Here is a 56,012-nt window from a genome sequence, read left to right as displayed (position 1 = left end):
CCTTCCTGGCCCTGAGCGCTTTTCTCCAGGGAACCATGACGGCACGGCTGTGCCTGTGGCTGGCGGTGGGCACGGTGGGCTGCGTTCTGCTGGAGTGCCTGTGCCAGAACATCGCCGACCGGCTCCAGGCCGCGGCGGGCTATATGGTATTCGCCGATCTGCGCATGGAGCTGGGACGGCATTTGCGCCGCCTGCCCATGGGCTATTTCACAGAGGGCAACATCGGCAAAATCAGTTCCGTTCTGTCCACCGACATGGTGTTCATTGAGGAGAACTGTATGCACGACATTGCCAACATGATGAGCTATACCTTTGCCCAAGCCATTCTTGTGCTGTGGCTGGCCTTCCTGAATCCCTGGCTGGGACTGGCCGCCCTGGCGGTGGTAGGGATCATTTGGCAGCTGGGCCGCGCTTCCCTGGGGAGCACCCTGGCTCACTCTGATGTCCGACAGGAGCAGAGCGAGGCTCTCACGCGGGCAGTGCTGGATTATGTGGAGGGCATCGGCATCGCAAAGACCTTCAATCTGCTGGGAGAGCGTTCCGCGGAGCTCACCGAGAATTTCGCCCGGAGCCGCAAGGTCAGCATTGCGTTCGAGGAAAGCCAGGCCCCCTGGATGCGGGCTCTCTATCTGGTGTGCGGTCTGGGCTCGGTGCTGATAATTCCCCTGTCCCTCTGGCTCTATGGCCGTGGGCAGCTCTCCATCACCTTCCTGCTGGGTGTCCTGCTCTTCGTCTTTGACCTCTTCGGCCCCATGAAGGCGCTCTACAGCCAGGCCACCCGCCTGACGGTGATGAACGCCTGCATGGACCGGATCGAGGCGGTACTGGCCCAGCCGGAGCTGCCCGACCGGGGCCGGGAATCCTTACCCAAAGCCGGCGGTGCCCCGGAGGTGGAGTTCCGGAATGTCACCTTTGCCTACGGGGAGAAAGAGGTGCTGCATGATGTCTCTTTCACGCTGGAGAAAAACCGGATGCTGGCCCTGGTGGGGCCCTCCGGCGGCGGCAAGAGTACGGTAGCCAACCTGCTCTCCCGGTTTTGGGATGTCAAACAGGGACAGATCCTGGTACGGGGCAGGGACATCCGCGATATTCCTCTCTCTGATCTGATGGATCAGATCTCCATGGTGTTTCAGCGGGTCTATCTCTTCCAGGATACCGTCTACAACAACATCGCCATGGGACGGACAGACGCCACACGGGAGGAGGTCTATGAGGCGGCCAGAAAAGCCCGATGCTATGACTTCATCATGGAACTGCCCGACGGCTTTGACACGGTCATCGGGGAAGGCGGGGCCAGCCTGTCCGGCGGAGAGCGGCAGCGGATCTCCATCGCCCGCTGCATTCTGAAGGACGCGCCCATCGTCATTCTGGATGAGGCCACTGCCAGCGTGGACGCCGACAACGAGAGCTACATCCAGGAGGCCATCACCCAACTGTGCCGGGGCAAGACCCTGCTGGTCATTGCCCACCGACTCAATACCATCCGCCACGCCGATGAGATCCTGGTTATCGACCAGGGGCGCATCGTTCAGGCCGGCGACCATGACACACTGATGGCGGAGGAGGGCATTTACCGCCGCTTCATCACCGCCCGCTCCAATCCCACCGGTTGGTGCCGGTAAAGGCAGAGGTGCGAAAGAAAAGAATGACCGGGATGCGTGTCCCGGTCATTCTTCGTTCCAGCTTCTTCCCTTGATTGATCCCGAAGAGCATACAAAACCAATATGGCGGCATCTTGCAATTTCTTGCGACAAAGAGTATGATGTAGTTAGCAGGCGCTAACCATCATTGAGGTGACCATACTGTATGGATGACAACAAGCAGTTTTGGGAGCGGTTTTCACGGCATTACGCCGGCTTCATGCGCCGCTCTCAGGCGACCTATCAGCAGATCTGCAAAGCAATGCGCCCTTTTCTGAAACGGGACATGGATGTGCTGGAGTTGGCCTGCGGAACAGGCCAGCTGTCCGTGCCGCTGTCTCCATGTGTCCGGAGCTGGGAGGCAACCGACTTTTCAGCTGAAATGATCCGTCAGGCCAAAAAGCAGGTGCATTCGTCCCGGCTCCATTTCTCCGTCCAGGACGCTACCAAGCTGCCCTACGGCCCGGAGAGCTTCGATGCGGTGGTGATCTCCAACGCCCTCCATGTCATGCCTCACCCGGAAAAAGCTCTGGCGGAAGCCTGGCGGGTTCTGAAGCCGGGGGGATGGCTGTTCGCCCCCACCTTTGTCTGGGGCAAAAGCCGAAGCGCCAGACTCCGGCTCTGGTTCATGGGGCTTTCAGGCTTTCGGGTGTATCATGTCTGGACTGCCGGGGAGCTGATGGCCTACCTGTCCGAGCGCGGCTATTCCATCGTTCGCCATCCACTTCTCGGAAGCTCGTTGGCGCCGCTGTGCTGTCTGATGGCCAGGAAGATCCCCGATGAACGGACCGCGGCACGGCAGACCGCCGTCCGGTCCGCGCAGCTCGATGATCCAAAAGTCAAGAAGGAGTGAGAGAACATGTGGAAGTACACAGGGAAGTCAATGGAATGATGTGCGGGATGTGCGAGGCTCATGTCAATGACGCTGTGCGCAAAGCCTGCCCGGTCAAAAAGGTGAGTTCTTCCCGGAGCAAAAACCAGACCGTGACCTCTCTGAAACAGAGCTGGACACGGAGGTGCTCATGAACGCCATTCGCGGCACGGGGTATGAGGTCGGAGCGATCCAGAAAGAGCCGTATAAAAAAAGAGGACTATTCGGTTGAGTTCATTGGCGGCAGCGGTCAGAAAAGAGGCGTGAATATGAACACGGCAATGCAGTCGTTTGGATATGGATTAGCGGCTCTGCTGTTTTGCATCGCTATTCTTGGCGTGTGCCATAATATCAAAAAAGCCGCCCGAAAGTTTTTGAAAAGCCAGCAGACACATAAGGATGAACTGCCGTAAGCGTTTGGAGCTATGGAGCAGGTACGCTTGGCGGTGAACTTACACAGCAGGTCGCTCCTGATTTAAAAGCGCAGATCACATAAAATGCGGTGGAGGCCATATCCAGGCTCCACCGCATTTGATATTCCGTGCCAAATGGCAGGTATTCACTTATCGCGTTGCCGCTCGATAGCAAAGTCCGCCAAATTTGCATAGGCTCATTGCCCGTGCGCATCTTCCCGCATTTTCATTACCTGCTCCAAGTGCGCCTGCACCGCCGCAAAGGATTTTTCGCTGATCACATGCTCGATCCGGCAGGCATCTTCGGTCGCAGTCTCTTCGTCCACGCCTAATTCCATCAGCATCTGGCTCAACACCGTGTGGCGGGTGTACATCGTCTTAGCAATGGCAAGCCCGGTCTCCGTCAGGGTGATCGCACCGTCAGCATCCACATTCACATATCCGTCCTTTTTCAGAATGGACATGGCTCTGCTGACGCTGGGCTTGGTAAAGCCCAACTGCGCTCCCACATCGATAGCTCGAACGAAGGTGCTGTTCTGTGAAAGAATATAGATGGTTTCCAGATACATCTGGCCAGACTCGTGAATCGCCATAGGAACCTCCAAAAAACGGGCGTTTTGCTTATTATAACACAGGAGTCCGACAAGCGCCATTTTTTTCTGTCAACAAAATCCATCCGTCCTCTTGACAAGCGAATTTGCCCTGTATATAATTGCATTAGTTGGCTACCGCTAACCAAGAGGCGGCAGCTATATATTTGGCAATGTGGTTAGCTATTGCTAACCACATTTACTGTCCGTTTTTTCATTTTGCCGTACAGTCTTCGCATGGACATGATTTTGTGAGGGAAACGCCTATGTCAGAGGATCTGCTGATTCGCCATTGTTCTCCCACCCTGGCCGGGATCAAGACGGGAAACCTCTTTTCCTGCGCCTGCCCCAGCCGGAAGGATCTGACGCGAGACTTGTGCCGGCTGAACAAGAAACTGGTGCCCAAGGGCATCCGCGTTCTGCCGCTCCGGGTTTGCAAAGGCCGCGCTTTGATTTACGCCTACCGGCCCAATGCGCTGGAGAGCGATCTGACCGATCACCGCGCCAGAGCCTTGCTTCTCAAATACGGCTATGTGCCGGAAAATCCCAATAGCTGTGTGGTTCACCTGATCCACCGGCTCCGGAGCGAGGGGGAATTCCCCCATGAGATCGGCCTGTTTTTGAGCTATCCGCCGGAGGATGTGCTGGGCTTTATCTGCAATCGGGCGTGCAATCACAAGTGCGTGGGCTGCTGGAAGGTCTACGGCGACGAACAGGCCGCCAGGAGCATCTTTGAAAAATACGAGATGTGCAGCAAAATCTACTCCCGGCAGTGGCAGCAAGGGAAATCCATCGAGCAGCTCACCGTGGCTGGTTGATGTTTCTACCATAACAAATCCAGAAAGAAAGGTCGCTAAAGTCTTATGAGTAAAGTTGCGGTTGTGTATTGGAGCGGCACGGGAAACACCGAGGCCATGGCAATGGCGGTGGCCGAAGGCGCCAAGGGCAAGGGCGCTGAGGTGTCTGTGATTACCGCCGCAGAGTTCTCGCCGGGGCAGGTCGGCGAGTATTCCGCCATCGCCTTTGGCTGCCCCTCCATGGGGTCGGAGCAGCTGGAGGAGAGCGAGTTCGAGCCCATGTTCACCGCCTGTGAGGGCAGGCTGAGCGGGAAGAACATCGCTCTGTTTGGCTCCTACGGCTGGGGCGACGGCGAATGGATGCGCAGCTGGGAGTCCCGCTGCAACAACGACGGCGCCAATCTGGCCTGCGAAAGCGTGATCTGCAACGAGACTCCGGACGATGACGCTCTGGCGGCCTGCCGCGAGCTGGGCGCGTCACTGGCCTGACAAAAGCACCGCAGAAGGCAGGAGGCGATTGTCTCCTGCCTTCTCTCTGGTTCCCCAGCCAGCATAGGCGAAACCAATTTCGAACTCAGAGAAACAGGTCGTGAGAAATCATGCTGAAGGAATATTTATTGAGCCAGGGCTCCGGCACGGGCCGCTGGAGCCACGGTATGCCGGGGGTGCAGATCTGCCGCTTTTCCCTGCCTGAGCCGGTGCAGGAGCCCTTGCGGCCCATCCCAGTGTGCGGCGCACCGCTCCAGTTTGAGGTGCTGTTCTGTTTGACCGGCCGCCTTGCCGTCCGGCCATTACAGGGGACTTCCTATACGGTGGAGGCTCCGGGGATCTTCCTCCTCTCCGACAGCTCCGCTCTCCGCTCGTGTCAGTGTAGCGGAAACCTGGGCGGCGTTTTGATTGCCGTAGACGCCAAAGCCGCAAAAGAAAGCCTTGTGACGGTCTGCTCCACCCTGGGGATGAGGTTGGACACCAGGATCGTCAAGGAGAAGATGACGGCGAGGAACGGCTGCATGGCCCTGTGCGGCACACCTTGGACGCAGTCATTTTTTGAAACGGTTCGCTATCTGTCTGAGCAGGAGCAGGAACGCTACTGTGTTTTCAAGTCGGTGGAACTGCTGTATCTGCTCTGCACCGAGGTATCTGAATCGAATGGCTCTCTCTCCGGCTCAGGCTGCCCAGTATCCCACAGTCTGTTGAAAGTCAAGGCATACATCCAGACGCATCTGTCTGATAAGCTTACCATTGCGTTCCTCTGCAAACAGTTTTCCCTTTCCCCGACCTTCTTGAAAGAAGGGTTCCGCCGCGCCTATGGCATGCCGATTCACAGCTTTTTGGTTCAACAGCGCCTCCGACGGGCACAGGAGCTGATCTGCACCACCCGGATGCCCATTCAGCAAATTGCGCAGGCTGTGGGGTATGAGGGTATGAGCCAGTTCAATGCAGCGTTCAAGCGGGAGTATGGCATGACTCCCGGCCAGTACAGAAAAATGTCGGAAACCGCAACTCTGCGTCCGTTTTGACAGCGACAAACACCCACCTTTTCTGCTACAATAATCAGACATTCCAAAGCATTCAAAGGAGTGACAGCGATGAAACAGCATCGTTTTTGGGCGTGGGGCGCTGTGATCTGCATGATTATGGTCATGGTCACCGGCTACAAACGGAAATAAGGGAAAGGAAGGATCACAATGAGCGTTTATACGAAACTGGCCTGCTTTGCGGGTGGTGCGTTGTTTGGTTCTTTTGGCATCAAGCTGCTGTCCAGCAAGGACGCCAAGAAAGCCTATGTCCATGTCACGGCCGCCGGCCTGCGGATGAAGGATTCGGTCATGGGGACTGTGACCACGGTGCAGGAAAACGCCGCGGACATTCTGGCCTCCGCCAAGGAGCTGAATGAGGACCGGGCTGCAAAGGAAGCGGAGGAAGCCGCCGCTGCCAATCTGGAGAGCGAAGAAGCCTGATTGACCCAGAGGGAGCCGCCAGCGGCTCCCTCTTTTCGTGAAGGAGGAACCTATGAACGCAACCATATTGCACGAAAGCCGGGGGCGCATCCGGTTCCGGCTGCGGCAAAAACAGATGACACTCGCTCAGGCGGATCTGCTGGAGGCATGGATTCAGGGAAAGTCCTGGTGCCGGCAGGTCACCGTCCATGAGCGAACCTGCTGCGTCATCCTGTACTACGATGGGACTCGCCAAGCCGTGCTGAACGAAATTCGGCATTTTTCCTGGCAGGAGGCGGAGCGGACCACCGCGCTGCCCGCCCACAGCAGCCGGGCGCTGAACCGGGAATTTGAGGAGAAGCTGGTAACTAAGGTAGTGTGCAAAGCTGCCTGTACCCTGTTTCTCCCGTCTCCATTGCGGATTGCCCGCATTCTCTGGCACATGATCCCCTTTGTACGGCGAGGACTGCACTGCCTGCTGCGCCGCCGCATCAAGGTGGAGCTGCTGGATGCCCTGTCTATTTCCATTTCTGCCTGCAGAAGGGACTTTGGAACCGCCGGAATGGTCATGTTCCTGCTGGAGGTAGGTGAACTGCTGGAGGAGTGGACAAGGAAGAAATCTGTGGCGGATCTGGCCCGGTGTATGTCGCTGAATGTGGATCGGGTCTGGCTGCGCACGGCCCAAGGCGAAGTGCTGGTCCCTGTGTCCCAGATCCAGCCGGGGGATGCGGTAGTCGTCCGCGCCGGCGGCATCGTCCCCGTGGACGGCCTGGTGCTGGAGGGGGAGGTCACTGTCAATCAGGCGTCCCTCACCGGCGAATCCATCCCGGTACCCAAGCGCCCCGGAGGCGCGGTCTATGCCGGCACCGTGGTAGAGGAGGGCGAATGTGTGCTGGAAGTGAAGCAAGCCTCCGGCCAGAGCCGCTATGACCAGATCGTTCACATGATCGAGCAGTCGGAGCAGATGAAGTCGGAGGCTGAGAGCAAGGCCGCCAATCTGGCGGACAAGCTGGTGCCCTATACCTTTGCCGGGAGCCTCATCAGCTTTGCCCTCACCCGGAATGTGGCACGGGCCCTGTCGGTGCTGATGGTGGACTTCTCCTGCGCACTGAAGCTGGCCATGCCTCTGGCCGTCCTCTCCGCCATGCGGGAGGCGGGACGGGCCCATATCACCGTCAAGGGCGGCAAGTTCCTGGAGGCGGTGGCTGCCGCCGACACCATCGTTTTCGACAAGACCGGCACTCTGACCCACGCCTGCCCCCGGGTGGCTCAGGTGGTATCTTTCGGCACCAAGGAGGAAGCCGAAATGCTGCGGCTGGCTGCCTGTCTGGAGGAGCACTTCCCCCATTCCATGGCCAACGCCGTGGTGGAGGAGGCGAAGCGCCGGGGCCTGCGTCACGAGGAGTACCACTCCAAGGTGGAGTATCTGGTGGCTCACGGCATCGCCAGCACCGTCGATGGGGAGCAGGTCCTCATCGGCAGCGCCCACTTTGTCTTTGAGGATGAGGGCTGCGTCATTCCAGAGGGCGAACAGGAACGCTTTGACGCCCTGCCGCCGGAATATTCTCACCTGTATCTGGCCGTAGGCGGACAGCTGGCCGCCGTGATCTGCATCTCCGACCCGCTGCGGGAGGAGGCGAAGGAAGTCCTGTCCGCCCTCCGCGCCCTGGGGATCACCAGTACCGTCATGCTTACCGGCGACAGTTACCGCACCGCCGCAGCCGTTGCCGCCCAGGTGGGAGTGGATGACTTCCGCGCCGGAGTCCTGCCGGCGGACAAGGCGGAGTATGTGGCAAGGCTCCGCCGGGAGGGGCATACTGTCCTGATGGTGGGCGACGGCATCAACGACTCGCCGGCCTTGTCCGAGGCGGACGCGGGCATCGCCATCAGCGACGGCGCCGCCATCGCCCGGGAAATCGCGGACATCACCATTGCCGCCGACAGCCTCTGGGAACTGGTAGAGCTGCGCCAGATCGCCATGGCTCTAATGGCGCGCATCCACTCCAATTATCGTTTTGTCATTGGCTTCAATGGTGCTTTGATCGCTCTGGGCGTAGCCGGAGTCCTGCCGCCAGCCACCTCCGCCACGCTGCACAACCTCTCCACTCTGGGTGTCAGTCTGCGGAGCATGAGCCGGCTGACTACTCAGACGCAGTCCACTCGGGGCAACAATTTGCAGAATGGATAAAAAAAGATTTCTTTCCGCTTGGTAGCTTGTGCTTTTTGCGCGGTTGCACATGGCTAACTCCATGTGCTATAATAAGCCCACGATGCGCAGTGCGTGATGCATGGTAAGTCCAATCGCCGCTGCGCATCTTTTTTCGCAAAGTAGTTAGCCATAGCTAACCTCATGAAAGAAAGGGGAGGATTGTATCAGACCGTATCGTTCTACCATAGCTATTTCAAGGGTGTTGTGGTATTGTTTGTGTTGCCGAAGGAGGTGAACTGACATGGCAGAAAAGCGAATGACGGACGGCAGCATGGCACTGCAGGAAAAAAAGTATCGGGTCATAACCATTGAGGCCACGGAAAAGCCAAAGGATGTGAAACTGCGGGTCGCTGCCTACGCCCGTGTCAGTTTGGCCTCGGATGACCAGCTCAACTCCTTCGCCGCACAGAATTCGTACTACACCATCCTGATCTCCAGCAAGGAAAATTGGAGCATGGTGGACATATACGCCGACGAGGGCATCACCGGCACATCGGCTGAGAAGCGTGGAGACTTCCAGCGGCTCTTGGCAGATTGCCGCAGAGGTCTGATCGACCGAGTGCTGGTAAAGTCCATCTCCCGCTTTGCCCGCAATACCAAGGAATGTCTGGAGACGATTCGAGAGCTGAAATCGCTGGGGGTTGGGGTGTGCTTCGAAAAAGAGAACATCGACACCGCAACCATGTCCGGCGAAATGATGACCGCACTGTTCGCATCCTTCGCCCAGGCAGAGAGCGAGTCCATCTCCGGTAATATGCGCTGGGGAATTCAAAAACGAATACAGGCTGGAACATACATACCTGCGAGGCTGCCTTATGGATATACACTACAGGACCGCTGCATACAAATTGTGGAGGAACAGGCCGCTATCGTTCAACGAATATTCCAAGAGTATCTTTCCGGCAAGAGTACAGAGCGGATAGCTTCTGACCTACGAAAAGAAGGCGTTCCATGTAAATCAGGCGAAGCTGCATGGGATTCGACCGCAATTCGATATATCATCTCAAATGAAAAATACATTGGCGATTCTGTGTGGCAAAAATACTTCTCAACAGATACGCTTCCCTATAAGTGCCGACTAAACCGTGGGCAGAAGGTTTCTTACTATGCACACGGGACACATGAAGGAATTGTATCAAAAGAAGATTTTGAGAAAGCAAATGCTTTGATGAAATTTCGTGCGCAGAAGATTACATTAACGAAAAACAGTCCGTATGCGTTTCGAAAAAAGATAGTATGCGGCGACTGCCAGTCACTATTTCGTCGCAAGGTTGTGCGCGGCATCACATACTGGGTATGTATAGGACACGATAAAAAGAGACATGACCTCAAATGCGGCATTACACCAATTGCAGAAGATGAAATAACAAATGCTTTCATCCGCCTATACTATAAACTCAAGCACCATGGCGAACCCATCCTCATGGGAATGGCCACCTCGCTCCAAGCCATCCGCAACCGCCGGATGCTCTGGAGCCTGGATGTCATTGAACTCAACAAGCAAATATCCGATCTTACCAGTCAGAATCAAATGTTGGCCACGCTGAAACAACAGGGCCTCATTGATCCTGACATTTTTATATCCCAGAGCAATGAGTTGACCGAGCAGCTCCGCGCTGTAAAGCTGAAAAAGGAGCGTCTTCTGACCGTCGATGGCGACAACACCATCGCCCAAACAAGAGAGCTGATGGAAATCTTGAATGATGGCCCGGACTTCCTTGACAGTTGGTACCCAGACTGCTGGAAGCCGATCTGATCGTGTTTGCATCACCTTTGTATTTCTGGACCATCTCATCCCAGCTCAAAGCGGTGATCGAGCGGTTCTATTCCTTGGCCCAGGAGGACCCGCAGCCGCCTATGGGCCGGTATGAAAAATATCCCTTCCGGGACTGTGCCCTGCTCATGACCTCTGCGGACAATTTCTTCTGGACCTTTGAGCAGGCCGTGGCCTATTACCGGTTTACCCTGGTGCGGTATATCGGTTTCCGGGACAGGGGAATGCTGCTGGCAGGGGGCTGCGGCAGCACCAATGGCAGACCGCAGATCGGGGAGACCGATTATCTTCGGCAGGCCTATGAGTTTGGAAAGGGCATTTATTAAAAGGAGAAATAGAAAAAGAGTGGGATTTCATATTGAAATCCCACTCTTTTGTTTTGATCGGGTGATAGGCAGTTTAGGCCTTCCAGCTGATATCCTGGAAGCGGATGTTGCCGCCGGCGTTGATGTCCACGCCTTCCAGGTTTGCGTTGTAAGCCCGCAGATACAGATCCTGATACAGGGAGACCTGGGGGCACAGCTCATTGAGCTGCACGGTGACTTCCTTCAGAACGACTTCTCTAGCCGCAGAATCCACGGTAGCGGCCGCCTCATCGATGAGGGCGTCGATTTCCGGGTTGTTCAGACGGGTCTTGTTGGAAGCGCCGATGGACTTACTGTGGTACACGCCCACCAGATAGGAGACCATGTCGCTGGAGGAATAGCCGCCGATGGAAGCGGTGAAGTTGCCTTCCGCAGTGGTGGACAGGTAAGTGGCCAGGTCCATGCTTTCGATCTCGCAGTTGATACCGATTTCGCTCAGATTGGACTGGATTACTTCGGCAGCCCGCTTCTTGGTGTCGTTGGAGCAGATGATGCTCATTTCCACAGAGGCAGGATCCATACCGGAAGCGTCCATATATTCCTGGGCTTTCTTCACATCAAAGGTGTCGGCACCTTCGTCAGTGGAGCCCAGCATGCCAAGGGGAGTGGAGGAATAAGCCGGAGTAGCCATGCCGTTCATGGCAACAGTCACCAGGTCATCACGGTTGATGGCCGAGTTGATGGCGTGGCGCACATTCTGATTGTCCAGGCCGGGCTTCTCGTTGTTGAGCATCAGCCAGTTGATGGCAGTGGAATCGTGCTTCAGCAGAGTCAGGTCGCTGTTGCTTTCGATACGCTCAGCATCCATGGCTTCCACTTCGATGATCATGTCCACTTCTCCGGCTTCCAGGGCGATGGTACGGGAGGAGCCTTCGGGAATGATCTTCCAGGTCATGCTCTTGATGGAGGGGGCGCCCTCATAAAAGTCCTCAAAAGCTTCGAACTGGATGCTGTCGCCCCGCTTCCACTCTACAAACTTGTAGGGGCCGGAACCGATGGGGTTTTCGTTGAAGTCGTTGCCGTTGTCCAACAGCTCCTTGGGCACGATGGAGTTGCCATGATGGCACAGATCGTACAGCAGGGTGGCAGAGGGGCCATCGGTGGTCATTTTCACGGTGTACTCATCCACCGCTTCCACGGTGAGGATGGAGCCGTTGTACAGATTGACTTCCGGGCAGGTCTTGGCGTAAGTGATGGAAGCCACCACATCTTCCGAGGTCAGGTCGCTGCCGTCGTGGAACTTGACGCCCTGCTTCAGATGGAAGAGCCATTCGGTGTCGCTGGTGTTCTCGTATGTGTCCACCAGTTCAGGGACAGGGTTCAGATCGGCATCTGTTTCAAACAGGCTGCTGTAAACCAGCTGGTTCATATAGTCCCCGGCCACGGCGTTGTGGTCATAGGGGCCCATGGAAGGAGTTTCGCTCATGGTGGCTACCACCAGGCTGTCCTTTCCTTCTCCGCCGTTTCCGGAGGAGCTGCCTGTATCTTTGCTGCAGCCGGACAGCAGAGCCAGGGTCATCACCGAGGCCAGCAGCAGGCTGAGCAAACGGGTCTTGCGGTTTGTCATGGTTTCACCTCATTTGAGAATTTGCATTCCACCAGGGGAAATGTCTTTTACAGATTAAATTATATTTTGCAAGAAATATTTTTGCAATATTTATTTTATCAAATCGTAATATTTCGTAAGAACCATGGAGCTTTGCCGAAAAGAGGGGGAGGTTATTATCTATTTTGTACATAAATAATCGTTATATTTTTCACATTATAGACAAATAACGGTGGACCTGTAAAGTGGGAAAAACAGCAAAGGGGATGAATAAATATAAATAAATAGACCATAACAACAGGCGGATTCCGGGATTTATTGAATAATATTACTAAAAAATGAAAAAACTATTGCAAAATGAGAAAATGGAAAATATAATTAGGGAGCAAAATGCAAAGCGTTCGCAATTTGCAGGAGAAGAACAGAGAGTAAGAGGTGTAGACAATGAAAATGGGAAAGAAACATCTGATCAGCCTTGTGACGGTGCTTTCCATCAGCCTGTCTCTGCTGGCCGGATGCAGCCAGCAAGGCGGAGGCACAGACAAGGGAGAATCGGAGGAAAAGGGCAAGGACAGCCTGGTGGTGGCCACCATGAGCGAGACTCCCACCCTGGGAGCCTACGATCACAACTCGGTGGCAGGCGACTATATGAACAAGCTGACTTATAGCACGCTCTTCCGCACCGATGCCGACCTGAACCCGGAGCCCAGCCTGGTGGATACTTATGAGAACACCAGCGATACCGAGTGGCTCTTCCATCTGAAGCAGGGTGTCAAGTTCCACGACGGCAGTGAGCTGACTGCTGAGGATGTGGCCGCTTCCATCACCTATTCCAAAACCTGCCCGGAAGTCAATCTGTACAACCGGTGCATTCTCACTGTGGAAGCGGTGGACAATTACACCGTCAAGATCGTCACCGACGGTCCGTCTGCAACCCTGCTGTACGATCTGTGCCATCACGCCAATGCCATCCTGCCCAAGAAGCTGCTGGACAGCGGCAATGATTTCAACGAAAACCCCATCGGTTCCGGCCCCTTCCAGTTTGTAGAGTGGAAGCGGGGCGACAGCGTGGAATTCAAGGCCTTTGAGGACTACTTCGGCGGCGCTCCGGCCATCAAGAGCATGACTTGGAAGATCATCCCTGAAGGCTCCTCCCGCACCATTGCTCTGGAAGCCGGAGAAGTGGATATGATCATCGAAGTGGAAGCCATGGATGTGGAGCGCATCGAAAGCAGCGATGAATTCACTTTGCTGAAGCATGATTCCACCAATATCAACTGGCTGATGCTCAACAACGAGAAGCCCGGCCTGGACAATCAGAATGTGCGTCATGCCATCAACTCGGCCATCAACCGTGACGATATCATCGCTGCAGCTCTCAACGGCATCGCCACCCCGGTATATTCCGCCAGCCCCATGGGCATGCTGGGCTCCACTGATGAAGGCGCCGATACCTTTGATGTGAAGAAGGCCCAGGAATATATGGATGCTTCCGGTGTGGACCCGGCTTCTGTGGAAATGAGCATCATCTGCTCCAATGATACCAAGAAGCGAGCCGCCGAAGTCATCCAGGCCAACCTGAGCGAGATCGGCATCAACTGCGAGATCGAGAGCATGGACCTGGCCACCTATCTTTCCGCCACAGCGGACGGCAACTACACCGCTTCCATCGGCGGTTATTCCCCCAGCGACATGGTCTCCTATCTGGTGGGTGTGTACCACAGCAAGTCCATCGGCGGGGCCAATACCACCCGGCTGAACGATCCCGAGGTGGATGCTCTCATCGATCAGGCGGCGGCCACTGTGGATCCTGCGGCCAGAGAAGTGATTCTGAAGCAGGCCACTGTGCGGCTCAACGAGCTGTGCTCCCAGGTTTCCCTGTATCAGAGCGTGCTGCTGCGGGCCTATGACAGCGATCTGCAGGGCGTGGCTATCAATGCCGGCGGCCATATCCGGTTTGAGGATATCAGCTGGAAGGCCTGATTGCAAAAGCGATTATAAGAAAAGAACCTCCCCGAAAACTGGTTTTCGGGGAGGTTTTCTTTTTATTCCGGTACGGAGTTCTGCACCTGAATGGGGATCTCCGGCATCAGCTCCCGGGAGATCACCTGGAGCATTTCCTCCAGCTTCTTCACATCCTCCGGAGGAAAGCGTTTTTCCACCCGCTGAAGCACGGTGGACAGATAAGTATAGCTTACATTGTAATAGTCCATATATTTCTGGGTAGGAACGATGTGGTATTCCCGCCGGTCGCTTTGGGACTGGACCTTTTTCAGATAGCCCTTTTGGATCAGGCTGTTCACCTTATAGGCGGCATTGGGGGGAGAAATGTGCACAAAACTGGCAAACTCGTTGACGGTGGGAGACCCCATAGCCTGGATGATCTCCATGCAGAAGGTCTCCACCGTGGTAAGAGTGGCTTCCCGGCTGCCGAATTTGCTGAAAACCTTCTGATAAAAATGAAGCTTGAATTTGGTATACACTTCGGAAAAACTTTGCTGCAGCATGCCCTGTGGCCCCTTTCTTGCGAACCTTTTTTAAACTATATCAGATTTGGGGCGAGGCATCAATGGGCCTTATTCCACGGCGAAGAGAAGTTCGGCAGTGGCGGCCAGCTGGCCGTCCACCTTGGCCGTAGCCTGGCCAATGCCCACCGAGCCCCGGATCTGGGTGAGAACGCACTCCAGCTCCAACACATCCCCCGGCACCACCTGGCGCTTGAAACGGGCTTTTTTGATGCCGCCGAACAGGGCAATGCGGCCTTTGTATTCCTCTTCACACAAAAGGATGACAGCGCCCACCTGGGCCATGGCTTCGATGATGAGAACACCGGGCATCACCGGTTTCTGGGGAAAGTGGCCCTGGAAAAAGGCCTCGTTGGCGCTGACGCATTTGCGGCCCACGGCCCGCACCCCCGGTTCCAGATGGGTGATCCGGTCTACCAGGAGAAAGGGGTAGCGGTGGGGCAGAATTTCTTTGATCTGATTGATATCCAGTTCCATTATTGTTGTTCCTCCTCAAAGGCGTGAAAAACCAGGCTGGCGTTGTGACCGCCAAAGCCCAGAGAATTGGACATGGCATAGGAGATGCTTTGATTTCGTCCGGTGTTGGGGACGATGTCCAGATCGCACTGTTCATCGGGTACCTGGTAATGGATGGTGGGGGGCAGGAAGCCTTCCTTCAGAGCCATCAGGGTGAAGATGGCTTCCACGGCGCCGGAAGCGCCCAGCAGATGGCCGGTCATAGACTTGGTGGAGCTCATGGCCAGCTTGTAGGCGTGATCGCCAAAGGCCTTTTTCACCGCCAGGGTTTCACCGGCGTCATTGAGGGAAGTGGAGGTGCCGTGGGCATTGATATAGCCGATTTGCTCCGGTTTGATGCCCGCATCTTCCAGGGCCATGGTCATGGCCTGGGCAGCGCCCCGGCCGTCGGGGCAGGGAGCGGTGATGTGGTGGGCGTCGCAGGTGGCGCCGTAGCCGGCCACCTCGCCCAGAATGACGGCGCCCCGGGCTTTGGCGTGTTCATAGCTTTCCAGCATCAGCATACCGGCGCCTTCGCCCATGACAAAACCGCTGCGTTCTTTGTCAAAGGGAATGGAGGCCCGGGCAGGATCGGGATTTACGCACAGGGCCTTGAGGGAGGTGAAGCCGCCCATGCCCAGAGGGGTGATGCTGGCTTCGGTACCGCCGCAGAGCATCACATCGGCATAGCCGTGGCGGATGTAACGCATGGCGTCGCCGATGGCATTGGTGCCCGAAGCGCAGGCCGTAACCGAACAGGAGCACATTCCCTGGAAGCCCAGCTGGATGGCGATATGCCCGGCGCTCATGTTGGCGATGGACATGGGGATAAAATAGGGAGATACCCGGTCCCAGCCCTTTTCATTGCCCTTAAGGCATTCGCTTTGAATGGTGGTCAGCCCGCCGATGCCGCTGGAAACCAGTACGCCGCAGCGGAGAGGATCTTCTTTCTCCATGTCGAGACCGCTCATCTGAAAGGCTTCCTGGGCGGCGGCAATGGCCATTTGGTTGCACCGATCCATTTTCCGGGCTTCCCGTTTGTCCATGTGGTTTTCTGCTTCAAAGCCGTGGGCTTCGCCGGCCAGCTTGACCTTCTGGCCTTCGGTGTCATACAAAGTGATGGGGCCGATGCCGCATTTGCCCTCTTTGGCGCCCTGCCAGGAGGCTGTAAGGCCGCAGCCCAGGGGGCTGATGATGCCCATGCCGGTGACGACCACTCTTCTGTTCTGATCCATGGTGTTTTCCTCCTTTAAACGGCCATGCCGCCGTCGACGCACAGCACCTGACCGGTGATGTAGCCGGCATCCGGCTGGGCGAAAAAGACAGCCGCCCGGGCCACATCCTCCGCCTGGCCCAGCTTGCCCATTGGGATGGAGGACAGCAGGCCTTCCCGGACCTTTTCCGGCAAAACGGCGGTCATATCGGTTTCGATAAAGCCAGGGGCCACCAGATTGACGGTGATGCCCCGGGCGGCCAGTTCTTTGGCAAAGGATTTGCTCATGCCGATGAGCCCTGCCTTGCTGGCGGCGTAGTTGGCCTGGCCGGCATTGCCACGCAGGCCCACAATGCTGGACAGGCAGATGATCCGTCCAAAGCGCTGCTTCATCATGGGACGGCAGGCAGCTTTCATGCACAGGAACGCTCCTTTCAGGTTGGCGTCCAGCACGGCGTCAAAGTCCTCTTCGCTCATGCGCATGGCCAAATTGTCCCGGGTGATGCCGGCGTTGCACACCAGGATATCCAATGTGCCCCAGGTTTTGAGCACTTTGTCCACCATGGCCTGAACATCGGCGGCCTTAGACACATCGCCTTGAATAGCTTCGGCTTCCACGCCTTTTTCCCGGCAGAGGCGGACGGTCTCCAAAGCGGCGTCTTCTCTCCCGGCGTAGCCTGCCAGCACATTGGCGCCCCGGGCGGCCAGTTCCAGGCAGATGGCCCGGCCGATTCCCCGGCTGCCGCCGGTGACCAGGGCATTTTTTCCCTTGAGATCCATGTCAATTCTCCTTTTTCAACAGTGTCACGGCGTCCTCCAGCTGCTGGGCTGTTTCCACCGGGATGGTTCTGATCTGGGGGGCGGTCTTTTTCACAAAGCCGGACAGGGCTTTGCCCGGCCCCGCTTCCACAATGGTATCAATGCCTGCATCGGCCATATGGCGGATGGTGTCTTCCATGTAGACGCTGGTCTGCACCTGGCGCACCAGAAGCTGGGGAATGGTTTCCTCTGCTGTTTTGGGCCGTCCCAGGCAGTTGAAATAGACGGGGAAAGCCATTTCGCCAAAGGAAAGACCGGCAAAATGCTCTTCCAGAGCCTTTCCGGCGGGGGCCATGAGAGGGGTGTGGAAGGGGCCGCTGACCTTCAAAGGCAGGCAGCGGCGAGCGCCGGCTTCCAGCGCCAGACGGCAGGCTTCCTCCGCCCCTTCCCGGCTGCCGCCGATGACGATCTGGCCGGGGCAGTTGTAGTTGGCCAGATAAACAGGGCCTTTCTCAGAGGCTTTCCGGCACACTTCTTCCAGGGTGTTCCGATCTAGGTTCAGCACGGCATACATGGCGCTTTCCATGCCCTGGGCGGCTTCTTCCATAGCCTTGCCCCGGAAAGCGGCCAGGGCGATGGCCTCCCGGGGAGTAAAGACCCCGGCGGCCTGGAGGGCGGAATATTCGCCCAGACTCAGTCCGGCGGCGGCCTGGGGAACAATGCCCCGCTCTTTCAAAAGGGCAGTGATCCCGACAGCAAAGGCCACCATGCAGGGCTGGGTGTACCGGGTCTGGGACAACTGGTCCTCCGGCCCATGGAAGCACAATTTTTTCAAATCAAAATCCACCGGCGCATCGTCCAGGATCTGGCGGAAGAGGGGATAGGTCTCATAGAGATCCTGCCCCATTCCGGCGTGCTGGCTGCCCTGTCCGGCGTATAAAAAAGCCAGTTTCATTCTTCGTTCCTCCAATCCCTCATCAGCTGCTCCATCAGCTGGGAAACGGTGGTCATTTTATTGATCTGTCCTACCTGGCCGCCGCAGAAAAACAGACCGTTTTCCCGGTCTCCCTGTACGGCACGGATCAGCGCCCGGGAGATGCAGTAGGGGGCGGTTTTGGGATCGCAGGGGGTGAGACAGGAAATGCACTTTTCCGGCTTCAGCCGCTTTTCCTTTTCCAGCCGCTGAAGCAGGGGGGTGCGCACCGCCCGGCCAGGCATGCCCACCGGACTGGGGATGATGCACACATCCTCGTCCCGGGCCTTCAGGATCACATTCTTGAAGCCCTGGCTGGCATCACATTCCTCGGTGGCGATAAAGGGAGTGGCAAGCTGCACGCCGTCGGCTCCGGCCTGGCGCAATTTGGCCATCTTTTCCCGGCCCCACACCCCTCCGGCGGCAAATACCGGAATGGCTTTTTTGTATTTTTCCCGGAAGGGAGCCAGGGCATCGCTCACTTCCTTCACAATGGTTTCCAAAGAGGGGGCGGTGTGCCGTGCCATTTGCTCATGAGAAAAGCCCAGATGTCCGCCGGCCTGGCTGCCCTCCACCACCACCAGGTCGGGAGTGCGATGGAACCGTTTGTCCCAGGCCCGGCAGATGAGAGACGCGGCCCGCCCGGAAGAGACGATGGGTCCCAGGGCCACCTTTTCCTCGGGAACGATGCCGGGCAGATCCATGGGCAAACCAGCGCCGGAGATCACCGCCTGCACACCGGCTTCCACCGAGGCGCGGATGCTGTCGGCATATTGCCGGGTGGCTACCATGGCGTTGATGGCCACGACCCCGGCCCCTTTGGCCAGGGAGAGGGCCTGTTGTACATGGTTTTTCAGCGCCCGCAGATTGGCTCCATTGGGATCGGTTTCAAAATCCGGCTCCTGAAAACCGGCGACGGCGGTGCTGATGGTGCCCAGTCCGCCCAAGGCTGCCACATGGCCAGCCAGCCGCCCCAGAGAGACGCCCACTCCCATACCGCCCTGGGCGATGGGGAGGGAAAGGGTGTGTCCGGCAAGAGAAAGGGTGCTCATTTTGTTTCCTCCGCCAAAGCCTGAAGCTGCCGGTTATAACCTGCCATCAGTTCTTCAAAGATTTGACGCAGGGGGCGGATTTCGTGGAGCTGACCCACCACTTGTCCGGCCATCAGGCTGCCATAGTCGGTGTCTCCTTCAAAGACCGCCCGGCGCAGACTGCCCAGGGTGTACTTTTCCAGCTCCATCTTGTCGGCGCCTGCCTTTTCCTGGGTGACATATTCCCGGGCCATCTTGTTTTTCAGAATGCGCACCGGTGTGCCGGCAATGCGTCCAGTGACCACGGTGTCGCTGCCCTTGGCTCCCAGCACGGCTTCCTTGTAGTTTTGGTGGATGGGGCATTCCTGGCTGGCCAGCAGACAGGTGCCCACTTGCACGCCGCAGGCCCCCAGAGCAAAGGCGGCCAGCAGCTGACGGCCATCGGCAATGCCGCCGGCGGCGATCACCGGGATGTTTACGGCGTCCACAACCTGGGGAACCAGGGCCATGGTGGTCATTTCGCCCACGTGGCCGCCACTTTCGGTACCCTCGGCCACGATGGCATCGGCGCCATAGTTTTCCAGGCGCTTGGCCAGCAGGGGAGCGGCCACCACCGGGATGACCTTGATACCCGCCTTTTTCCAGGCGTCCATATAGGGAGCCGGGCTTCCGGCGCCGGTGGTCACCACGGGCACCTGCTCTTCCACCACCACCTGGGCCATTTCCGCAGCGGCGGGGTTCATCAGCATGATGTTGACGCCGAAGGGCTTGTCGGTGAGCTCACGGCACTGGCGGATGTGCTGGCGCAGGGTGTGGGCGTCCATGCCGCCTGCGCCGATGAGCCCCAGGGCCCCGGCACTCGAGACGGCGGCGGCAAAGGGAGCGGTGGCGATGTTGGCCATACCGCCCTGAATGATGGGGAACTCAGTTCCCAGAAGTGCATTGAGTTTCATGGTGTGATCCTTTCTCTGTGTTTAAAAGGTGAGGAGACAGGCGCCCCAGGTCAGCCCGGCGCCAAAGCCCACGCAGAGCACCCGTTTGCCCGGGGAGAGCAGCCCGTCACGGGCCATTTCGTCCAGACAGATGGGGATGCTGGCGGCGCTGGTGTTGCCGTAGCAGCCGATGTTCTGATAAAAAAGCCCTTCCGGAGCCTGAAGTTTTTTGGCGGCGTAATCCAGAATGCGGCTGTTGGCCTGATGGCACACCACATGGTGGATCTGGGAGAGGGAAAGGTCGGTTTTCTCCAAAAGCCCATGAACGGCCCGGGGAATGATGTCCACAGCGAAGCGGAACACCGCTTTGCCGTCCATCTGCAGATGGCTGGGGTGAGGGCCGGGGCCTTCTGCCCAGATGCAGCTCTGGGCGCCATCGGAGCCCAGCAGACTGGCATAGGGATGCTCCGGGGAAAGAGTGACCACCGCCGCACCGGCCCCGTCTCCGAAGAGCACGCAGGTGCTCCGGTCGGAGAAATCCAGCACCTGGCTGATCTGCTCGGCGCCGATGACCAGGGCGTATTTGGTGTCGTGGGCTGTCAGCAGAGCCCGGGCGGTATCCAAAGCGTATAAAAAGCCGCTGCAGGCGGCGTTTAAGTCAAAACAGGGGATACCGTAGGGAAGTCCCAGTTCCTTTTGCACCAGGCAGGCCACAGAAGGGGTGGCCCACTGGGGGGTAAAGGTGGCTACAATGCAAAGGCCGATCTCGTCGGGTGAGATTCCGGATGCTTCCAGAGCCTTTTGCCCGGCCTGGGCGGCCAGGGTGGTACAGGTTTCCTCCTGGCACAGATGCCGGGTGTGGATGCCGGTACGGCTTGTGATCCACTCGTCACTGGTGTCCACAAACTGGCGCATATCCTCGTTTGTGAGCACCTTTCGGGGAAGGCTCCGGCCGGTGCCTAAAATCTGAAGTCCGGTCATTGGCTGTCCCTCCCGGCATCATATAAAAATCCATTGCCCATGGCCCGGTATTTGCCGAACCGGTGGCGCTGCAGGTCTTTGATCTTGGAAAGACGCTCCAGCTGCTCTGTCAGAGCGGCGTCCAGGCGGCGGTATATCTGCTTGGGGTTCTGGTGGGCGCCTCCCAGAGGCTCGGGGATGATTTCATCGATAACGCCCAGGTTCAGAAGATCCTGGGCGGTAAGGCCCATCACTTGGGCGGCTTCTCCGCTGCGGGAGGAATCCTTCCACAGAATGGAGGCGAAACCCTCGGGGGAGAGCACCGAATAAATAGCGTGCTCCAGCATGAGCACACTGTTGCCCATGCCCAGGGCCAAAGCGCCGCCGCTGCCCCCTTCGCCGGTGACCACCGCAATGAAGGGAACGGTCAGACGGCTCATGGCGGCCAGACAGTGGGCAATGGCGCTGCCTTGGCCCTTTTCCTCGGCGGCCATGCCCGGATAGGCTCCCGGAGTGTCGATAAAGGTGATGATGGGGCGGCGGAATTTTTCCGCCCCTTCCATCAGGCGCAGGGCCTTCCGGTAGCCCTCCGGGTTGGGCATGCCGAAATTGCACCTTAGGTTTTCCTGCAGGTCTTTTCCTTTCCGGTGGCCCATCACGGTCACCGGCTTGCCGTGAAACAGAGCAATGCCCCCATAAATACTGCCGTCCTCGGCGGACAGACGGTCTCCCTGCTGTTCAAAAAAATCGGTGAACAGAGCAGAGATATAGTCGGCGGTTCCGGGGCGGGAAGGGTGACGGGCCAGATAGACCTTGTCGGCGGGAGAAAGGGTGCGGCAGGCTTCCAGCAGCTGCTTCATGTCCCGCCGCAGCTGCTCCCGGCGGATCTGGCTGGCGGCATCGTCCCCCAGCTGACCGATCTGGGCACGGAGGGATTGGAGCTGACGCTCGGTTTGTTCCATCATACAGTTCATCGTTTTCTCCTTCCCCGGTGCAGGTCAAGCAGTCTGATGAGGGTGGGGCGCATCTGGGATCGGGGCACCACCTGATCCACAAAGCCGTGCTCCTGCAAAAATTCCGCCTGCTGAAAGCCCTGGGGCAGGCTTTGACCGATGGTCTGCTGAATGACCCGGGGGCCGGCAAAGCCGATGAGGGCCCCTGGCTCAGCCAGGGTGATATCCCCCAGGGAGGCAAAGCTGGCGGTGACGCCTCCGGTGGTGGGGTGGGTGAGGCAGACGATCAGAAGTCCGCCGGCCTGAGAGAATCGCTCTATGGCGGCGCTGGTTTTGGCCATCTGCATCAAAGACAGAATGCCTTCCTGCATCCGGGCTCCGCCGCTGGCGGTGAAGAGGATGAGGGGCAATTTATACTTCTGGGCTTTTTCGGCACACCGGGCGACTTTCTCTCCCAAAGCCACACCCATGCTGCCCATAAAGAAGCGGCTGTCCATCACGCCCACAATGACCCCATGGCCGCCGATGCGGCCTTTGGCGGTGACAATGCCTTCACTCAGGCCGGTGCTTTGCTGCTTGTTCAGCAGCTTTTTGGCGTAGCCGGGAAAGTGGAGAGGGTCCCGGGCGGTGAGATCCCGATCCAGTTCCCGGAAGCTGTGATCGTCCAGAATGGTTTTCAGGCGGTAATAGGCATCCATAGGGAAATGGTGGCCGCAGGAAGGGCAGACCCACATGGTCTCGGCCAGCTGCCGCCGGGTGAGGGCGGAGCCGCAGCCGGGACATTGGATAAAGGGATGGGACTCATTCACCGGCTGGGAGCCTGGATTCTGGGGGGCAGCGCCGTCCCGCATGGCCTTCAGCTGAAACAGCCGCTGGCGTTGAGAAGAAAAAAAGTTTGTCATGGGTCAATCACATCTCCTTCTCGACCCGGGGCTCCCACTGAAGCAGAGTGTCGAGATTCTGTTCCAGAAAACCGGTGTCATAATGGCCGCGGATGTAGTCGGGGTGATACAGGATCAGATGGGCCAGGGGGGCGGTGGTGGAATAGCCTTCGATCACCAGTTCCTCCAAGGCCCGGCGCATCCGCCGGATGGCTCCCAGCCGGGTGGGGGCGTGTGCAATGACTTTGGCGGCCAGAGAGTCATAATAGGGGCTCAGTTCATAGCCGGTGTAAAGGGCGGTATCTACCCGTACACCCGGGCCGCCGGGCAGATGGAGAAATTCCGTTTTTCCCGGACAGGGAAGAAAGCCCCGGCGGAAATCCTCTGCATTGATGCGGCACTCGATGGCGTGGCCTTCCAGGTGGATGTCCTCCTGGGAATAGGACAGGGGCAGTCCGGCCGCAATGCGGATCTGTTCCTGCACCAGGTCCACCCCGGTGACCATTTCGGTCACCGGATGCTCCACCTGGATACGGGTGTTCATTTCGATGAAATAATAGTGGTCTTCCTGGTCCATGACGAACTCAATGGTGCCGGCCCCCACATAGCCTGCCGCCTGGGCGGCCAGCACGGCATCCCGGCCCATTTGCTCCCGCAGAGCGGGGGTCAGGCCCCGGGCGGGGGATTCTTCCATCAGCTTCTGGTTTTTCCGCTGGATGGAGCAGTCCCGTTCGCCCAGATGAATCACATGCCCCTGGGAGTCGGCCAGGATCTGCACTTCAATATGCCGGGGATGGAGGATCAGCTTTTCCACATACATTTCATCGGAGCCGAAACAGGCCATGGATTCGGCCTGGGCGGCCTGGAAAGCGCTTTCCAGCTCTTCCGGCGCGTTCACACGGCGCATCCCCCGGCCGCCCCCTCCGGCGCTGGCTTTGATGAGCACCGGGTAGCCGGCCTTTTCTGCCGCCTGGCGGGCTTCCTCCACATCGGCCACCGGACCGGGGGAGCCGGGCACCACCGGCACGCCTTTCTGGGAAACCAGCTTTCGGGCGGCGGCTTTGTTTCCCATCTGGCGGATCACATGGCCCGAAGGGCCGATGAACTGAATGCCGCAGTCCCGGCACAGATCGGAAAACTCGGCGTTTTCCGACAGAAAGCCGTAGCCGGGGTGGATGGCCTGACAGCCGGTGAGCTGGGCGGCGGTGAGCAAGGCGCAGGCATTGAGATAGCTGTCCGCAGCCTTGGCCGGTCCGATGCACACCGCCTGGGTGGCCAGCTGAGCGGGCAGGCTGCCTTCGTCGGCCTGGGAATAGGCGGCTACCGTTTCGATGCCCATCTCCCGGCAGGCCCGGATGATGCGAAGGGCGATCTCTCCCCGGTTGCAAATCAGAATACGCTTGAACATATCAGCACTCCTTGAGGCGGAACAGGCTCTGGCCAAAGGAGACCAGCTGGCCGTTTTCTCCCAGAACCTCCAGCACCTGGCAGTCGAAGGGAGCGGGGACCTGGTTGATCATTTTCATGGCCTCGATCAGGCAAAGGGTATCGCCTTTTTGCAAATGTTTTCCCACCGGAGCGAAAGGTTCCTCTCCCGGGGCGGGAGCTACATAAAAAGTGCCCACCAGAGGGGCGGTGACTTCCTTGCCCTCTTTCTCAGGAGCGGGAGCCGGGGCTGCGGGGGCGGTGTTCTGAATGGCAGGAGCGGCCGGGGCCATGGGGACGGCCGCCGGGGGAGCCGGGGGCAGGGGAGCCGCCGGACCTTTCCGCAGGGTGATCTTTTCTTCCCCTGTTCGGTAACAAAGCTCCCAAAGACCGCTTTGATCAAAGCGGTCCATGAGAGCGAACAGTTCAGCTTGGGTCATGGGTGTTCCCTCCCGGGAGATTTAGTGATTGGCTTCCAGGTAGCTGACGATATCGCCCACTGTTTTCATCTGGGTGAGGGCATCATCGGGGATGGAAACGCCCAGGGAATCCTCCAGAGCCAGCTGCAGCTCCACGGCGTCCAGGCTGTCGGCGCCCAGAGTCTCGGTGAGGGAGGCCTCCATGGTCACATCGTCGGCGCTGCAATCCAGGGTGTCCACAATGATCTCTTTCACTTTGTCAAACATGATAAAATCCTCATTTCTTTTCATAAATTGGTTCAAATATTTTAGTTAAAAAATTTTAAATAAAATATTTTAAGCAATATTCTAACAGAAGGAAGCAAAATGTCAAGGGGAAAAAAGAAAAAACCGCCTCTCCCGAAGGAGGGGCGGCATCGGTATTATATAAGGAAGAAAAATCAGATTTTTTCTTCTCTGCGGCACAGATTCAGATATTGGTTGCGGGCGTCTTTCAGGCTGGCCAGCAGGGCGCGCTGGGTCAGGGCAAAGTACCGGCAGCGGATGATTTTTTCCAATTCATCCATGTCCTCACCCAGGCGCTTGCCCACGATGAGGGAGTGGACAAACCGGTCGGTCATGGGCAGAATGGTGTTGCACTGGGCGTCTTCAATGCGCCCTGTTTTCCGGTTGACGATCAGTCCCAGGTAAAAGACGCCGTGAACCAGGGAGATGGCGTCCTCCTTGGCGGGGCGGGCCTGGCCGGTGATGAAAACGGTATCAGGGGAATAGTCCATACAAAATGCCCTCCAAACCCCGGCAGGGCCGGGAAAAATCAGATATAGTATACCACCATCTTTCCCTCCTTGACAAAGGTCTTTTGCGGGGGCTATAATAACGGCAGAATCAAATAGAGTTTTACCGCTGGGGCGGGCCTTTGCCGGCTCTGCCCAACGGCGGTAAGATCCGTTGGAAGCGTCTGGGCGACCAGGCGTTTTTGGCGGATCTTTTTTTGCGAAATATGGGGGATATTGGTATGGAAAAGAGCGAAGAACTGGCGCAGATTCTCACCTGGGACCCGGGAGAGCGGGGGCTTTTGGGGAAATTGCCTCTGGCCGATCTGGACGCCATGGTAGACGAGATGATAGACGCCAAAAAGGTGATGATCCTCACCGGATTTCCCGTGGCGGCAGCAGAGGTGGGGGAGACCGACGGCCCGGTGGGGGCAGCTCATATTGCCCATGGCCTGACCCAGCTGGGAAAAGAAGTGACGGTGGTCACCGACCGGTGGAGTATGCCTTTGGTGGAAGCGGCCTGCCGCCATAGAGCGCCCGGGGCCTCCTGCCGCTGTGTAGAGCAGGAGCGGGCCAGGGAAGACTGTGAAAAGCTCCTTTCAGAAAAGCCTGATCTGGTCATTGCCATCGAGCGGCCCGGCAAGGGAGAGGATGGCCATTACCACAATATGCGGGGTCAGGTGATCGATCATCTGGTGGCCGACACCGATCTGCTGCTGGAAAAGGCTCCCCGCTCCATTGCCATTGGCGATGGGGGCAATGAACTGGGGATGGGCACATTCTCCCGGCAGATCCGGGAGGGAGTGCCCCATGGGGAAAAAATCTGTGCCAAGGTGAGGGCCGATCATGCCCTGGCCTCCGGTGTGTCCAACTGGTGGGGATGGGGTGTGGAAGCCCTGCTCAGCCGCCGCACCGGCCGGTGGCTGCTTCCCGACGACGAGCAGGAAGAGCAGCTGCTTTCCCGGGTGGTGGAAGCCGGGGGAGTGGACGGGGTTACCGGGAAACGGCAGAGCAGTGTGGACGGACTGAGTCTGGATGAAAATCTCCAGGTGCTCCGGCAGCTGCGTCAGGCGATCCAGCCGGTTCAGGCGGCGCTGTAACCCAGAAAGGGAAAGGAGTGGGGAAAAATGAGACTGGAAGAAATGGAAGGCCTGACGCCCCAGCAGGTACGCCGGATCATCCGGCGGGGGGAGTATGACGGCCCCACGGCAGGACTGTGCATGGGATATGCCCAGTGCAATCTGGTGGTGCTGCCCAAAGAGTACGCCTACGATTTTTTGCTCTTTGCCCAGAGGAACAGCCGGGCCTGCCCGGTGCTGGAGGTCAGCGAGGCGGGAAGCCGCAGCTTGTCCTTTTTGGCGCAGGATGTGGATATTGCCCGGGATTTTCCCCGATACCGGCTGTATCGGAACGGGGAACTGGCCGGGGAATACACCCAGGTGGAGGATCTTTGGCGGGATGATCTGGTGAGCTTTCTCATCGGGTGCAGTTTTTCCTTTGAAGCGGCCCTGCTGGAGGCCGGAGTGCCGGTACGCCATATTGAGCAAGGGCGGAATGTGCCCATGTACCGCACCAACATCCCTTGTCATAGCGCCGGGGTTTTTCATGGGAATATGGTGGTGAGTATGCGTCCCATGCCTCCTTCCCAGGTGGTGCGGGCGGTGACCGTCACCGCCGCCATGCCCCGGGTCCACGGTGCGCCGGTTCACATCGGTTCTCCGGCGGAGATCGGCATTGCGGATATTACTCGGCCTGATTACGGCCAGGCGGTGGATATCGCCCCTGGGGAAGTGCCGGTGTTCTGGCCCTGCGGCGTTACCCCGCAGAATGTGCTGGAGGAGGCCAGACTGCCCTTTGCCATCACCCATGCTCCCGGGCATATGCTCATCACCGACGTCAAAAACAGCCAGCTGAAAGATTGAATGAGAAAAAGGGCGCCGAAAGTTCCCGGCGCTCTTGCTTTTTGGTAAGGGTTCGGAGTACACTGATTGTAATCAGAAAAGGAGGAATGCGCCATGCTGTTCGGATACGATAAGGAACATTTTATCACACTTCCCACACCCATCCAGCATCTGCCTGCCATTTCGGCCATGACCGGCTGCGAGTTTTTCATCAAGCGGGACGATATGACCGATCTGGGGATGGGCGGCAACAAGCTGCGGAAGCTGGAATACCTTTTGTGGGATGCCAAAAGGCAAGGGGCCACACTGCTTCTCACCTACGGCGGAGCCCAGACCAACCACGGCCGGCTCACAGCGGCAGTGGCCGCCAGATATGGCATGAAATGCGCCATCCTCTGCCTGGACGATCATCCGGAAGGCATCAATGCCAATATTTTGCTGGACCGGATCATGGGGGCCGAGGTATGGGTCAAGCCCAGCGATGGTTCCGATGAAGGAGAGCAGAACAAACTCTTTGGCCAGCAGGTGCGGGAGCACTATGAAAAGCAGGGAGAAAAGGTTTATGAGATCCCGGTGGGCGGTTCCAATACCGTGGGACTGCGGGGGTATTTTGAGTGCGCTCTGGAGATGAAGGATCAGCTGGCAAAGATGGATCTTTCTCCGGACTATATCGCCTGTGCCGCCGGAAGCCTGGGCACTTACCTGGGGCTTTTCATGGGGGCACGGTATGCAGGTCTTTCTTCTAAAGTGCTGGGTGTGGCCATCTCTCCCTTTGGTGAGCCTAAGGAGAAGCGGCTGATGGAATATTACCGGGAAGCCTGCCAGGAGTTCGGTTTGCCGGAAGATGCCAAACGGGAAGATTTCTTCATTGAAAAGGGCTATGTGGGAGAAGGGTACAACTCGGTGGACGAGAGGGCCCGCCAGGCCATTTACACCATGGGTCAGAAGGAAGCTATTCTGCTGGATCCTTGTTATACCGGAAAAGCTTTCGGCGGCCTTCTGGATATGGCGGAGACGGGAAAGATCCCCAAGGGCAGCAAGGTGCTCTTCCTCCACACCGGCGGCACGCCGGCCCTTTACAATCCCAAGCACCGCAGGGCTATGGAGCAGGAATTGAAAGCGGGTCTCCACCTGCTGTAAGAAAGGGGAAAACAGATGGAGTTGGGGCTCTGTTTGACTCTGTGTACCTTGGGAGGTGCCTTTTGGATCCCCGGGTTGCTATTGACTTTTATTGCGGCAAAAAGAAGGAGAAACTGCACTGCGTTGGCCCAGGGCGTGGTGGTGGACATCAAAAGCAGAAGCACCTCTGACGGGCTGACTTTTTATCCGGTGTATCAATATGAAACGGAAGGGATGGTCTGCCAGGGAAAAGGAGCGGGAAGATCCCCTATGCCTTTGAAACAGGGGGATCGAATCACGGTTTGTTACGATCCTCGCCGCCCTCAACGATCCTATATCAAAGGGTATGACAGCAGAGTGTATCGGGCCCTCAGCGTCTGTTTTGGGGTGATGGGGGCCATACCCATTCTCATTTGCCTGGGCATTGCGTTGCTGAGCTAGAAAGCCTGCCGGATCAGCGTGAAGAAAGAAGAGAAAAGGGAAAAATTTGCTTTATCCTTCAACAATCTGCAAAAAGCCGCTTTTGCTGCTGTTTCGATGTAACCCCCGGCCGGAATTTTCCGGCCGGGGGTTTGTATGTGAGAGGGGAAGAGGGCATACACTTCTTTTGAGGTGATGGAATGAAAATGCTGTGGTCTTTGCTCTTTGTGTGGGTGGTGGGAAGCGCCTCCCATTTCTTTTACGAATGGTCGGGAGAAAATCCCCTGGTGGGACTGCTGTTTGCCAGCAGCGAAAGCGTGTGGGAGCACAGCAAGCTGGGATTCTGGCCGTTGTGTCTGGTGATTTTGTGGCTGGGAAAGGGAGCGGGGGCAAATTGGGCCACATTGGCCTGGGCCATGGCCTGCGGTACTTTGTTTTATCTGGTGCATCAGATCGGGGCATTTTATGCCTATACCAGCGCCCTGGGCATCACAAGCTGCCTGCCGGTGGATATCCTGATCTATCTGCTGGCTTCGGCCGGAGGGCTGCGGATGGGATATCGGCTCCTGGGTCAGCCCCGGCCTTTGTGGCAGGGAGCCTTGGGAGTGGGGATTCTGTGCTTTCTGGCCCTTTCCCTTGTGGTGTTCACCAGGGAAAGTCCCGCTCTGCCTCTGTTCTGGGATCCGGCAAAAAAATAAGAATGGAAAAGCGGTGCAGTCTGCGCCGCTTTTTCTCTTTATAATCTTTATAATAAAAGAGGAGAAGGCGGCAAAGAATTGACTTAATACTGTAAAACAGCGTATAATGTCTCTGATTATGGAGGAAATGCTATGGCAGAGATCACAGTCAATCAACTGAACAAATATTACAGCGATTTTCACCTTCTGGAGGATATTTCCTTTGAGCTATATCCCGGCCAGCGGGTGGGGATCGTCGGCCCCAACGGCTGCGGTAAAACCACCCTGTTCAACATCCTCATGGGCAAAGAGGGCTATGACACTGGCGAAGTAAATATCCGGGATGGGGCCCGGATTGCCCTTTTGGATCAGCTGCCGGAGTATGCACCGTCTGTCACCGTGCGCCAGGTGCTCATGCAGGCCTTTGAGGATATCCTGAATATGGGGGAAAAGCTGCGGCAGCTGGAAGGGCGCATGGCCGAGGGCACAGCCACTCCTCAGGAGCTGGATCAGTACGCCCGGCTGCAAACTGCCTTTGAGACCGCCGGGGGTTATGAGCTGGAGGTCAAATACAACCGGATGACAAACGGTCTGGACATTCCTCCCGAGATGCAGGAGCGATCCTTCATGAGCCTGTCCGGCGGGGAAAAGACCAGAGTAAATCTGGCCCGGGTCATTTTGATGGAAACCGACATCCTGCTTTTGGACGAGCCCACCAACCACCTGGATCTCCATTCCATCGAATGGTTGGAGGAATACCTCAATTCTTTCAAAGGCGCCGTGCTCATCATCTCCCATGACCGGTATTTTCTCGACCGGGTGGCCCAGAAAATCTTTGAGATCCAGGAGGGAAAGCTGACAGTCTATTCCGGCAATTATAGCTATTATGTGGACAAAAAGCAGGAGCTGATGGAGCAGCTGGAGGCCGCAAAACGCCGCCAGGACAAAGAGATCGCCCGTCTCAGCTTTACCGTGGAACGGATGAAGGGCTGGGGCATGGGCAATGCCAAGCTGATGAAGCGGGCCTTTGCCATGGAGCGCCGTCTCCAGCGGATCGAGCGGGTCAAGACCATCCGCCAGGAACATAAGATGAAAAACCGCTTCAAGGAAGCGGGCCGTTCGGGGGACGAAGTCTATCAGCTCTCCGGCCTGCAGACGGGTTATGACCATCCCTTCCACCAGCCTTTGGACAAGATCATCCTCCGGGGCGAACGGGTGGCGGTGATCGGAGACAATGGCTGCGGCAAAACCACCCTGGTCAGCACCCTTCTGGGCAAGCTGCCTCCCTTTGCCGGCCGGATCTATGAAGGGGCCGGACTGCGGGTGGGGTACCTGCCTCAGGTGGTGGAGTTTGCCCACCCGGAGCGGAACATCCTGGATACCATGCTTTATGAGACCAACCTGGATGTGCAGGACAGCCGGGACCGGCTGGCGGCCTATGGCTTTCAGGGGGAGACGGTGTTCAAGGAAGTGTCGGTGCTCTCCGGCGGGGAAAAGGCCCGGCTGAAGCTGTGCATCTTTATGAACAGCGAGATCAACACATTGTTTCTGGACGAACCCACCAACCATTTGGATATCCTTACCAAGGAATGGATTGAGGATGCCATCGACGATTTTAGCGAGACCATGATCTTCGTTTCCCATGACCGATATTTTATCAACCGGTTCGCCACCCGGATCTGGGCCTTTGAAAACGGAGAGATCCAGGATTATATCGGCACCTATGAGGAATACCAGCAGGCCAAAAGGCGGCAGCAGGCCCAGATGCAGAGCATGATTCCGGAAAAGACAGAAAAGCCGGAGAAGGCGGAGAAAAAAGAAAAGAGCCGCAGCGGTGGAAAAGAGACCCGGGAGAGCCGGAAAATGCGCCGGGAAGTGGAAAAGCGCATCGGAGCTTTGGAAAAACGGCTGGAAGAGCTGGACGGGGAAATGGAAGAGTGCGGCAGCGACCATGTGCGCCTGGCCGCTTTGTATGAAGAAAAGGAAGAGACGGAAAACCAGCTTTTGGAGCTTTATGAAAAGCAGGAGGAACTTGCGCTTTTGGCGGAGGAATAAACCATGTTGCAGATTGAGCATTTTACCAAAGAATATGGCAGCAAAGTGGCGGTGAACGATTTGTCTCTGGAGATCTGCTCCGGGGAGATTTTCGGATTCATCGGCCACAACGGAGCCGGAAAGACCACCACCATCAAGGCCGTGGCCGGCATTCTGCCCTTTCAGAAGGGAGAGATCCGGGTGGATGGCATTTCGGTGCGGGAAAACCCGCTGGAATGCAAAAAACGCCTGGCTTATATCCCAGACAATCCGGATCTCTATGAGTTTTTGACAGGAATCCAGTATTTGAATTTCATTGCTGATATTTTCCAGGTTCCCAAACGGGAGAGGGAAGAGCGGATCGGCAAATACAGCGATCTGTTCGGCCTCACCGGAGATCTGGGCAGCACGGTGAGCACCTATTCCCATGGCATGAAGCAGAAGCTGGCTTTGATTGGCGCGCTGATTCACGAGCCCAAGCTGCTTTTGATGGACGAGCCTTTTGTGGGACTGGATCCCAAGGCCGCCCATGATCTGAAAATGATCATGACAGACATCTGTCAAAAGGGCGGCGCCATTTTCTTTTCCACCCATGTGCTGGAAGTGGCGGAAAAGCTGTGCCACAAGGTGGCCATCATCAAGGAAGGCAAACTGGCTGCCTGCGGCACCATGGAAGAAGTGAAGGGGAACGAATCTCTGGAACAGGTATTTTTGGAGCTGGTAGACGATGAGAAATCTTAAGATATTGCTGGCTGTCAAGCTGCGGGGGGCGCTGTATGCCCCCGGGCGCCGGGGAAAGAAAGCCTCTTTGGGGCGGAAGATCCTCATGGGCTTTCTGTTCCTTTATGTGATAGGGGTGATGATGGCTCTGTTCGGAGCTACCACCGCAGGACTGGTGTCCAGTCTGGCCCCCCTGGGTTTGTCCTGGATGGCGCTGGCCGTAGGGGCTTTTTCTTCGGCGGCCCTTTGCTTTATTTTGACGGTATTCAGTATGCAGTCCCAGATCTTCCAGGCCAAAGACGGAGATCTGCTGCTGTCTTTGCCGGTGACCCCTTTGCAGATCGCCGCCAGCCGTCTGCTCAGCCTGCTTTTGCTGGAATATGCCTATAACGCTTTGGTGATGATCCCCACGGTGGGCGTCTATTGTTATCTTGTGCGGCCGGGGCTGTCCTTTTATCCCATGCTGTTGGTGCTTCTTCTGGCGCTGCCGCTGCTGCCGCTGTCCCTGGCCGGGGCGGTAGGGTATCTGCTGGCGCAGGTGGGACGGCTTTTGGGCCGGGGCAAAAATATCATCATGCTGCTGCTCACCGCCGCCGCCTTTCTGGTCTATCTCTATTTCTGCATGAATCTCAACAGCTATATCACCCTGCTGATCCAGCGGGGAGAGGAGCTGTCCCATGTGTTCCGCAAGGCCATGCCGCCTTTTTACCATTTTGCCATTGCCTTGGAGCAGGGGTCTTTTTCCTCCTTCCTCTGGGCAGTGCTGTGGGGCATCCTGCCGGCCGGCGTGCTTTTGTGGCTGGTACAGAAAGGGTTTCTCGACCTGCGGAGCACATCCGGCGTCAAAGCAGTTTATCGGAAGAAGCCTTTGCGGGTCAGCTGCCCTTGGGTGGCGGTGTGCCGGAAAGAAGGCGCCCGGCTTTTGTCCATGCCCACCTATCTGTTCAACTGCGGCATCGGCGCTTTGCTGATGGTGGCCATGGCGGTGATGGTAGTCTGGAAGGGGACCGATGCCTTACAGGCCTTGGGTGCAGTTCCTCAGATCCAGGAGCTGATTGCGCCGGCTCTCATGGCCGCCATGTGCTTCTGTGCCGCCACCACCTGCACTACATCCCCCAGCATCTCGCTGGAGGGGAACCGGCTGTGGGTGCTGCGCAGCAGCCCCCTTTCGCCCCGGGATGTGTTCTTGGGGAAGCTGGCGGTCAACATGATCCTGCTTCTGCCGGCCGTGGCGGTCAGCGTGATCCTTCTGGCCTTTTCGAAGGGATTTTCTCTTTTGGATCTGGTGCTGTTTTTCCTGGTGCCCAGTTTGCTGGGATTGCTCATCGCCCTGTTTGGCCTGTATGCCAACCTGCTCTGGCCCCGGCTGGATTATACCAGTGAAAATGCTGTGGTCAAACAGAGCGCCAGCGTGATGGCGGCCAGCTTTGGAGGAATGGGGGCCATGCTGGCCTTGAGCCTTTGCTACTGGTTTTTGGCCCGGAAAGTGATGAGCTACCATGTCTATTGCTTTTGTGCCTTGGTGGTGCTGATGGTGGGTTGTATCCTGCTGTGGCGGCTGATCCTTACAAAGGGCGCTGAGGAATATGAGCAGCTTTAAAAAATAAATCTGTTTTCCGGTTGACAAAGCGGGAAAACAGGACTATGCTGAAAACGAAAACAAAATAGCGAAACCGTTGAAGCGGAGATAAGGGCAATGATGCCTTTACAGAGAGCCTGGGAAGCTGAGAGCCGGGTGAGAAACAAGTTGTCAAATGGACCGCTGAGGGCGCAGTCAAATGGAACAGATCTGTTCCAGAGTATTCTGCGACGGGAAGGCATCCGTCAGTTGCCGGGGATATGTTGGTATCCTGCAAAGCGCATAGGGTCTCCTATGAATCAAGGTGGCACCGCGGATAAGATGGTTTTATTCGCCCTTGACAGAACATCATTCTGTCAAGGGCGTTTTTTCGTTCCTTTGGCAGAAAACACAGAAAGAAGGAGCGATGGAAATGAGCAAAATCATTCTGACAGGGGACCGACCCACAGGCCGGCTGCATCTGGGGCATTATGTAGGCTCTCTGCACCGGCGGGTGATCCTTCAGGATTCCGGGGAGTATGACAAGATTTTTATTATGATCGCCGATGCCCAGGCGCTGACAGACAATTTTGACAATCCGGAAAAAATCCGGCAGAACATCATTGAGGTGGCGCTGGACTATTTGTCTGCTGGACTAGACCCCCGGGTTTCCACTTTGTTTGTGCAGTCCCAGATCCCGGAACTGACCGAGCTGACTTTTTACTATCTGAATCTGGTCACCGTTTCCCGCCTTTATCGGAATCCCACGGTGAAAGCCGAGATCCAACTGCGGAATTTTGAAGCCAATATTCCGGCAGGTTTTCTTTGTTACCCGGTGAGTCAGGCAGCGGATATCACCGCTTTCCATGCCACCGATGTGCCGGTGGGGCAGGATCAGCTGCCCATGTTGGAGCAGACCCGGGAAATCGTGCGCCGGTTCAATGCCATATACCAGCCCATCCTTACAGAGCCGGAGGCTCTTTTGGAAGAAAACAGCGTTTATCAGCGGCTGCCGGGCACCGATGGTAAGGCTAAGATGAGCAAATCTCTGGGCAACTGCATCTATCTGGCCGATCCGCCCCAGGTGGTGGAGGAAAAAATCATGAATATGTACACCGATCCCTTGCATGTAAAAGTATCGGACCCGGGACATATTGAGGGCAATACGGTCTTTACCTATCTGGATGCTTTTTGCCGCCCAGAGCATTTTCCGGAGTTTCTGCCGGAGTATGAGAGTTTGGAGCAGCTGAAAGCCCATTATCAGAAAGGGGGACTGGGCGATGTGAAGATCAAACGGTTCCTCAACCGGATCCTGCAGAAGGAGCTGGAGCCCATCCGCCGGCGGCGGAAGGAATATGAAAAGGACATCGGGGCAGTGTATCAGATTCTGAAGGAGGGCAGCCAGAAAGCCCGGAATACCGCCGGGGCCACGGTGGATCAGGTGAAACGGGCCATGCGGATCGACTACTTTCAGGATGGGGAATTGATCAAAGCTCATATGGATAAATATGAGAACGAAAACCGCTGATAAAAAAGCAAGAGCCGCCCCGGAAGGCGGCTCTTGCTTCAGACTGTCGAGAAACCTACATAACGAAAAAGATCGTTTGCCCTACCTCTCATCAATCCGCAAAAAGCCGCGACCTGTGCGTGGCTTTTTGCACCTATCAAGGGGCCAGTGTGCGCCGAAGGCGTGCATGCAGCCCCTTGCAAAACCTCGAAAAAGTGACCTAAGTCACTTTTTTCGACACGCTCAGCAAGAGCCGCCCCTGGGAGGGCGGCTCTTGCTTTTGAAAAGAGAGGTATAAAGAGGGAATGGACAGAATCTTTCACTGGGAAAGACACTGTCGGTAGAAAGGGCTTGGTTAGGGCTGCACAGTGGTATCGTCCGTAGTGGCGGAAGAATCATTGTTCAGCGAGGAATCACCGGTGTCAGTGGTACCGGTGGTATCCGAGCTGGAGTCATCTGCCAGATCGGACGAGCTGTCGTCGCTCAGAGAGCCTGTGCTGTCATCTGCATCGTTGAGATCATCGGATACTGTGCCGGAGGAATCCTCATCGGTATCGGTGATGCTGGAGGAATCTGTGCTTTCGGTATTGTCGGAGACATTGCCGGACACATCACTGGTATCACTGGTTTGACTGGAAGTGTCCTGGGTGTCGTCCTTGCTGGAACAGGCCGCTGCCGACAAAAGCAGTGCGGAAGCCATCAGCAAGGCGAAAAAGCGTTTCATGCTGTGTTCTCATCCTTTCTTCGCTGAAGGGGGTTGTGTGTTCCTCAAGGCGTCCCCTGAGGATGTTCCCACTTTACCAGGGATTTATGAACAAAAAAGCCTCCAAAATATGAAATAAGGATGAAAGAATTGTTACATAAAAAGAAGGCGGTACAAACCGCCTTCTTTTGCCCGGTTAGTTTTTCTGGGCGCTGTCGGTGTTGCTTTCGGTGGCTTCCTTGCCTTCTTCAATGGCGTTATCCACCATGTCTTTGCCTTCGTCCACCATATCCTTGCCTTCGTCCACGATGTCGTCTCCGGCATCTTTCAGATCATCGCCCATGTCATTGAGATCGTTTTCGGTGTCGTTCCTATCATCCTGGACAGAATCCTGATTGGTATCGGTGCCGGTGTTGGCATCGTTTTTGCTGGAGCAGGCCGAGGCCATCATCAGCATGGCACAGGCCATCATCAGTGCAAACAGCTTCTTTTTCATAAAAGCATTGATCCTTTCTTTCGCGGCGCCGCCGCATTATTTCTGGTTTTCCATCACCCAGTGCATTTCCTCCCGGACGCTTTGTTCATCGGGAAGAGGAGCGTGAGTGAGGGGTCGCACCCGGTCCCGCCGCATTCCTGCGGATGTGCAGACCGTTTTCACCGGGACCTTTTTGGCCCCATTGGTGCGCTGTTTTTCATTCATGTGGAAAACCTCCTTTGCAGGCAGTTGTATTTTCTCCGGAAATGCGTATACTATTCCTGCAATCATGGGAGATCGATGAGGGGAATGACTGTATTTTGCCCGGGAAAAACCCCGCTATGCAGGGAGAAAGTTTTGTTTGACAAGGCTGCTTTCTGTTGGTATAATCATCTCGTAATATTCTGGAATGAACGATCGTCTCACATTTTTTTGTAAGTCATTGTCCTGCTCCTGATGATTTGCAAAAGGGTGTGAGATTTTTTTACACCGGAATTATTCAAAACAGAAATGGGAGGTACCTATCATGACCGGTACAGTAAAATGGTTCAACGACGAAAAGGGCTACGGCTTCCTGTCCTGCGACGAGGGCGGCGAGGATGTGTTTGTGCATTTCTCCGCTATCCAGGCTGAAGGCTTCCGCACTCTGAAGGAAGGCCAGCAGGTGAGCTTTGATGTGGAGCCCGATCCCAAGAACAGCGAAAAGCTGCGGGCTGCCAATGTGGTAGTGCTCTAAGAGCCAGTGAAAAGGGCCGTTGCGGAAGGGATTCTGCGGCGGCCTTTTTGTCATATTCCCAAAGGATCAGCGGAGGAAGATCTCCGGCGGCGAAAGCGGTGGAAAAAGGGTAAAATCTTTGGAAAAGCAGGGCAGAGAGGGGGAGGCTCCCCCTTGCAAGCAGGCGGGCTTTCGTCTATAATTTAAGGTAGCTTCCGGCCAGAGACAAAGCCGGAGTCTGGAAGGAGACAGCAAAAATGGGAAAAACCAATGTGCGTATGCTGGTCATTGCTTCGGTGTTTACCGCCATGATCTTGCTCACGGTGATGTTCCCTTTCCTGCGTATTCTCAATGAGTATGCCCATATTGGCGATGGGGTGATCTATCTGGCCTGCGTCATTCTCCCCGCGCCCTATGCCATTCTGGCGGCTTCCGCCGGGGCTGCGCTGGCCGATATTTTCCTGGGCGCTATGCTGCCCTGGGCCCCCATGTCCCTTGTGATCAAAGGGCTGATGGCCTACACCATGTGCCGCCTGGCCGGAGGGAAGCAGGCCGGTCCCTGGCGGATGGTGCTGGGGCTGCTGCTGGCTTCTTTCATCAATGTGGCCGGGTATTTTCTGGGAAGCTGGCTGGTGTACGGCCTGGGGGCCGCGGCAGCGGGCATTCCTCTCAATCTGATCCAATCCGCAGTGGCGGCCGCCCTTTACCTGGCGCTGCAGAAGCTGGTGCGCCGCACAGCCGGAAAATATGTGAAATAATCATAGAGATAAAGGAAAACGAAACATATGCTTGAAAAGCTGGAACTTGTGGAAAAACGATTTGGCGAGCTGGAAGAAGCGCTGGCCCAGGGAGATCTGTATGCCGATCCGGAAAAGGCGGCCCGTCTGCTGAAAGAGCAGAAGGAGCTGACCCCGGTGGTGGAGGCCTATCGGGCCTGGCGCCGCACCCAGAAGGATATGGAGGATGCCCAGGAGCTGATGCACAGCGAAGAGGGAGAGATGCGGGAGCTTTGTCAGGCGGAGTTTGAAGAGAGCAAAGACCGTCTGGAAGAGCTGGAACAGCAGATCCGCCTGCTCCTTTTGCCCAAAGATGAAAACGACGATAAGAATGTCATCGTAGAGATCCGCGGCGGCGTGGGCGGAGAGGAAGCGGCGCTGTTTGCCCATTCCCTCTTCCGGATGTACTCCATGTACGCCGAGCGGAAGCGTTATACAGTGGAAGTGCTCAGCAGCAATGAGACCGAGCTGGGGGGCATCAAGGAAATCAGTTTTGAGGTGCGGGGCGCAGGTGCCTTTTCCCGCTTCAAGTTTGAAAGCGGCACCCATCGGGTGCAGCGGGTGCCGGAGACCGAGTCCTCCGGGCGCATTCATACCTCGGCGGCCACAGTGGCCGTTCTGCCTGAAGCCGAGGAAGTGGAAGTGCAGATCGATCCCGGTGATTTGCAGATCGATACCTATCGTTCCGGCGGCGCCGGCGGCCAGCATGTGAACAAGACCGAATCGGCCATTCGCATCACCCACCTGCCCACCGGACTGGTGGTGGAGTGCCAGGACGAGCGCAGCCAGCACAAAAACCGGGACAGAGCCATGAAGATTCTGCGCACCAAGCTGTATGAAATGCAGCAGCAGGCCCTGGACAAGGAGCGGGCCAGCGAGCGGCGCAGCCAGGTTGGTTCCGGCGACCGGAGCGAGCGGGTGCGCACCTATAACTATCCACAGGGACGGGTCACCGATCACCGCATCGGACTGACGCTCCACCGGCTGGATGCCGTGCTGGACGGGGATCTGGACGAGATCATCGACGCTCTCATCGCCGCCGATCAGGCGGAAAAGCTGCGGACGGGGACAGAAGAATAAAGAACCGGTGATGAAAGAGACAGAGCCGGCATAGAATAAAGGAAGTGTATCAAATGAACATTTGGCATGACATCGACCCCAGCAGCATCAAACCGGAAAAGTTCATGGCGGTGATCGAGATCCCGGCAGGCAGCAAGAAAAAGTACGAGCTGGATAAGCGCACCGGTCTGCTGCGCCTGGATCGGATCCTTTATACCTCCACCCACTACCCGGCCAACTACGGCTTCATTCCCCGCACCTATGCCGATGACGGCGACCCGCTGGATGTGCTGGTGCTGTGCAGCGAGACCCTGGATCCGCTGGTGGAAGTGGAGTGCTACCCCATCGGGGTGGTGCGCATGGTGGACGGGGAGGAATATGACGATAAGATCATCGCCATCCCTCTGGAGGATCCCACCTGGAATTACTATCAGGATGTGAACCAGCTTCCTCCCCATATCCTCAATGAGATCGCCAATTTCTTTGAGGTCTATAAGAGTCTGGAACATAAAAACACCACTTTGAGCAACACTCTGGGCCGGGAAGCGGCTTTGCAGATCATCCGGGAGACTTTGTATACCTACGAGTGTCATTTTTGCGGAAGAATGGAATAACATCCATCACCGGGGCCAGCGGAAGGAGTTAAAACATGATGGAAACACTGCTTTTGAAGGCAAATGAACAGGAAGATGTGCAGCGGGCGGGGGAGATCCTCCGCCGGGGAGGCATTGTGGCCATCCCCACCGAAACAGTTTATGGCCTGGCTGCCGACGCTACCAGCGGGCAGGCGGTGAGTAAAATTTTTGAAGCCAAAGGCCGGCCCCAGGACAATCCTCTCATCGTGCATATCGCCTCTTTGGAGGATCTGCCGCCCCTGGTGGAGCAGGTGCCTCCCATGGCGGAAAAACTGGCCCAGTCCTTCTGGCCCGGCCCCTTGACCATGGTGTTTCGCAAAAGCCCCCGGGTGCCTCAGGAGATCACCGCCGGACTGGAGACAGTTGCCATCCGGATGCCTCAGCATCCGGCAGCCCGGGATGTGATCCGGGCGGCCGGTGTGCCTCTGGCGGCTCCTTCGGCCAACCGCTCAGGAAAACCCAGCCCCACTACGGCCCACCATGTGATGGAAGACATGAAAGGCCGGATCGAGGCAGTGCTGGATGGGGGCGAATGCTCGGTGGGTGTGGAGTCCACCGTGGTGGACATGACCGGGGAAGTGCCCCGCATTCTCCGACCTGGCGCCATTACCCAGAAACAGCTGAAGCGGGTGCTGGGGAAGAATGTGGAGATCGACGAAGCGGTGTTCCACGAGGTGGCTCCCGGCCAGCCGGTGCGCTCTCCTGGAATGAAATACCGCCACTATGCGCCCAAGGCTCCGGTGCTGCTCTTTGTGGGTGCGCCTGATGTGACCGCCCGGGCTATCGAGCAGGAGATGCAGCCCCACGATGCGGTGCTGTGCTTTGATGAATACCACGATTTCTATGATGACGAAAAGGGGCCTGTGCGCACCTATGGCCCCTCTTGCGACAAACAGGCCCAGGGCCAGCAGCTTTTTGCAGCCCTGCGGGATCTTGATGACACTTCCTGTCAGCGGATCCTGGCCCAGGCCCCCCGTCCCTTCGGGGAAGGGCTGGCGGTGAGCAACCGCATTCACAAAGCGGCCGGGTTCCAGGTGGTGCATCCGGTGAAATTCCAGGTGGTGGGCATCACCGGCACTTCGGGCAGCGGCAAAAGCAGTGTGGGCGCTTGCCTCCAGCAGATGGGCTGGCAGATCATTGATGCCGACCAGGTGTATCATCAGCTGCTCAAGCTGGATCGGAACCTGACCCGTACGGTGCTCAATCAGTTCCCCGCCGTGGCCGGGCCCGATGGGAATGTGGACCGGAAGGCTCTCAGCCGCATCGTGTTTGAAGACCGGATGGAGCTGCGCCGGCTCAATGCCATCACCCATCCGGCGGTGAAACGGGAGATCCGCCGCCGCATCCGGGTGCTTACCAGCCAGGGCTGCCGCCGCATTGGTCTGGATGTGCCGCTGCTGTATGAAAGCGGCCTGGACCATGTGTGTGATTTCGTCATCGGCGTGGTGGCTCCCGAACCGGCTCTCACCGAGCGGATCGTCCGCCGGGACGGCATCAGCCCCGAACAGGCCCGCATCCGTCTGGCCTCCCAGCCGGACCGGCAGTTCTATGAGGCCCTGTGCGATATCCTCATCGAAAACGACGGGGACGAGGAAGCCCTTTTCCGGAATCTGAAGGAAAGCCTGCCCCAGATGGAAGAAGAGACAGGGAAAAAATAAGTGCATAGTTTGACAACCCCTGGGCACACTGAGCCCAGGGGTGTTTTTTTGAACAAGAAAGAATTTACCATCAAAAACCATCAGCAAGGGGAAGAGCAGGAGGGAAAGGTGCCGGAAGAACAGATGGACGCCATCCGTCAGATCGGCTCTCTCACTTTGGAAAGCGAAAAAAAGAAGTCATCCATCCACTGTCTTACCATTGTAGGGCAGGTGGAGGGGCATATGATCCTACCGCCCCAGAACAAGACCACCAAATATGAGCATGTGATGCCTCAACTGGCGGCCATTGAGGAAAGCGATGACATCGACGGCTTGCTGATTCTGCTCAACACGGTGGGCGGGGATGTGGAGGCCGGGCTGGCCATCGCTGAGCTGATCGCCGGCATGAAAAAGCCCACCGTTTCCCTGGTGCTGGGAGGAGGGCACTCCATTGGGGTGCCTCTGGCCGTTTCGGCCCAGAAGAGCTTTATTGCGCCCACGGCGTCCATGACGGTGCACCCGGTGCGGCTCAGCGGCACGGTGATCGGCGTGCCCCAGACCATGACCTATTTTGAAAAGATTCAGGATCGGATCGTGGATTTTGTGGTGGAAAACAGCCATGTGTCCGCAGAGGACTTCCGCAAGCTGATGATGAAAACCGGAGAGCTGACCACCGATGTGGGCAGCGTGGTCTATGGCAAAGACGCGGTGGACATCGGTCTCATCGACAGCCTGGGAAGCCTCAGCGATGCATTGGAGTGTCTCCACGCCATGATCGACGAGAAAAAAGGGAGGGAAACAGATGCTGCACACCATCATTCCGGAGGATCAGATCTTCCCCAGTGAGTACGGCAAGCCGGAGCAGGCCCGATATGGAGGAGCCATGGCAGAGATCCATGTGGACCAGTATGGACGGCCCCGCCTGGGCAGACTCTATACCACCGATCTCAGTGCCTATCTTTCCCTTTCCCAGCTGGAAATTCAATAAAAAGTCCCGCTTGGCACAGCCAGGCGGGACTTTTTTCGTCAAAGACAGACTGTCTTTTTTGAAACAAATGTGCTATACTGTATCCTGCAATGTTATACGCAAAAATAAAGTACAGGTGATCACAGTTGGCCAATACCCAGAATCGAAAAACTTCATCCTCTTCCTCCAGCGGAGGAAAAAAGCGGAGCACCTCTTCTTCCTCCAGCCGGAGCGGAAGCAGAAGCCAAAAGAAAAAGCCCACCCGGCAGCAGGTGGCGGCCCGGAGGGAGATCTATGCCGGCGTCTGTGCTGCTGTGGCGGTGCTCTGTTTCCTCAGCCTGCTGCGGGTCACCGGCTTTTTGCTTTTGTGGCTGGAAAAGGGCATCGGCGGGCTGATCGGCACCGGCTTTGTACTTCTGCCTTTCTGCTTGCTTTTTGCTGCAGGGCTTTTTATCATAAAACGCCGGGGAAAGGTGCGTTTGCGGGTGTTCTGCGCCCTTTTGCTTCCGGTGCTGTGGGGCAGCGCCGCCCATATTTTCCTCTGTGCCAAGGAATTTCCCTTGACCATGGATGGACTCATCGATCTGTGCCTTACCGGTGCTTCCCGCACCTCTGGTGGCCTTTTGTCCGGTGGTCTGGCTATGTTTTTGTCGGCGGCTCTCTCCGATGCAGGAGCCATTGTGGTGATTTTTCTTGCAGGAGTGGTTTGCCTGCTGATCTCCACCAACACCAGCCTTTCCATGCTCTTTGAGCGGGTGCGGGATCTGCCCCCGGAAGAAGAGGACGAAGAGGAAACAAGACCCCGCAGCCGGAAAAAGGCTCAGGCGGCACCTCCGCCTCCGCCCGCCCCGGCTCCTATGCCCCAGCAAACTGCCCCGGCCCGTTCTTCGGTGCTGGGAGGGTTGTTCGGCGGAAAGCGGAAAAACATCGACATTCCTGTGGGCAAACCCCAGGAACCGGAGTATCCCAAAGGGGAGCCCATTTCCATCTCCCCGCCCAATGTGCAGGCGCCGGATCAGGTGATCGGCGCTGCTCAGCCCAGGCAGAGACCGGAAGCCACCGTGGCCCAGCCGGTGAAAAGCGGGGAAGTGCCATCTCCGGTGATTCCGGAGATGCCCCAGGGCGAGCCGGTAGTGCCCCCGGCCATCCAGAGAGCCCGGGAGTTTGCTGCCAAAAAGGCAGCTCAGATGTACAAGGCCGCAGCGGAGAAAGAAGAGCGGAAGCAGGAGGAAACCCAGGCGCAGGCTCCTATCCCGTTCCCCACGGCCTCCCAGGCCGAGCAGGCAGTAAGCCTGCCCTGGGAAGAAGAAGGGACGGCAGAGCCTGTGGACAAGGCAGAAGAGGAAGTTTGCACCGTTCCCTCTGTAACGGTTTCTCAGGAGCCGGAAGGAGAAAGCTCCCAAATGCCGGAAGAGTCTTTTTCCGCAGATGCAGAACCAGCTGCCCAGCCTTCTTTTGGTGGGGATGAGACTCTGGCAGCCGCCGCGGCCATGGCGGCTACTCAGTCGCCCCGGGAATCCTTGGGCCGGGAAGGCCCGGAATGGGACGAAAAAGACCCGGAACAGGCCGACAAGCGTCAGCAGGTGCTGGAAGAGGCCCTGGAAGAATACACCCCCAAGGATATCTATCTCTATCCCCCTGTGAGCCTGCTGAACAAAGGCAGCACTGTGGAGATGGATCACACCCAGGAGCTGGCGGAAAATTCCGCCCGGCTGGTGGATACTTTGAAGAGCTTCGGCGTGGAGGCCACCCTGGTGGATATCACCCGCGGCCCCACCGTCACCCGTTACGAGCTTCAGCTGAAACGAGGGACCAAGTTCTCCCGGGTGACCAATCTGTCCGATGATATTGCTCTGTCTCTGGGAGCGGCCAGCGTGCGTATTGCCATGATTCCCGATAAATTGGCAGTGGGCATTGAGGTGCCCAATAAAAATGTAGAACTGGTTCCCATCCGGGATATCATCGATTCGCCGGAGTTTACCGGCAGCAAATCCAAGATCAGCTTTTCGGTGGGCAAGGATATCACCGGCCACAATGTGGTGGGCGACATCAAGAAGATGCCCCATATGCTCATCGCCGGCACCACCGGTTCCGGTAAATCGGTGTGCATCAATTCCATGCTCATCAGTCTGATCTATAAGGCCACCCCTCAGGAAGTGCGCCTGATCATGGTGGATCCCAAAATGATCGAGCTGGGGGTCTATAACGGCATTCCTCATCTGCTCATCCCGGTGGTCACCGATCCCCGGAAGGCAGCGGGTGCCCTCAACTGGGCGGTTTCCGAAATGATGCGCCGCTATAAGCTGTTTTCCGAATACAATGTGCGGGACCTGGAGGCCTATAACGAAGCAGCCCAGGAAAAAGATGGGGAAAAACTGCCCCAGATCGTCATCGTCATCGACGAGCTGGCCGACCTGATGTTTGTGGCGGCCAGTGAAGTGGAAAATGCCATCGTGCGTATTGCCCAGATGGCCCGGGCCGCCGGAATGCATCTGGTCATCGCCACCCAGCGGCCCTCCGCCGATGTGATCACCGGCATTATGAAGGCCAATATCCCCTCCCGCATCAGCTTTGCCGTGGCGTCCCAGATCGAGTCCCGTATCATTCTGGATACCACCGGTGCGGAAAAACTGCTGGGCCGGGGCGATATGCTCTACAATCCCCTGGGTGCGCCCAAACCCTTGCGTGTGCAGGGCTGCTTCATCACCACCGGCGAGATCGAAGCGGTGGTGGAGTTTGTGAAAAAGACCGGCACGCCGGATTATTCCCAGGAGGTCATGGAGCACATCGAGCGCCAGGCCGAAGGCGCCGACAACGGCAGCGCAGCCGCTTCTGGCAGCGGGGAGGAAGAAGAGGACGAAATGCTGCCCAAAGCCATCGAGGTGGTGGTGGAAACCGGACAGGCTTCGGTGTCCATGCTCCAGCGCCGGCTGAAACTGGGATACTCCCGGGCGGCCCGGCTGGTGGATCAGATGGAAGAGAGGGGCATCGTAGGGCCTTTTGAAGGCTCCAAGCCCCGGCAGGTGCTGATCACCCGGGATGAATGGCGGGAAATGGTGCTGCGGCAAAGCGACTGATTTTCCCGCAAACCATGTGATACCATAGGAAGAACCAGGATTTATTGTTACATATCGTGCCCCAAGAAGGAGGAGCTATGACAGAAAAGGAAGTGGCCGAGCTGCGCCGCCGGTTTCGCCAGGATAAAAACAGCATTACCCACATCAGAGGCTGCTATGTCAATGACCGGGGAGAGATCCTCGCCCAGTTTGATCAGCCTTTGTCCACTCTGGGCCAGGAAGAAGAGGAAAAAATGCTGGCTCTTCTCAAAGGGGCCCTGTCCGGCTCGCTGGGAAAGAATCTTCTGGATGTGGCCTTTTCCAATGAACAGGTGATGGAAGGAGAAGAGCATAAGCTGCTGATGGAGCTGCGGGAAAGCCAGCTGCAGGACGAAAATGTGGCGGAGCGGTTTTTCCAGAATGTGATAGAAGGTGTGGTGCTGGAGGAAAATTACCTGATCCTGCTGGCCTATGATACCTATGATGTACCCGGTCACGGCAAGGATGGGGAGGAGATGGAGGACAGCTCCACCGATGTGTACCGGTATATCCTCTGTGCCATCTGCCCCGTCAAGCTGACCAAGCCCGGCCTTTCTTATTCTCCCCATGAGAATCTGTTTCACAACTGCAAGCTGGATTGGGTGATCGCCCGTCCGGCCCTGGGCTTCTTGTTCCCCGCTTTTGACGAGCGGACGGCCAATATCTATAACGCCCTTTATTACACCAAAAGCCCGGAGGACAACTGTCAGAGCCTGGCCGATGTGCTCTTTGCCACGGAGCTGCCCATGCTGGCGATGCAGCAGAAGGAGTCCTTCCAGGGCCTTTTGGAGGAGAGTTTTCAGCAGCAGTGCAGCATGGAGCGGGTGCTGGAAGTGGATCAGAAATTGCGGGAGACCATCGCCCGGCACAAGGAGGAAAAGCAGGAAGAGCCCCTCACTTTTTCCAAGAAGGAAGTGGGGATGCTGCTGCGGGGCTGCGGTCTGGAGGAAGAGGAAGACAATCATTTTGAAGAGTGCTACACCCAGTCTTTTGGTCAGGAAACCCTGCTGTCTCCTAAAAATGTAGTAGAAAACAAGATCCAGGTAAAGACACCGGCGGTGACGGTGCAGGTGGATCCCCAGCGCAGTGAGCTGCTTGAGACCCGGGTGATCGATGGGGTGAAGTATATCCTGATCCGGGCCGACGAGGAAGTAACAGTGAATGGAGTACATATCCATATTTCCTGACCCTCTTTCCCATTGGCCTGCATCGTGCTATAATAAAAGCAGCTCAGATGCCGGCCCTTTGCGGCCGTTTTCAAAACGGAACAATCTGTTTTTCAGGAGGGACTGTTATGGGATTTAAAAAGCTGGAAGCCTGGGATATGCCGGGCAACCCCTTTGAGATGATCGAGCACCAGGCGGCGCTGTTTACCGCCGGAACCAAAGAGCATTTCAACACCATGACCATTGGCTGGGGACTGATGGGAGATCTGTGGAATGTGCCCGCTTTTACCGCTTATGTGCGTCCCAGCCGTTATACCTGGCAGTTTGCCGAGGAAAACGATTGCTTTACCGTTTCCTTCTTCGGTACGCCCCGCCCTCAGGCCCTGGCTGTGCTGGGAAGTAAATCCGGCCGGGATATGGATAAGATCCACCAAAGCGGCCTGACGCCGGTGGAGCTGGAGGGGCAGGTGGCCTTTGAAGAAGCCCAGGTGGTGCTCATCTGCAAGAAGATCTATGTGGACGATCTGAAGCCGGAAAAGATCCCCCAGCAGTGGAAGGATAAATTTTACGGCGATGGGGATTACCACCGGATCTATACCGGCCAGGTGCTGTCGGTTTATGTGAAAGAATAAAACTGCGCAAAAGGGCGGCCTTGAAAGCCGTCCTTTTATACACAAGGAAAGGAACGGGACCATGGCGGAGCGTTATGAATTTTTGCCCATCTCCAAAGAGGATATGGTGGAGCGGGGCTGGTATTATTATGATTTCCTGCTGATCACCGGGGATGCCTATGTGGATCATCCTTCCTTCGGTACGGCGGTGATTTCCCGTCTGCTGGAAAAGGAAGGATTCCGGGTGGCCATCCTGTCCCAGCCGGACTATCATTCGGCAAAGGAGCTGTTGGCCATGGGAAGGCCCCGCTATGGGGCCCTGGTCAATGCGGGCAACATCGATTCCATGGTGGCCCATTACACCGTAGCCAAGCGGCGGCGGGAAAAGGACGCCTACACTCCCGGCGGAATGGGCGGCAAACGCCCTGACCGGGCGGTGATCGTCTATTCCAACCTGGTGAAGCGGGCCTGGCCCGATCTTCCCATCGTCATTGGCGGCATTGAAGCGTCTTTGCGCCGGTTTGCCCACTATGACTATTGGGAGGACAAGGTGCGCCGTCCCATTCTGGTGGACAGCGCCGCCGATCTGCTGATCTACGGCATGGGAGAGCATCAGATGAAGGAAATCGCCCATCGCCTGGCCAAAGGGGAGGACATCCACCAGATCCGGGATGTGCGGGGCACTTGTTATATGACCAAGGACACAGAGGACTGTGTTTTCCCCTTTGTGCAGGAGCCTTCCTTTGAGGAAGTCAGCCGGGACAGGCACGCCTATGCCAAAGCGGCCCTTATCGAGCACGATGAGCAGGACTTTGTCCGGGGCCGGGCCATTATCCAGGGGTATGAGGGCCGGTTTCTGGTGCAGAATCCCCCGGCCATTCCGCTGAATACCCAGGAACTGGATCAGGTGGCCGATCTGCCCTATACCCGCACCTATCACCCTTCTTATGAAGAACTGGGGGGCGTGGATGCCATCCGGGAGGTGGAGTTTTCCATCATCCACAACCGGGGGTGTTTTGGCGCCTGCAATTTCTGCGCCCTCACCATGCACCAGGGCCGGTTTGTCACCAGCCGCAGTCACCAATCGGTGATAAAAGAAGCTCAGCGCATGACGGAAAATCCCCGGTTCAAAGGGTATATCCACGATGTGGGCGGCCCCACCGCCAATTTCCGTGGGCCCGCCTGCCCCAAGCAGGCCAAGGTGGGGGCTTGCAAGGACAGACAGTGTCTGTTCCCCTCCCCCTGTCCCGCTCTCAAGGGAGACCACAGCGATTATCTGGCTCTTTTGCGCAAGCTGCGGGCGATCCCCGGGGTGAAAAAGGTGTTCATCCGCTCGGGTATCCGGTATGACTATATGGCCTGCGACCCTTCCGGTGAGTTTTTCGCCGACCTGGTGCGCTATCATGTGAGCGGCCAGCTGAAGGTGGCCCCGGAGCACATCAGTCCCAATGTGCTCTATTATATGGGCAAGCCACCCAAGGAAATCTATGAGCGGTTCTGCGACAAATACAAGCGGCTCAACCAGAAATACGGTCTGGAACAATACCTGGTGCCTTACCTTATGTCCTCCCACCCGGGCAGCCGCCTGGACGATGCCATCTATCTGGCGGAGTACCTGAACCAGACGGGCTACCGGCCGGAACAGGTGCAGGATTTTTATCCCACGCCGGGCACACTTTCCACCGCCATGTATTATACCGATCTGGACCCTCGCACCATGGAGCCGGTGTATGTAGCCAAAGATCCCCATGAAAAGGCCATGCAGCGGGCGCTGCTCCAGTGGAAGAACCCGAAAAACCGGGCACTGGTGCTGGAGGCGCTGCGAAAGGCCGGGAGAGAGGATCTCATTGGCCATGGCAAGCACTGTCTGGTGTGGGACGATACCCACTCCCGCCGAAAAGAGGGGAAGGGGAAGCGAGAGACGCCGCCTCCGGTGCGGGAGCACAAAAAGGTGCGTGGTGTGAAAGCGCCTCGTCCCCAGCACACGAAAGGCAAAAAACAGCCATCCCGTTCGGGGAAAAAAGGCCGATAAAGGAAAAATCAGGCTGTCTAAATTGATCTGGCTAGGGGAGACTGTTTGTTCTATCCCTCATTAATCTGTAAAAAAGGGCGGCCTGTGCGTCGTTTTTGACACCTCTCAAGGGCGGGGTGACCTCGCAGGCAAACATTCCTTGCCCGGGCGTATACAACCTACCGGAGCAAAGAAAAAATGGGAGCGGCGGCTCGCCGCCAGGCCCTTGCAAAAATTCGCCAAAATGGCTTTTGTCACTTTGGCGACACGAAAAAATCCCTGCTTCTTTTGAAGCAGGGATTTTTTATATCATCAGACTTTCCAAGGTGATGGGCCGGGCTTTCAATCGTTCCGCATCCTTTGGTTCATGGGAGATCACCAGAAGCGCCCGCCCCTCCTGGTATTTCAGAATACACTGGGCTGCTTTTTTCCGGCTCTTTTCGTCCAGGCCCTGAAAGGGTTCGTCCATCAGAAGGGCATCACAGGGGAAGGCCAGTGCCCGCCCCAAAGCCCCCCGACGCCGCTGACCTCCGCTGAGGGCGGCAGGATAGTGGGAAAAGTACTCCCCAAGGCCCAGCTCTTCTCCAATCTGCCGGGCCAGAGCCGGGGTGCGGCTCACAAGGCACAGGTTTTCCTCCAGAGTCAATGTGGGCAGCAGCCGGTCTTCCTGAAAGACCACACCCAGGCGGGAAGGACGCTGGATGGTTCCCCGCTGGGGCTTCAGCAAACCGCAGAGCAGCCGGAGAAAAGTGGTTTTTCCCTGACCGGAAGGGCCTAAAAGAAGCAGCCGTTCTCCCTTTTCCAAAGAAAAGGACAGATTTTGCAGCACCGGCCGGTTTCCATAGGAAAACGAAATATTCCGGGCGTTCAGCATGGCGTGTTCTCCTTTTTGGGGGGAGTATACCGGCGGGAAAGACACTTCACCAGGGCCACAGCCCCTTTTTCCAAAATGAGAGACAAAAGGATGATGGCCGCCGTCCAGGCAAACAGGTCGGTGGTCTCCAGTGTCACTTTGGCGGTGTGAAGCTGGGTTCCCATGGCCCCCATGGGAATGGCCAGCACCTCGCCGGCGATCCCCGCTTTCCAGGCAAAACCCAGGCCGGTGCGCACCGCCGCCAGGGCATAAGGCACCAGGGCGGGGAGATAGATGTAACGAAAAACCTGAAAGGGGGTAAAGGCATAAACTTTCCCCATTTCCAAAAGCAGCGGGTCGGCGCTTTTCAGCCCTTCCAGCAGGTTTTCATAGCACAAAGGCAGCACCATCAGAAAGGCGATAAAGGCCGACAGCCAGGGAGAGGGCAGCCACAGAAGGGCCAGCACGATAAAGGAGGCCACCGGGGTGGATTTGATGATGGTCAATGGAGGCGCCAGAAGAGAGGCCAGCGGCGGCAGGAAGAATCCCGCCACCGCCAGCAGGGCTGCACCGAAAAAACCCATCAGAAATCCGGCCACGATCCGCCGCAGGCTGAAAGCGATGCTCTGCCAGAAAGGGTGGGTCAGACAAAGTTCCCCCAGCCGCCGTCCCACTTGAAGCGGGGAGGGCAGCAGCAGGGGCTGATTCAGCCGCCAGGCCCCGATCTGCCACAGCAGAAGCCAGAACAGAGCAATCAGCCCCCAGCGCAGCAGGCGGGATTTAGCTTTCCAGGTAGTAGAAGTCATCGCCGGGGAGAGCACCGCCCACCGAGGTGGGATCGGCATTCATTAGAATTTCCAGGAAGCCCTGGGTCATGGTCTTCATTTCATCGCCGGTGATGCAGACGATGTTGCACTGAGGCAGAGCCTTCTGGGCTACGGCCTTTGTAACAATGCCCTGTTCTTCGATCAGGGTGGATGCTTCATCCAGATTGTTTTCATCGGTGACATAGTTTACGCTCTCCTGGTATTCTTTCAGGAAAGTGGCCAGAGCCTGGGGATGCTCCTGGGCAAAGGACTTCTGCACCAGCAGACAGCCCATGGTCAGAATGCTTTCTCCCTGGGCGGCATCCTCCCACAGCTGGGTCAGATCCAGGGCAACCCGGGCGTTTTCATTCTGGGTGAGAACACTGGTGACAAAGGGCTGGGGCAGAAGGGCCAGGTCGGCCTGCCCGGCGGCCAGCAAAGCAGCCAGTTCGCTGTGTTCGGTTTTGTATTCCACCTGCACATCGGTGCCAGGGGTCAGTCCGTTTTGATTCAGTACATAATTGAGGGCATATTCCGGAGTAGAGCCTTTGCCGGTGGCGTAAATGGTACGGCCGCGCAGATCCTCCACCGACTGGATGGTGTCGCCGGTTTCCACGATATACAGAACGCCCAGTGTGTTGAGGGCAGCCAGCTGCACTTTACCCTGGGTTTTGTTATAGAGTGTGGAAGCCAGGTTGGTGGGTACAGCGGCAATGTCGAACTCACCCTGGACAATGGGGCCGGTGAGCTCTTCCGGAGCGCCGGCCAGAGTGAAGTCATAGTTTCCCTGGGTTTCTCCTTTGGCGCTGTCGTCCATCATCTTTACCATGCCCATGGCTGTGGGCCCTTTCAGCCCAGCCACCCGGATGGTTACATCGTCGGTGTTTTCTTCAGGGGTCTTTTCTTCTTCCTTCTGCTGCTCCTCCTGTTGGGCAGCATCCTTCTGGGCATCCTCCTGCTCAGAGGAACTCTGGCATCCAGCCAGGGTGAAAAGCAGCAGCAAAGCGAGGAAAAGGGACAAAAATCTCCGTTTCATGGAATAAACTCCTTTGTGATATGGTGTAGGGGGTCAGTTTGCATGGGCCAGTGTTTCCAGCATCTCCGGGGACAAAAGTTGGATGCAGTTTCCCTGCCGCTGGATGATCCCTTCTCCCTCCAGGGATTCCAGCGCCCGGTAAAGAGAAGCCCGGCCCAGGTTGAGCTCCCGGGAAAGCTGGGTGTAGCTTTCCACCTGGGGCTGAGGACCATGGGCCAGAAGCCACAGGGCCAGCCGGGCCTGGGCAGTAGGGGCGGTGAAACTGCCGATTTTGTCATTGAGAAATTGGATGCGCTGGGACAGAAAAGAAATATAATTCCGGGCAGTGAGGGGACAGCGGACAAACATTTTTTCCAGCGTTTCTCCGGAATAAAACAGGATGCCGCTTTCCTCCTGGGCGGTGACAGTGCTCACATACCGCTGGGTGGGATGAAACAGCGCAGCTACCCCGAAACAGCTTCCCGGATACAGCGTATTCAGAAGTACGCCCCCCGGATTGTGTACCTGCACTTTCCCATACAGGATCACCCCGATGGCCCGGCAGAAATGATGGGCGGAATAGATGGTTTCCCCAGGAGCAAACAGCCGTTTCTCTCCCTGGTTCATCAAATCCCGTCCCAGTTTTTCCTCCAGACCCTGAAAAAGAAAGCACCGGCTGAGAATTTCTTGTTCTTTCGCAGTCAGCTCCATGGCAAACCTCCCGATATTGTCTCAAATGAGACAGATAGAGTATACCCCACCAGATGATGGGTGTCAATAGAAAAATGACAAAAGTTTAACAAAAATCCCCCGGGCTCTGAAAAGCTGGGGGATAAAGATTACGGAAAAAGGATATGGAGTGAGAAAATTTTTCCCTGCATTCTGAATCAATTTACAAAAGCTGGTGGTCCGTTGGCCGCGTGCAGCTCCTTGCCAAAACCGAAACAGTGCTCTTACCACGGTTTTGATGCGCTCCCCCGGCCTCTGGGAGGCTGGGAAAATGTATTCAGCTGTGGAAATCAGCCAGCAGCCGGTTCAGGAGAAAATCCGAAGCCTGGGTGGCCCGGGATCGGGCTGTGGGCAGCAGGCCCAGGGGGCGGGAAGGGGGCGGAGCCGATGCAGCCGATGCCAGGCGGAAGAAATCGGTAAGCGAATAAATGGCAAACCGATGGATCTGAGCCCGCTGGGCCCGGTTTTCCAGCATGGCAATGAGCAGGCCGGTGTAGTCGGCATCGTTGCAAACTTCCAGCTCGTGAGCAATTTGGGGGAGGAGCTTTTCAAACAGCATCCGGAGAGAAGGCTTTTCTCCCTCTTCTCCCAGCAGGCGCAGAGCTTCGCCTATACTTTGGCTGGAAAGGGCACAGAAGCGGGGGAAGGCCCAATCTTCGGCCGGGCGCCGGATATAGTACAGTTGCCCTGCCAGATTTTCCAGCATCCGCCGGGCATCATAATAGCCCATGCGCAGATTCCGGGCGGAGACCGAGGGATCAAAATTCATGATGGGCCCCAGGGATTCGGAAGGCTCCAGTACCCGGACCCGTACATTCTTGTCTTTGGGCAGACGGAAGATTCCCGGTCCGAAGATTCGCACCGCTATGATGTCAGTATGACCCCGGGAGACCAGCATATGCATGGGGCAGTTGTCATAGAGTCCGCCGTCGATAAAAGAGCGGCGGCCGATGCGGGTAGGCTGAAAGCCGGGAAAAGTGGCGCTGGCCATAATATAGGAGAGAAGGAGCTGGGGCGGCACCTGGTCTTTGAATACCTCCACCGGCTTCAGATCCCGGATGGAAACGGTGACCAGACCGAAATCCACCGGGCTATCCAGCAGCCGCTGGATATCCACCAGCTGGGAGAGCAGTTTTTGCATCCGGCCGGTGTCCACGCCGCCATCCTCCCGCACTTGGCGCAGGGCATCTTTGTAATAGGAAAGGTCCGAGGAATCCACCTTTCCGGTGAAAAGCTTTTGATAACGGGCATTGTCGATGTCAAAAAGATCTTCATTGGATAGAGTGAGCCACTTTTCCCGGGCCTTTTCCCAGTCTCCCTGGGCCAGCAGGGCGGCGTTGACCGCTCCGATGGATGTGCCGGTGATGGCGTCGAAGGTGATTCCTGCTTCCATAAAAGCCTGGTAAGCGCCAATGTGATAGGCGCCCCGGCTGCCGCCGCCTTCCAAGGCAAGACCGAACATAGCGTACCCTCCTTTCGCTGTTGTGATTTTGTTTCATCCTATCATCTGATAGAGCGGATGTAAATACCCTTTGTCCACCTTGAAAGATGTGTTATAATAGAAAAAAGCATAACTGCATCTTATTGTATGAGAAAAACAGCCGGGTATGAATGGACCGGCGCAAAGGAGGAAAATGATGATGTATACTTGTGCCAGCTGCCAGATACACGCTTGCGTATCCGGCGATAAGGAAAAGATGCCCAAAAATTGCCCCATGCACAAGGAAGAGCTGATGGAGCGGGCCAAGGCAGAATATGTGAAGCCGGAATACCGCGACTTCTATAAAAATTCCTGCCTGGTGGAATCGGAAGGCTATTGCCAGTGGCCTCGGGTGAAGGAGATCGCTGAATTTTGCAAGAAGAATGGCTTTACAAAGATCGGCGTGGCATTTTGCACCGGTTTGCGTCAGGAGGCCAAAGCGGCTTGTGAGATCTTCCGCAATCATGGACTGGAAGTGGTGTCGGTGATGTGCAAAACCGGTGCTATGCCCAAGGAGACCGTGGGAGTCACCGAAGAGGAAAAGGTGCGTCCCGGCACTTTTGAAGTGATGTGCAATCCGGTGGCCCAGGCCATGCTCCTCAATGAGCAGAAGACCCAGTTCAATGTGGTCATCGGCCTGTGCGTGGGTCATGATTCCATGTTCTACAAGTATTCTGAGGCCATGTGCACCACCTTGGTCACCAAGGATCGGGTGCTGGCTCATAACCCGGCCGGTGCTCTTTACTGTGCCGGTTCCTATTTCAAGACACGGGTATAAACCCTTACCGATGGAAAAGGAGGCCGATGGATGAAAGAAAACAGACCTTCTCAGTGGCGGAAAATGACTGCTGCTGTTGCCGGCGGCCTGGGCGCCGCCGCAGGCTTTGCCGCCTTCTGCCGGTGGCAGAACAGCAGCCTGGATGTGACCACTTACCGCTGCGGCAGCCATAAACTGCCTTCCTCTTTTGAGGATTTTGTTCTGCTTCAGGTGTCCGATCTGCACAACAAAAGATTTGGCCGGCATCAGCACGGTTTGCTGGATCGGCTGGCTGCGGAAGAACCCAATGCCATCCTGATCACCGGAGACCTGGTGGATTGTCATCGGACCAATATCGCCCAGGCCATGGAATTTGTCCGGGGAGCGGTGCGCCTGGCGCCGGTGTACTATACGCCCGGCAACCATGAGGGGCGGTTGGCCGTCTATCCTCGTTTGCGGGAAGAGCTGGTCAAAGCCGGTGTCCGTGTGCTGGAAGATCAAAAGGCCTGCCTGGCATACCGTGGCGGCTTTATCGAGCTGATCGGATTGCGGGATCCCCGGTTCTTACCTCCGGAAGAGAGAAAAAACAGCCAGGTGCTGGAGAAGAAACTGGAGCAGCTGACCGAAGGCGAGGAAAATGTTTTCCGCCTGCTGCTTTCCCACCGGCCGGAGCTGTTTCCCATTTATCAAAAGAGCGGCGTGGACATGGTGCTTTGCGGCCATGCCCATGGGGGGCAGTTCCGCCTGCTTCATCAGGGAATTTTTGCACCTGGGCAGGGTGTACTTCCCAAATACACAGGCGGTGTCCATGTGCAGGGAAGTACCGCCATGGTGGTCAGCCGGGGCCTGGGCAACAGCGAATTTCCGCTGCGTCTGAACAACAGGCCCGAGATCGTCAAACTGATTCTTTCCCACGAAGGAGAATAAGAAAAAGCCCTGGAGAATGCTTTGAACCGCCCCAGATTGTGCGGACAGCACAAAAAGGCACCGATGTAGGAAAACATGAAGTTTTAAGCGGAGAGGCGTCGCGCCAGCGGCGCCTCTCCCGTTTTTAGCTGAATGCGCTCATGGTTGTAGAAGTGAATATAGCGGTCAATCATCT

The 56,012-nt window shown here is 56.8% G+C and carries 57 protein-coding genes (1 of these 57 running past the window's edge); 33 read left to right on the top strand and 24 right to left on the bottom strand.

The features are described 5' to 3' along the window. The 3 genes from H6A25_RS04430 to H6A25_RS12725 all read left to right on the top strand — a co-directional run. Positions 1-1,622 carry the 3' portion of an ABC transporter ATP-binding protein gene (locus tag H6A25_RS04430; protein WP_204750793.1) on the top strand. The gene continues 118 nt to the left of window position 1, outside the view, so the window shows 1,622 of its 1,740 coding nt (coding positions 119-1,740); the start codon falls outside the window, past its left edge; the stop codon is at positions 1,620-1,622. Between the two features lie 184 nt (positions 1,623-1,806). Beyond that, positions 1,807-2,493, top strand: a complete 687-nt coding sequence (locus tag H6A25_RS04425) for a class I SAM-dependent methyltransferase (protein WP_204750792.1) — start codon at positions 1,807-1,809, stop codon at positions 2,491-2,493. A 287-nt stretch (positions 2,494-2,780) separates the two neighbouring features. Next, on the top strand, positions 2,781-2,924 hold the full coding sequence (locus tag H6A25_RS12725; RefSeq protein ID WP_243413619.1) for a hypothetical protein: 144 nt from the start codon (positions 2,781-2,783) through the stop codon (positions 2,922-2,924). Between the two features lie 197 nt (positions 2,925-3,121). Here H6A25_RS12725 and H6A25_RS04415 read toward each other — a convergent pair whose 3' ends face one another. Next, positions 3,122-3,517, bottom strand: a complete 396-nt coding sequence (locus H6A25_RS04415) for a metal-dependent transcriptional regulator (protein ID WP_204750790.1) — start codon at positions 3,515-3,517, stop codon at positions 3,122-3,124. A 263-nt stretch (positions 3,518-3,780) separates the two neighbouring features. On the opposite strand from H6A25_RS04415, the gene H6A25_RS04410 reads away from it, so the two are divergent. The 7 genes from H6A25_RS04410 (at position 3,781) to H6A25_RS04380 (ending at position 10,560) form a co-directional block, all read left to right on the top strand. After that, complete coding sequence (locus H6A25_RS04410) at positions 3,781-4,332, top strand: DUF3793 family protein (protein ID WP_204750789.1); 552 nt, start codon at positions 3,781-3,783, stop codon at positions 4,330-4,332. Between the two features lie 45 nt (positions 4,333-4,377). Beyond that, positions 4,378-4,800, top strand: coding sequence for a flavodoxin (locus tag H6A25_RS04405; protein WP_204750788.1), 423 nt, complete (start codon positions 4,378-4,380; stop codon positions 4,798-4,800). A gap of 110 nt (positions 4,801-4,910) precedes the next feature. Then, positions 4,911-5,831: a helix-turn-helix domain-containing protein gene (locus tag H6A25_RS04400; RefSeq protein ID WP_204750787.1), complete on the top strand. Its 921-nt coding sequence runs from the start codon at positions 4,911-4,913 to the stop codon at positions 5,829-5,831. A gap of 168 nt (positions 5,832-5,999) precedes the next feature. Further along, entirely contained in the window at positions 6,000-6,272 is a 273-nt protein-coding gene (locus H6A25_RS04395; protein ID WP_006575244.1) for a DUF6110 family protein, read from the top strand. Between the two features lie 52 nt (positions 6,273-6,324). Beyond that, entirely contained in the window at positions 6,325-8,439 is a 2,115-nt protein-coding gene (locus H6A25_RS04390; RefSeq protein WP_204750786.1) for a heavy metal translocating P-type ATPase, read from the top strand. A gap of 262 nt (positions 8,440-8,701) precedes the next feature. Continuing rightward, positions 8,702-10,216, top strand: coding sequence for a recombinase family protein (locus H6A25_RS04385; RefSeq protein ID WP_204750785.1), 1,515 nt, complete (start codon positions 8,702-8,704; stop codon positions 10,214-10,216). Beyond that, on the top strand, positions 10,186-10,560 hold the full coding sequence (locus H6A25_RS04380; protein WP_204750784.1) for an NAD(P)H-dependent oxidoreductase: 375 nt from the start codon (positions 10,186-10,188) through the stop codon (positions 10,558-10,560). The genes H6A25_RS04385 and H6A25_RS04380 overlap by 31 nt, the downstream gene beginning before the upstream one ends. Positions 10,561-10,633: 73 nt before the next feature. On the opposite strand, the gene H6A25_RS04375 is transcribed toward H6A25_RS04380, so the two are convergent. Next, positions 10,634-12,166 carry an ABC transporter substrate-binding protein gene (locus H6A25_RS04375; RefSeq protein ID WP_204750783.1) on the bottom strand — a complete coding sequence of 511 codons (1,533 nt, stop codon included), beginning with the start codon at positions 12,164-12,166 and terminating at the stop codon, positions 10,634-10,636. A gap of 423 nt (positions 12,167-12,589) precedes the next feature. On the opposite strand from H6A25_RS04375, the gene H6A25_RS04370 reads away from it, so the two are divergent. After that, complete coding sequence (locus tag H6A25_RS04370) at positions 12,590-14,128, top strand: ABC transporter substrate-binding protein (RefSeq protein WP_204750782.1); 1,539 nt, start codon at positions 12,590-12,592, stop codon at positions 14,126-14,128. A 62-nt stretch (positions 14,129-14,190) separates the two neighbouring features. Here the strand turns inward: H6A25_RS04370 and H6A25_RS04365 are convergent, their stop codons facing one another. The 14 genes from H6A25_RS04365 to H6A25_RS04300 all read right to left on the bottom strand — a co-directional run bounded on the left by H6A25_RS04365 (position 14,191) and on the right by H6A25_RS04300 (position 25,487). Beyond that, positions 14,191-14,652 carry a MarR family winged helix-turn-helix transcriptional regulator gene (locus H6A25_RS04365; RefSeq protein ID WP_204750781.1) on the bottom strand — a complete coding sequence of 154 codons (462 nt, stop codon included), beginning with the start codon at positions 14,650-14,652 and terminating at the stop codon, positions 14,191-14,193. A 69-nt stretch (positions 14,653-14,721) separates the two neighbouring features. Continuing rightward, positions 14,722-15,147, bottom strand: coding sequence for a 3-hydroxyacyl-ACP dehydratase FabZ (gene fabZ, locus H6A25_RS04360; RefSeq protein ID WP_204750780.1), 426 nt, complete (start codon positions 15,145-15,147; stop codon positions 14,722-14,724). Continuing rightward, positions 15,147-16,400 carry a beta-ketoacyl-ACP synthase II gene (gene fabF / locus H6A25_RS04355; RefSeq protein WP_204750779.1) on the bottom strand — a complete coding sequence of 418 codons (1,254 nt, stop codon included), beginning with the start codon at positions 16,398-16,400 and terminating at the stop codon, positions 15,147-15,149. Before fabF ends, fabZ begins: the two co-directional genes overlap by 1 nt. Before the next feature lie 14 nt (positions 16,401-16,414). Beyond that, positions 16,415-17,158 (bottom strand): 3-oxoacyl-[acyl-carrier-protein] reductase, encoded by a 744-nt coding sequence (gene fabG, locus H6A25_RS04350; protein WP_204750778.1) that lies wholly within the window; start codon positions 17,156-17,158, stop codon positions 16,415-16,417. Position 17,159: 1 nt separating this feature from the next. Next, positions 17,160-18,092 carry an ACP S-malonyltransferase gene (gene fabD, locus H6A25_RS04345; protein WP_204750777.1) on the bottom strand — a complete coding sequence of 311 codons (933 nt, stop codon included), beginning with the start codon at positions 18,090-18,092 and terminating at the stop codon, positions 17,160-17,162. After that, the gene (locus tag H6A25_RS04340) at positions 18,089-19,162 is read right to left on the bottom strand and encodes an NAD(P)H-dependent flavin oxidoreductase (protein ID WP_204750776.1); all 1,074 of its coding nucleotides are present in this window, start codon (positions 19,160-19,162) and stop codon (positions 18,089-18,091) included. The genes fabD and H6A25_RS04340 overlap by 4 nt, the downstream gene beginning before the upstream one ends. Then, positions 19,159-20,094, bottom strand: coding sequence for a DUF561 domain-containing protein (locus tag H6A25_RS04335; RefSeq protein ID WP_204750775.1), 936 nt, complete (start codon positions 20,092-20,094; stop codon positions 19,159-19,161). The genes H6A25_RS04340 and H6A25_RS04335 overlap by 4 nt, the downstream gene beginning before the upstream one ends. A 21-nt stretch (positions 20,095-20,115) precedes the next feature. Then, positions 20,116-21,054: a beta-ketoacyl-ACP synthase III gene (locus H6A25_RS04330; RefSeq protein ID WP_204750774.1), complete on the bottom strand. Its 939-nt coding sequence runs from the start codon at positions 21,052-21,054 to the stop codon at positions 20,116-20,118. Continuing rightward, positions 21,051-21,998 (bottom strand): acetyl-CoA carboxylase carboxyltransferase subunit alpha, encoded by a 948-nt coding sequence (locus H6A25_RS04325; protein WP_204750773.1) that lies wholly within the window; start codon positions 21,996-21,998, stop codon positions 21,051-21,053. The genes H6A25_RS04330 and H6A25_RS04325 overlap by 4 nt, the downstream gene beginning before the upstream one ends. A gap of 5 nt (positions 21,999-22,003) precedes the next feature. Further along, positions 22,004-22,888, bottom strand: a complete 885-nt coding sequence (gene accD, locus H6A25_RS04320) for an acetyl-CoA carboxylase, carboxyltransferase subunit beta (RefSeq protein WP_204750772.1) — start codon at positions 22,886-22,888, stop codon at positions 22,004-22,006. A 7-nt stretch (positions 22,889-22,895) separates the two neighbouring features. After that, positions 22,896-24,275 carry an acetyl-CoA carboxylase biotin carboxylase subunit gene (gene accC, locus H6A25_RS04315; protein ID WP_204750771.1) on the bottom strand — a complete coding sequence of 460 codons (1,380 nt, stop codon included), beginning with the start codon at positions 24,273-24,275 and terminating at the stop codon, positions 22,896-22,898. Between the two features lies 1 nt (position 24,276). Beyond that, a complete protein-coding gene (gene accB / locus H6A25_RS04310) occupies positions 24,277-24,732 on the bottom strand; it encodes an acetyl-CoA carboxylase biotin carboxyl carrier protein (RefSeq protein WP_204750770.1) in 456 nt (151 codons plus the stop codon). A gap of 21 nt (positions 24,733-24,753) precedes the next feature. Next, entirely contained in the window at positions 24,754-24,978 is a 225-nt protein-coding gene (gene acpP / locus H6A25_RS04305) for an acyl carrier protein (RefSeq protein ID WP_207750815.1), read from the bottom strand. Positions 24,979-25,151: 173 nt separating this feature from the next. Further along, the gene (locus H6A25_RS04300) at positions 25,152-25,487 is read right to left on the bottom strand and encodes a DUF3870 domain-containing protein (RefSeq protein ID WP_204750769.1); all 336 of its coding nucleotides are present in this window, start codon (positions 25,485-25,487) and stop codon (positions 25,152-25,154) included. A 239-nt stretch (positions 25,488-25,726) separates the two neighbouring features. Between H6A25_RS04300 and H6A25_RS04295 the strand changes: the two genes are divergently transcribed. From H6A25_RS04295 to trpS, 9 genes are all read left to right on the top strand, one after another. After that, positions 25,727-26,584: a DUF4392 domain-containing protein gene (locus H6A25_RS04295; protein ID WP_204750768.1), complete on the top strand. Its 858-nt coding sequence runs from the start codon at positions 25,727-25,729 to the stop codon at positions 26,582-26,584. 27 nt (positions 26,585-26,611) lie between these two features. Beyond that, on the top strand, positions 26,612-27,406 hold the full coding sequence (locus H6A25_RS04290; protein ID WP_204750767.1) for a putative hydro-lyase: 795 nt from the start codon (positions 26,612-26,614) through the stop codon (positions 27,404-27,406). Positions 27,407-27,499: 93 nt separating this feature from the next. Further along, on the top strand, positions 27,500-28,525 hold the full coding sequence (locus H6A25_RS04285; RefSeq protein ID WP_204750766.1) for a 1-aminocyclopropane-1-carboxylate deaminase/D-cysteine desulfhydrase: 1,026 nt from the start codon (positions 27,500-27,502) through the stop codon (positions 28,523-28,525). 123 nt (positions 28,526-28,648) lie between these two features. Next, complete coding sequence (locus H6A25_RS04280) at positions 28,649-28,945, top strand: DUF3592 domain-containing protein (protein WP_430651161.1); 297 nt, start codon at positions 28,649-28,651, stop codon at positions 28,943-28,945. A gap of 179 nt (positions 28,946-29,124) precedes the next feature. Beyond that, positions 29,125-29,622, top strand: coding sequence for a DUF6512 family protein (locus H6A25_RS04275; protein WP_204750764.1), 498 nt, complete (start codon positions 29,125-29,127; stop codon positions 29,620-29,622). A gap of 132 nt (positions 29,623-29,754) precedes the next feature. Further along, a complete protein-coding gene (locus H6A25_RS04270; protein WP_204750763.1) occupies positions 29,755-31,656 on the top strand; it encodes an ABC-F family ATP-binding cassette domain-containing protein in 1,902 nt (633 codons plus the stop codon). Between the two features lie 3 nt (positions 31,657-31,659). Further along, the gene (locus H6A25_RS04265) at positions 31,660-32,376 is read left to right on the top strand and encodes an ABC transporter ATP-binding protein (protein ID WP_204750762.1); all 717 of its coding nucleotides are present in this window, start codon (positions 31,660-31,662) and stop codon (positions 32,374-32,376) included. Next, positions 32,363-33,955 (top strand): hypothetical protein, encoded by a 1,593-nt coding sequence (locus tag H6A25_RS04260; protein ID WP_204750761.1) that lies wholly within the window; start codon positions 32,363-32,365, stop codon positions 33,953-33,955. Before H6A25_RS04265 ends, H6A25_RS04260 begins: the two co-directional genes overlap by 14 nt. A 391-nt stretch (positions 33,956-34,346) precedes the next feature. Further along, a complete protein-coding gene (gene trpS / locus H6A25_RS04255) occupies positions 34,347-35,441 on the top strand; it encodes a tryptophan--tRNA ligase (RefSeq protein WP_204750760.1) in 1,095 nt (364 codons plus the stop codon). 334 nt (positions 35,442-35,775) lie between these two features. On the opposite strand, the gene H6A25_RS04250 is transcribed toward trpS, so the two are convergent. The 3 genes from H6A25_RS04250 to H6A25_RS04240 all read right to left on the bottom strand — a co-directional run bounded on the left by H6A25_RS04250 (position 35,776) and on the right by H6A25_RS04240 (position 36,823). Continuing rightward, a complete protein-coding gene (locus tag H6A25_RS04250) occupies positions 35,776-36,144 on the bottom strand; it encodes a hypothetical protein (RefSeq protein WP_204750759.1) in 369 nt (122 codons plus the stop codon). A gap of 175 nt (positions 36,145-36,319) precedes the next feature. Beyond that, on the bottom strand, positions 36,320-36,619 hold the full coding sequence (locus tag H6A25_RS04245) for a YtxH domain-containing protein (RefSeq protein ID WP_204750758.1): 300 nt from the start codon (positions 36,617-36,619) through the stop codon (positions 36,320-36,322). 36 nt (positions 36,620-36,655) lie between these two features. Beyond that, positions 36,656-36,823, bottom strand: coding sequence for a hypothetical protein (locus tag H6A25_RS04240; RefSeq protein WP_204750757.1), 168 nt, complete (start codon positions 36,821-36,823; stop codon positions 36,656-36,658). Between the two features lie 298 nt (positions 36,824-37,121). Between H6A25_RS04240 and H6A25_RS04235 the strand changes: the two genes are divergently transcribed. The 11 genes from H6A25_RS04235 (at position 37,122) to H6A25_RS04185 (ending at position 49,291) form a co-directional block, all read left to right on the top strand. Then, entirely contained in the window at positions 37,122-37,334 is a 213-nt protein-coding gene (locus H6A25_RS04235; protein ID WP_118426254.1) for a cold-shock protein, read from the top strand. Between the two features lie 236 nt (positions 37,335-37,570). Further along, on the top strand, positions 37,571-38,071 hold the full coding sequence (locus H6A25_RS04230) for an ECF transporter S component (protein ID WP_204750756.1): 501 nt from the start codon (positions 37,571-37,573) through the stop codon (positions 38,069-38,071). Positions 38,072-38,098: 27 nt separating this feature from the next. Next, a complete protein-coding gene (gene prfA / locus H6A25_RS04225; RefSeq protein ID WP_204750755.1) occupies positions 38,099-39,169 on the top strand; it encodes a peptide chain release factor 1 in 1,071 nt (356 codons plus the stop codon). Positions 39,170-39,222: 53 nt separating this feature from the next. Further along, positions 39,223-39,762 (top strand): inorganic diphosphatase, encoded by a 540-nt coding sequence (locus tag H6A25_RS04220; protein WP_118426251.1) that lies wholly within the window; start codon positions 39,223-39,225, stop codon positions 39,760-39,762. A 35-nt stretch (positions 39,763-39,797) separates the two neighbouring features. Beyond that, positions 39,798-41,441, top strand: coding sequence for an L-threonylcarbamoyladenylate synthase (locus H6A25_RS13050; protein WP_204750754.1), 1,644 nt, complete (start codon positions 39,798-39,800; stop codon positions 41,439-41,441). A 123-nt stretch (positions 41,442-41,564) separates the two neighbouring features. Further along, positions 41,565-42,266: a ClpP family protease gene (locus H6A25_RS04210; protein WP_204750857.1), complete on the top strand. Its 702-nt coding sequence runs from the start codon at positions 41,565-41,567 to the stop codon at positions 42,264-42,266. Then, positions 42,223-42,408 carry a YlzJ-like family protein gene (locus H6A25_RS04205; RefSeq protein ID WP_204750753.1) on the top strand — a complete coding sequence of 62 codons (186 nt, stop codon included), beginning with the start codon at positions 42,223-42,225 and terminating at the stop codon, positions 42,406-42,408. Before H6A25_RS04210 ends, H6A25_RS04205 begins: the two co-directional genes overlap by 44 nt. A 125-nt stretch (positions 42,409-42,533) precedes the next feature. Continuing rightward, a complete protein-coding gene (locus H6A25_RS04200) occupies positions 42,534-45,464 on the top strand; it encodes a DNA translocase FtsK (protein ID WP_243423233.1) in 2,931 nt (976 codons plus the stop codon). Between the two features lie 77 nt (positions 45,465-45,541). Continuing rightward, on the top strand, positions 45,542-46,669 hold the full coding sequence (locus tag H6A25_RS04195; RefSeq protein ID WP_204750752.1) for a DUF4317 domain-containing protein: 1,128 nt from the start codon (positions 45,542-45,544) through the stop codon (positions 46,667-46,669). A gap of 107 nt (positions 46,670-46,776) precedes the next feature. Continuing rightward, complete coding sequence (locus H6A25_RS04190; protein WP_204750751.1) at positions 46,777-47,280, top strand: flavin reductase family protein; 504 nt, start codon at positions 46,777-46,779, stop codon at positions 47,278-47,280. A gap of 61 nt (positions 47,281-47,341) precedes the next feature. Next, on the top strand, positions 47,342-49,291 hold the full coding sequence (locus H6A25_RS04185; protein ID WP_204750750.1) for a YgiQ family radical SAM protein: 1,950 nt from the start codon (positions 47,342-47,344) through the stop codon (positions 49,289-49,291). A 283-nt stretch (positions 49,292-49,574) separates the two neighbouring features. Here the strand turns inward: H6A25_RS04185 and H6A25_RS04180 are convergent, their stop codons facing one another. From H6A25_RS04180 to H6A25_RS04160, 5 genes are all read right to left on the bottom strand, one after another. After that, a complete protein-coding gene (locus H6A25_RS04180; RefSeq protein WP_204750749.1) occupies positions 49,575-50,144 on the bottom strand; it encodes an ATP-binding cassette domain-containing protein in 570 nt (189 codons plus the stop codon). Further along, on the bottom strand, positions 50,138-50,929 hold the full coding sequence (locus H6A25_RS04175; RefSeq protein ID WP_204750748.1) for an ABC transporter permease: 792 nt from the start codon (positions 50,927-50,929) through the stop codon (positions 50,138-50,140). The genes H6A25_RS04180 and H6A25_RS04175 overlap by 7 nt, the downstream gene beginning before the upstream one ends. After that, the gene (locus H6A25_RS04170) at positions 50,904-51,965 is read right to left on the bottom strand and encodes an ABC transporter substrate-binding protein (protein WP_204750747.1); all 1,062 of its coding nucleotides are present in this window, start codon (positions 51,963-51,965) and stop codon (positions 50,904-50,906) included. Before H6A25_RS04170 ends, H6A25_RS04175 begins: the two co-directional genes overlap by 26 nt. A gap of 33 nt (positions 51,966-51,998) precedes the next feature. After that, positions 51,999-52,655, bottom strand: coding sequence for a Crp/Fnr family transcriptional regulator (locus tag H6A25_RS04165; RefSeq protein ID WP_204750746.1), 657 nt, complete (start codon positions 52,653-52,655; stop codon positions 51,999-52,001). Between the two features lie 295 nt (positions 52,656-52,950). Further along, complete coding sequence (locus H6A25_RS04160) at positions 52,951-54,135, bottom strand: patatin-like phospholipase family protein (RefSeq protein ID WP_204750745.1); 1,185 nt, start codon at positions 54,133-54,135, stop codon at positions 52,951-52,953. A gap of 175 nt (positions 54,136-54,310) precedes the next feature. Here H6A25_RS04160 and H6A25_RS04155 point away from each other — a divergent pair, with 175 nt between their 5' ends. Next, positions 54,311-54,931, top strand: coding sequence for a DUF1847 domain-containing protein (locus H6A25_RS04155; RefSeq protein ID WP_345941580.1), 621 nt, complete (start codon positions 54,311-54,313; stop codon positions 54,929-54,931). A gap of 30 nt (positions 54,932-54,961) precedes the next feature. Further along, the gene (locus H6A25_RS04150; protein ID WP_204750744.1) at positions 54,962-55,837 is read left to right on the top strand and encodes a metallophosphoesterase; all 876 of its coding nucleotides are present in this window, start codon (positions 54,962-54,964) and stop codon (positions 55,835-55,837) included. The last annotated feature ends 175 nt before the right edge of the window (positions 55,838-56,012 follow it).

Origin of the sequence: Intestinimonas butyriciproducens, assembly GCF_016901775.1 — a bacterium.
GTDB lineage: Bacteria > Bacillota > Clostridia > Oscillospirales > Butyricicoccaceae > Pseudobutyricicoccus.
This window is presented reverse-complemented; position numbering and strand designations above follow the sequence as displayed.

Excerpts from the sequence above, each read along its gene's own strand:
- H6A25_RS04190 (WP_204750751.1), top strand. The coding sequence starts at position 46,777 with ATGGGATTTAAAAAGCTGGAAGCCTGGGATATGCCGGGCAACCCCTTT.
- H6A25_RS04285 (WP_204750766.1), top strand. The coding sequence starts at position 27,500 with ATGCTGTTCGGATACGATAAGGAACATTTTATCACACTTCCCACACCC.
- H6A25_RS04155 (WP_345941580.1), top strand. The coding sequence starts at position 54,311 with ATGATGTATACTTGTGCCAGCTGCCAGATACACGCTTGCGTATCCGGC.
- H6A25_RS04370 (WP_204750782.1), top strand. The coding sequence starts at position 12,590 with ATGAAAATGGGAAAGAAACATCTGATCAGCCTTGTGACGGTGCTTTCC.
- H6A25_RS04165 (WP_204750746.1), bottom strand. The coding sequence starts at position 52,655 with ATGGAGCTGACTGCGAAAGAACAAGAAATTCTCAGCCGGTGCTTTCTT.
- H6A25_RS04365 (WP_204750781.1), bottom strand. The coding sequence starts at position 14,652 with ATGCTGCAGCAAAGTTTTTCCGAAGTGTATACCAAATTCAAGCTTCAT.
- H6A25_RS04405 (WP_204750788.1), top strand. The coding sequence starts at position 4,378 with ATGAGTAAAGTTGCGGTTGTGTATTGGAGCGGCACGGGAAACACCGAG.
- H6A25_RS04175 (WP_204750748.1), bottom strand. The coding sequence starts at position 50,929 with ATGACTTCTACTACCTGGAAAGCTAAATCCCGCCTGCTGCGCTGGGGG.
- H6A25_RS04275 (WP_204750764.1), top strand. The coding sequence starts at position 29,125 with ATGAAAATGCTGTGGTCTTTGCTCTTTGTGTGGGTGGTGGGAAGCGCC.
- H6A25_RS04290 (WP_204750767.1), top strand. The coding sequence starts at position 26,612 with ATGAGACTGGAAGAAATGGAAGGCCTGACGCCCCAGCAGGTACGCCGG.
- H6A25_RS04395 (WP_006575244.1), top strand. The coding sequence starts at position 6,000 with ATGAGCGTTTATACGAAACTGGCCTGCTTTGCGGGTGGTGCGTTGTTT.
- H6A25_RS04375 (WP_204750783.1), bottom strand. The coding sequence starts at position 12,166 with ATGACAAACCGCAAGACCCGTTTGCTCAGCCTGCTGCTGGCCTCGGTG.
- accB (WP_204750770.1), bottom strand. The coding sequence starts at position 24,732 with ATGACCCAAGCTGAACTGTTCGCTCTCATGGACCGCTTTGATCAAAGC.
- H6A25_RS04210 (WP_204750857.1), top strand. The coding sequence starts at position 41,565 with ATGGACGCCATCCGTCAGATCGGCTCTCTCACTTTGGAAAGCGAAAAA.
- trpS (WP_204750760.1), top strand. The coding sequence starts at position 34,347 with ATGAGCAAAATCATTCTGACAGGGGACCGACCCACAGGCCGGCTGCAT.
- H6A25_RS04250 (WP_204750759.1), bottom strand. The coding sequence starts at position 36,144 with ATGAAACGCTTTTTCGCCTTGCTGATGGCTTCCGCACTGCTTTTGTCG.
- H6A25_RS04220 (WP_118426251.1), top strand. The coding sequence starts at position 39,223 with ATGAACATTTGGCATGACATCGACCCCAGCAGCATCAAACCGGAAAAG.
- fabF (WP_204750779.1), bottom strand. The coding sequence starts at position 16,400 with ATGGATCAGAACAGAAGAGTGGTCGTCACCGGCATGGGCATCATCAGC.
- H6A25_RS04335 (WP_204750775.1), bottom strand. The coding sequence starts at position 20,094 with ATGAAACTCAATGCACTTCTGGGAACTGAGTTCCCCATCATTCAGGGC.
- prfA (WP_204750755.1), top strand. The coding sequence starts at position 38,099 with ATGCTTGAAAAGCTGGAACTTGTGGAAAAACGATTTGGCGAGCTGGAA.
- H6A25_RS04400 (WP_204750787.1), top strand. The coding sequence starts at position 4,911 with ATGCTGAAGGAATATTTATTGAGCCAGGGCTCCGGCACGGGCCGCTGG.
- H6A25_RS04205 (WP_204750753.1), top strand. The coding sequence starts at position 42,223 with ATGCTGCACACCATCATTCCGGAGGATCAGATCTTCCCCAGTGAGTAC.
- H6A25_RS04185 (WP_204750750.1), top strand. The coding sequence starts at position 47,342 with ATGGCGGAGCGTTATGAATTTTTGCCCATCTCCAAAGAGGATATGGTG.
- H6A25_RS04300 (WP_204750769.1), bottom strand. The coding sequence starts at position 25,487 with ATGGACTATTCCCCTGATACCGTTTTCATCACCGGCCAGGCCCGCCCC.
- H6A25_RS04330 (WP_204750774.1), bottom strand. The coding sequence starts at position 21,054 with ATGACCGGACTTCAGATTTTAGGCACCGGCCGGAGCCTTCCCCGAAAG.
- H6A25_RS04150 (WP_204750744.1), top strand. The coding sequence starts at position 54,962 with ATGAAAGAAAACAGACCTTCTCAGTGGCGGAAAATGACTGCTGCTGTT.
- H6A25_RS04195 (WP_204750752.1), top strand. The coding sequence starts at position 45,542 with ATGACAGAAAAGGAAGTGGCCGAGCTGCGCCGCCGGTTTCGCCAGGAT.
- H6A25_RS04240 (WP_204750757.1), bottom strand. The coding sequence starts at position 36,823 with ATGAATGAAAAACAGCGCACCAATGGGGCCAAAAAGGTCCCGGTGAAA.
- H6A25_RS04295 (WP_204750768.1), top strand. The coding sequence starts at position 25,727 with ATGGAAAAGAGCGAAGAACTGGCGCAGATTCTCACCTGGGACCCGGGA.
- H6A25_RS04415 (WP_204750790.1), bottom strand. The coding sequence starts at position 3,517 with ATGGCGATTCACGAGTCTGGCCAGATGTATCTGGAAACCATCTATATT.
- acpP (WP_207750815.1), bottom strand. The coding sequence starts at position 24,978 with ATGTTTGACAAAGTGAAAGAGATCATTGTGGACACCCTGGATTGCAGC.
- accD (WP_204750772.1), bottom strand. The coding sequence starts at position 22,888 with ATGACAAACTTTTTTTCTTCTCAACGCCAGCGGCTGTTTCAGCTGAAG.
- H6A25_RS04325 (WP_204750773.1), bottom strand. The coding sequence starts at position 21,998 with ATGATGGAACAAACCGAGCGTCAGCTCCAATCCCTCCGTGCCCAGATC.
- H6A25_RS04340 (WP_204750776.1), bottom strand. The coding sequence starts at position 19,162 with ATGAGCACCCTTTCTCTTGCCGGACACACCCTTTCCCTCCCCATCGCC.
- H6A25_RS04180 (WP_204750749.1), bottom strand. The coding sequence starts at position 50,144 with ATGCTGAACGCCCGGAATATTTCGTTTTCCTATGGAAACCGGCCGGTG.
- H6A25_RS04385 (WP_204750785.1), top strand. The coding sequence starts at position 8,702 with ATGGCAGAAAAGCGAATGACGGACGGCAGCATGGCACTGCAGGAAAAA.
- H6A25_RS04390 (WP_204750786.1), top strand. The coding sequence starts at position 6,325 with ATGAACGCAACCATATTGCACGAAAGCCGGGGGCGCATCCGGTTCCGG.
- H6A25_RS04425 (WP_204750792.1), top strand. The coding sequence starts at position 1,807 with ATGGATGACAACAAGCAGTTTTGGGAGCGGTTTTCACGGCATTACGCC.
- fabG (WP_204750778.1), bottom strand. The coding sequence starts at position 17,158 with ATGGATCTCAAGGGAAAAAATGCCCTGGTCACCGGCGGCAGCCGGGGA.
- H6A25_RS04170 (WP_204750747.1), bottom strand. The coding sequence starts at position 51,965 with ATGAAACGGAGATTTTTGTCCCTTTTCCTCGCTTTGCTGCTGCTTTTC.
- H6A25_RS04270 (WP_204750763.1), top strand. The coding sequence starts at position 29,755 with ATGGCAGAGATCACAGTCAATCAACTGAACAAATATTACAGCGATTTT.
- H6A25_RS13050 (WP_204750754.1), top strand. The coding sequence starts at position 39,798 with ATGATGGAAACACTGCTTTTGAAGGCAAATGAACAGGAAGATGTGCAG.
- H6A25_RS12725 (WP_243413619.1), top strand. The coding sequence starts at position 2,781 with ATGAACACGGCAATGCAGTCGTTTGGATATGGATTAGCGGCTCTGCTG.
- H6A25_RS04160 (WP_204750745.1), bottom strand. The coding sequence starts at position 54,135 with ATGTTCGGTCTTGCCTTGGAAGGCGGCGGCAGCCGGGGCGCCTATCAC.
- H6A25_RS04410 (WP_204750789.1), top strand. The coding sequence starts at position 3,781 with ATGTCAGAGGATCTGCTGATTCGCCATTGTTCTCCCACCCTGGCCGGG.
- H6A25_RS04245 (WP_204750758.1), bottom strand. The coding sequence starts at position 36,619 with ATGAAAAAGAAGCTGTTTGCACTGATGATGGCCTGTGCCATGCTGATG.
- H6A25_RS04230 (WP_204750756.1), top strand. The coding sequence starts at position 37,571 with ATGGGAAAAACCAATGTGCGTATGCTGGTCATTGCTTCGGTGTTTACC.
- fabD (WP_204750777.1), bottom strand. The coding sequence starts at position 18,092 with ATGAAACTGGCTTTTTTATACGCCGGACAGGGCAGCCAGCACGCCGGA.
- H6A25_RS04265 (WP_204750762.1), top strand. The coding sequence starts at position 31,660 with ATGTTGCAGATTGAGCATTTTACCAAAGAATATGGCAGCAAAGTGGCG.
- accC (WP_204750771.1), bottom strand. The coding sequence starts at position 24,275 with ATGTTCAAGCGTATTCTGATTTGCAACCGGGGAGAGATCGCCCTTCGC.
- H6A25_RS04260 (WP_204750761.1), top strand. The coding sequence starts at position 32,363 with ATGAGAAATCTTAAGATATTGCTGGCTGTCAAGCTGCGGGGGGCGCTG.
- fabZ (WP_204750780.1), bottom strand. The coding sequence starts at position 15,147 with ATGGAACTGGATATCAATCAGATCAAAGAAATTCTGCCCCACCGCTAC.